At 37.9% G+C, this 57671-nt stretch carries 56 protein-coding genes (1 of these 56 running past the window's edge); 13 read left to right on the top strand and 43 right to left on the bottom strand.

The genetic code is table 11. The features are described 5' to 3' along the window. A protein-coding gene (locus tag BANA01_RS20730) for a glutamate synthase-related protein (protein WP_063254544.1) crosses the window boundary here: on the top strand, positions 1-2326 show its 3' portion. The gene continues 2144 nt to the left of window position 1, outside the view; 2326 of the gene's 4470 nt are visible here — the last part of the coding sequence; the start codon falls outside the window, past its left edge; its stop codon occupies positions 2324-2326. Between the two features lie 192 nt (positions 2327-2518). Continuing rightward, positions 2519-3592, top strand: a complete 1074-nt coding sequence (locus BANA01_RS20725) for an FUSC family protein (protein ID WP_063254543.1) — start codon at positions 2519-2521, stop codon at positions 3590-3592. A gap of 51 nt (positions 3593-3643) precedes the next feature. On the opposite strand, the gene BANA01_RS20720 is transcribed toward BANA01_RS20725, so the two are convergent. The 5 genes from BANA01_RS20720 to fabL all read right to left on the bottom strand — a co-directional run bounded on the left by BANA01_RS20720 (position 3644) and on the right by fabL (position 7815). Next, positions 3644-5419, bottom strand: a complete 1776-nt coding sequence (locus BANA01_RS20720) for an ABC transporter ATP-binding protein (protein WP_063254542.1) — start codon at positions 5417-5419, stop codon at positions 3644-3646. A gap of 113 nt (positions 5420-5532) precedes the next feature. Then, positions 5533-6063: a nucleoside tri-diphosphate phosphatase gene (ntdP, locus tag BANA01_RS20715; protein ID WP_063254541.1), complete on the bottom strand. Its 531-nt coding sequence runs from the start codon at positions 6061-6063 to the stop codon at positions 5533-5535. A 192-nt stretch (positions 6064-6255) separates the two neighbouring features. Further along, a complete protein-coding gene (locus BANA01_RS20710) occupies positions 6256-6513 on the bottom strand; it encodes a YgaB family protein (protein ID WP_063254540.1) in 258 nt (85 codons plus the stop codon). A 161-nt stretch (positions 6514-6674) separates the two neighbouring features. Then, entirely contained in the window at positions 6675-6989 is a 315-nt protein-coding gene (locus BANA01_RS20705) for a gamma-type small acid-soluble spore protein (protein ID WP_063254539.1), read from the bottom strand. 76 nt (positions 6990-7065) lie between these two features. Next, complete coding sequence (gene fabL, locus BANA01_RS20700; RefSeq protein ID WP_063254538.1) at positions 7066-7815, bottom strand: enoyl-[acyl-carrier-protein] reductase FabL; 750 nt, start codon at positions 7813-7815, stop codon at positions 7066-7068. 116 nt (positions 7816-7931) lie between these two features. Between fabL and BANA01_RS20695 the strand changes: the two genes are divergently transcribed. Then, on the top strand, positions 7932-8156 hold the full coding sequence (locus BANA01_RS20695; RefSeq protein WP_063254537.1) for a hypothetical protein: 225 nt from the start codon (positions 7932-7934) through the stop codon (positions 8154-8156). 33 nt (positions 8157-8189) lie between these two features. Here the strand turns inward: BANA01_RS20695 and mutY are convergent, their stop codons facing one another. Further along, complete coding sequence (mutY, locus tag BANA01_RS20690; RefSeq protein ID WP_063254536.1) at positions 8190-9284, bottom strand: A/G-specific adenine glycosylase; 1095 nt, start codon at positions 9282-9284, stop codon at positions 8190-8192. Positions 9285-9406: 122 nt separating this feature from the next. Between mutY and BANA01_RS20685 the strand changes: the two genes are divergently transcribed. Then, on the top strand, positions 9407-10387 hold the full coding sequence (locus tag BANA01_RS20685; RefSeq protein WP_063254535.1) for a metal-dependent hydrolase: 981 nt from the start codon (positions 9407-9409) through the stop codon (positions 10385-10387). Positions 10388-10477: 90 nt separating this feature from the next. On the opposite strand, the gene BANA01_RS20680 is transcribed toward BANA01_RS20685, so the two are convergent. After that, positions 10478-10747 carry a YfhJ family protein gene (locus BANA01_RS20680; RefSeq protein WP_063254534.1) on the bottom strand — a complete coding sequence of 90 codons (270 nt, stop codon included), beginning with the start codon at positions 10745-10747 and terminating at the stop codon, positions 10478-10480. Positions 10748-10881: 134 nt separating this feature from the next. Here BANA01_RS20680 and BANA01_RS20675 point away from each other — a divergent pair, with 134 nt between their 5' ends. Then, positions 10882-11055: a small, acid-soluble spore protein K gene (locus BANA01_RS20675; protein ID WP_063254533.1), complete on the top strand. Its 174-nt coding sequence runs from the start codon at positions 10882-10884 to the stop codon at positions 11053-11055. Positions 11056-11102: 47 nt separating this feature from the next. Here the strand turns inward: BANA01_RS20675 and BANA01_RS20670 are convergent, their stop codons facing one another. Next, complete coding sequence (locus BANA01_RS20670) at positions 11103-11429, bottom strand: YfhH family protein (protein WP_063254532.1); 327 nt, start codon at positions 11427-11429, stop codon at positions 11103-11105. A gap of 85 nt (positions 11430-11514) precedes the next feature. Here BANA01_RS20670 and BANA01_RS20665 point away from each other — a divergent pair, with 85 nt between their 5' ends. Then, positions 11515-12192, top strand: coding sequence for an SDR family NAD(P)-dependent oxidoreductase (locus BANA01_RS20665; RefSeq protein ID WP_063254531.1), 678 nt, complete (start codon positions 11515-11517; stop codon positions 12190-12192). A 9-nt stretch (positions 12193-12201) separates the two neighbouring features. Here BANA01_RS20665 and recX read toward each other — a convergent pair whose 3' ends face one another. After that, the gene (gene recX, locus BANA01_RS20660) at positions 12202-13011 is read right to left on the bottom strand and encodes a recombination regulator RecX (RefSeq protein ID WP_063254530.1); all 810 of its coding nucleotides are present in this window, start codon (positions 13009-13011) and stop codon (positions 12202-12204) included. 143 nt (positions 13012-13154) lie between these two features. Here recX and BANA01_RS29215 point away from each other — a divergent pair, with 143 nt between their 5' ends. Together BANA01_RS29215 and BANA01_RS20655 are read left to right on the top strand one after the other, a co-directional pair. Continuing rightward, positions 13155-13289, top strand: coding sequence for a YfhE family protein (locus BANA01_RS29215; protein ID WP_082799616.1), 135 nt, complete (start codon positions 13155-13157; stop codon positions 13287-13289). A 97-nt stretch (positions 13290-13386) separates the two neighbouring features. Then, complete coding sequence (locus tag BANA01_RS20655) at positions 13387-13575, top strand: YfhD family protein (RefSeq protein ID WP_063254529.1); 189 nt, start codon at positions 13387-13389, stop codon at positions 13573-13575. A 309-nt stretch (positions 13576-13884) separates the two neighbouring features. On the opposite strand, the gene BANA01_RS20650 is transcribed toward BANA01_RS20655, so the two are convergent. The 12 genes from BANA01_RS20650 to argC form a co-directional block, all read right to left on the bottom strand. Then, on the bottom strand, positions 13885-14553 hold the full coding sequence (locus BANA01_RS20650; protein ID WP_063254528.1) for a hypothetical protein: 669 nt from the start codon (positions 14551-14553) through the stop codon (positions 13885-13887). Positions 14554-14566: 13 nt separating this feature from the next. Beyond that, complete coding sequence (locus tag BANA01_RS20645) at positions 14567-15235, bottom strand: GNAT family N-acetyltransferase (protein WP_063254527.1); 669 nt, start codon at positions 15233-15235, stop codon at positions 14567-14569. Between the two features lie 18 nt (positions 15236-15253). Then, positions 15254-16114, bottom strand: a complete 861-nt coding sequence (locus tag BANA01_RS20640; RefSeq protein WP_063254526.1) for a carbon-nitrogen hydrolase family protein — start codon at positions 16112-16114, stop codon at positions 15254-15256. A 93-nt stretch (positions 16115-16207) separates the two neighbouring features. Further along, a complete protein-coding gene (gene argH / locus BANA01_RS20635) occupies positions 16208-17584 on the bottom strand; it encodes an argininosuccinate lyase (RefSeq protein WP_063254525.1) in 1377 nt (458 codons plus the stop codon). A gap of 59 nt (positions 17585-17643) precedes the next feature. After that, on the bottom strand, positions 17644-18855 hold the full coding sequence (locus tag BANA01_RS20630) for an argininosuccinate synthase (protein ID WP_063254524.1): 1212 nt from the start codon (positions 18853-18855) through the stop codon (positions 17644-17646). Positions 18856-18933: 78 nt separating this feature from the next. Further along, positions 18934-19911, bottom strand: coding sequence for an ornithine carbamoyltransferase (gene argF / locus BANA01_RS20625; protein WP_063254523.1), 978 nt, complete (start codon positions 19909-19911; stop codon positions 18934-18936). Further along, a complete protein-coding gene (gene carB / locus BANA01_RS20620; RefSeq protein WP_063254522.1) occupies positions 19895-23131 on the bottom strand; it encodes a carbamoyl-phosphate synthase (glutamine-hydrolyzing) large subunit in 3237 nt (1078 codons plus the stop codon). Before carB ends, argF begins: the two co-directional genes overlap by 17 nt. Next, on the bottom strand, positions 23118-24194 hold the full coding sequence (locus tag BANA01_RS20615; RefSeq protein ID WP_063254555.1) for a carbamoyl phosphate synthase small subunit: 1077 nt from the start codon (positions 24192-24194) through the stop codon (positions 23118-23120). Before BANA01_RS20615 ends, carB begins: the two co-directional genes overlap by 14 nt. A 5-nt stretch (positions 24195-24199) precedes the next feature. After that, a complete protein-coding gene (locus tag BANA01_RS20610; protein ID WP_063254521.1) occupies positions 24200-25399 on the bottom strand; it encodes an acetylornithine transaminase in 1200 nt (399 codons plus the stop codon). After that, positions 25399-26193, bottom strand: coding sequence for an acetylglutamate kinase (argB, locus tag BANA01_RS20605; RefSeq protein WP_063254520.1), 795 nt, complete (start codon positions 26191-26193; stop codon positions 25399-25401). The genes BANA01_RS20610 and argB overlap by 1 nt, the downstream gene beginning before the upstream one ends. A 14-nt stretch (positions 26194-26207) precedes the next feature. After that, entirely contained in the window at positions 26208-27434 is a 1227-nt protein-coding gene (argJ, locus tag BANA01_RS20600; protein ID WP_063254554.1) for a bifunctional ornithine acetyltransferase/N-acetylglutamate synthase, read from the bottom strand. A gap of 39 nt (positions 27435-27473) precedes the next feature. Continuing rightward, entirely contained in the window at positions 27474-28511 is a 1038-nt protein-coding gene (gene argC, locus BANA01_RS20595) for an N-acetyl-gamma-glutamyl-phosphate reductase (RefSeq protein ID WP_063254519.1), read from the bottom strand. A gap of 313 nt (positions 28512-28824) precedes the next feature. Between argC and BANA01_RS20590 the strand changes: the two genes are divergently transcribed. Both BANA01_RS20590 and BANA01_RS20585 read left to right on the top strand, forming a co-directional pair. Continuing rightward, on the top strand, positions 28825-29130 hold the full coding sequence (locus tag BANA01_RS20590) for a hypothetical protein (protein ID WP_034675084.1): 306 nt from the start codon (positions 28825-28827) through the stop codon (positions 29128-29130). 16 nt (positions 29131-29146) lie between these two features. Continuing rightward, a complete protein-coding gene (locus BANA01_RS20585) occupies positions 29147-29884 on the top strand; it encodes an Mrp/NBP35 family ATP-binding protein (protein ID WP_034675082.1) in 738 nt (245 codons plus the stop codon). A gap of 37 nt (positions 29885-29921) precedes the next feature. On the opposite strand, the gene BANA01_RS20580 is transcribed toward BANA01_RS20585, so the two are convergent. Genes BANA01_RS20580 through BANA01_RS20555 form a run of 6 tightly spaced genes read right to left on the bottom strand, consistent with a single transcriptional unit; the run spans position 29922 to position 34807 of the window. Next, positions 29922-30257 (bottom strand): globin domain-containing protein, encoded by a 336-nt coding sequence (locus BANA01_RS20580; protein WP_034675079.1) that lies wholly within the window; start codon positions 30255-30257, stop codon positions 29922-29924. 14 nt (positions 30258-30271) lie between these two features. Continuing rightward, positions 30272-30466 (bottom strand): hypothetical protein, encoded by a 195-nt coding sequence (locus BANA01_RS20575; RefSeq protein ID WP_034675076.1) that lies wholly within the window; start codon positions 30464-30466, stop codon positions 30272-30274. A 12-nt stretch (positions 30467-30478) separates the two neighbouring features. Next, positions 30479-30982 (bottom strand): QcrA and Rieske domain-containing protein, encoded by a 504-nt coding sequence (locus BANA01_RS20570; RefSeq protein ID WP_034675071.1) that lies wholly within the window; start codon positions 30980-30982, stop codon positions 30479-30481. Then, entirely contained in the window at positions 30979-31548 is a 570-nt protein-coding gene (locus tag BANA01_RS20565; protein WP_034675068.1) for a 4Fe-4S dicluster domain-containing protein, read from the bottom strand. Before BANA01_RS20565 ends, BANA01_RS20570 begins: the two co-directional genes overlap by 4 nt. Beyond that, complete coding sequence (fdhF, locus tag BANA01_RS20560; protein ID WP_034675066.1) at positions 31541-33703, bottom strand: formate dehydrogenase subunit alpha; 2163 nt, start codon at positions 33701-33703, stop codon at positions 31541-31543. Before fdhF ends, BANA01_RS20565 begins: the two co-directional genes overlap by 8 nt. After that, complete coding sequence (locus BANA01_RS20555; protein ID WP_052106364.1) at positions 33704-34807, bottom strand: hypothetical protein; 1104 nt, start codon at positions 34805-34807, stop codon at positions 33704-33706. It abuts the gene before it with no gap. Between the two features lie 142 nt (positions 34808-34949). On the opposite strand from BANA01_RS20555, the gene BANA01_RS20550 reads away from it, so the two are divergent. Then, positions 34950-35537, top strand: coding sequence for a YdcF family protein (locus BANA01_RS20550; protein WP_034675091.1), 588 nt, complete (start codon positions 34950-34952; stop codon positions 35535-35537). 431 nt (positions 35538-35968) lie between these two features. On the opposite strand, the gene BANA01_RS20545 is transcribed toward BANA01_RS20550, so the two are convergent. From BANA01_RS20545 to desA, 10 genes are all read right to left on the bottom strand, one after another. After that, a complete protein-coding gene (locus tag BANA01_RS20545; protein WP_052106363.1) occupies positions 35969-37285 on the bottom strand; it encodes a diguanylate cyclase in 1317 nt (438 codons plus the stop codon). Positions 37286-37303: 18 nt separating this feature from the next. Beyond that, a complete protein-coding gene (locus BANA01_RS20540; RefSeq protein ID WP_052106362.1) occupies positions 37304-39766 on the bottom strand; it encodes an EAL domain-containing protein in 2463 nt (820 codons plus the stop codon). Between the two features lie 3 nt (positions 39767-39769). Further along, positions 39770-39973: an aspartyl-phosphate phosphatase Spo0E family protein gene (locus BANA01_RS20535; RefSeq protein ID WP_034675062.1), complete on the bottom strand. Its 204-nt coding sequence runs from the start codon at positions 39971-39973 to the stop codon at positions 39770-39772. A gap of 180 nt (positions 39974-40153) precedes the next feature. Continuing rightward, on the bottom strand, positions 40154-40996 hold the full coding sequence (locus tag BANA01_RS20530) for a CheR family methyltransferase (RefSeq protein WP_034675088.1): 843 nt from the start codon (positions 40994-40996) through the stop codon (positions 40154-40156). 20 nt (positions 40997-41016) lie between these two features. Further along, a complete protein-coding gene (locus BANA01_RS20525; RefSeq protein ID WP_063254517.1) occupies positions 41017-44250 on the bottom strand; it encodes a response regulator in 3234 nt (1077 codons plus the stop codon). A gap of 28 nt (positions 44251-44278) precedes the next feature. After that, on the bottom strand, positions 44279-46807 hold the full coding sequence (locus BANA01_RS20520) for an EAL domain-containing protein (protein ID WP_063254516.1): 2529 nt from the start codon (positions 46805-46807) through the stop codon (positions 44279-44281). Between the two features lie 238 nt (positions 46808-47045). Beyond that, positions 47046-47810: a MerR family transcriptional regulator gene (locus BANA01_RS20515; protein WP_063254514.1), complete on the bottom strand. Its 765-nt coding sequence runs from the start codon at positions 47808-47810 to the stop codon at positions 47046-47048. A gap of 198 nt (positions 47811-48008) precedes the next feature. Continuing rightward, complete coding sequence (locus tag BANA01_RS20510) at positions 48009-48608, bottom strand: response regulator transcription factor (RefSeq protein WP_063254512.1); 600 nt, start codon at positions 48606-48608, stop codon at positions 48009-48011. A 16-nt stretch (positions 48609-48624) separates the two neighbouring features. Continuing rightward, entirely contained in the window at positions 48625-49746 is a 1122-nt protein-coding gene (locus BANA01_RS20505; RefSeq protein WP_063254511.1) for a sensor histidine kinase, read from the bottom strand. 143 nt (positions 49747-49889) lie between these two features. Further along, a complete protein-coding gene (gene desA, locus BANA01_RS20500; RefSeq protein WP_063254509.1) occupies positions 49890-50921 on the bottom strand; it encodes a Delta(5) desaturase DesA in 1032 nt (343 codons plus the stop codon). Positions 50922-51199: 278 nt separating this feature from the next. Here desA and BANA01_RS20495 point away from each other — a divergent pair, with 278 nt between their 5' ends. Together BANA01_RS20495 and BANA01_RS20490 are read left to right on the top strand one after the other, a co-directional pair. Next, on the top strand, positions 51200-51565 hold the full coding sequence (locus BANA01_RS20495; RefSeq protein WP_063254507.1) for a DoxX family protein: 366 nt from the start codon (positions 51200-51202) through the stop codon (positions 51563-51565). A 126-nt stretch (positions 51566-51691) separates the two neighbouring features. Next, positions 51692-52723: a UvrB/UvrC motif-containing protein gene (locus BANA01_RS20490; protein ID WP_063254505.1), complete on the top strand. Its 1032-nt coding sequence runs from the start codon at positions 51692-51694 to the stop codon at positions 52721-52723. Between the two features lie 38 nt (positions 52724-52761). On the opposite strand, the gene BANA01_RS20485 is transcribed toward BANA01_RS20490, so the two are convergent. From BANA01_RS20485 to BANA01_RS30005, 6 genes are all read right to left on the bottom strand, one after another. After that, the gene (locus tag BANA01_RS20485; RefSeq protein WP_063254503.1) at positions 52762-53370 is read right to left on the bottom strand and encodes a methyltransferase; all 609 of its coding nucleotides are present in this window, start codon (positions 53368-53370) and stop codon (positions 52762-52764) included. A 33-nt stretch (positions 53371-53403) separates the two neighbouring features. Next, on the bottom strand, positions 53404-53961 hold the full coding sequence (locus tag BANA01_RS20480; RefSeq protein WP_063254502.1) for a hypothetical protein: 558 nt from the start codon (positions 53959-53961) through the stop codon (positions 53404-53406). Between the two features lie 3 nt (positions 53962-53964). Then, positions 53965-54597 (bottom strand): SCO family protein, encoded by a 633-nt coding sequence (locus BANA01_RS20475; RefSeq protein ID WP_063254500.1) that lies wholly within the window; start codon positions 54595-54597, stop codon positions 53965-53967. Positions 54598-54667: 70 nt separating this feature from the next. Continuing rightward, positions 54668-56350, bottom strand: a complete 1683-nt coding sequence (locus tag BANA01_RS20470; protein ID WP_063254498.1) for a cbb3-type cytochrome c oxidase subunit I — start codon at positions 56348-56350, stop codon at positions 54668-54670. A 15-nt stretch (positions 56351-56365) separates the two neighbouring features. After that, on the bottom strand, positions 56366-56833 hold the full coding sequence (locus tag BANA01_RS20465) for a cytochrome c oxidase subunit II (protein WP_063254496.1): 468 nt from the start codon (positions 56831-56833) through the stop codon (positions 56366-56368). Positions 56834-56846: 13 nt separating this feature from the next. Continuing rightward, positions 56847-56996: a hypothetical protein gene (locus tag BANA01_RS30005; protein ID WP_169803730.1), complete on the bottom strand. Its 150-nt coding sequence runs from the start codon at positions 56994-56996 to the stop codon at positions 56847-56849. Positions 56997-57671 lie beyond the last annotated feature (675 nt).

Here is a 57671-nt window from a genome sequence, read left to right as displayed (position 1 = left end):
CGGCCGGCTATACTCGAGCATTGGCCTACACGCTGAAATTGCCAATATATTAAATATAGTTAACTTTTTTGGCTCCACAGAGATTGAGAATGATTTTGAAGCAATGAAGAATGACGCTTTTGCTAGAGCTGTGGATTATCAGAATGAGAAGGAAAGAGTCGGGAAAACGTTCCACTTATTCCCACGTATTTGGAAGGCGATAGGTGAAGTTGCTGCAACTGGTGACTACAGTGCCTACCGGGAAAAAATCAGCGAACAAGAAGAGCAAAATCCAACAACAATCCGTCATTTAATTCAATTAAAGCAGAGCAATCAAACAATCTCGCCAGAAAATGTTAACATTACAGTTGGTGAACATGATTTACCATTTATTATTTCTTCTATGTCATTTGGTTCGCAGAATGAGATTGCCTTTAGAGCTTATGCTGAAGGTGCTGACCGCTTAAACATGGTCAGTCTCAATGGTGAAGGCGGAGAAATCAAGGATATGCTTGGTAAATACCCAAAAACTAGAGGACAGCAAATTGCCTCTGGACGTTTTGGCGTAAACGCTGAGCTTTTAAACTCATCTAATCTATTAGAAATTAAAATTGGTCAAGGTGCAAAGCCTGGCGAAGGCGGTCACTTACCTGGTTCGAAGGTTACAGCTAAAGTTGCTGCTGCACGTAATGCCACACTTGGATCTGACTTAATTTCACCATCAAATAATCATGATATTTATTCCATTGAGGATCTTGCACAAATGATCCTTGAGTTAAAAACAGGCAATGACCAAGCAAAAATTGCTGTAAAGGTACCAGTTGTACCGAACATCGGCACCATTGCTGTTGGTATCGCTAAAGCTGGCGCTGATATTATAACATTAAGCGGTTTTGATGGCGGTACGGGTGCTGCCAGAATCCATGCGCTTCAGCACGTTGGACTTCCAGTTGAAATCGGTGTAAAAGCAGCCCATAATGCCCTTCTTGAAAGTGGACTCCGCAATCAAGTAGAAATTTGGGCAGATGGCGGCATGAAGAGTGCTCTGGATGTTATGAAGGTTATGCTCCTTGGTGCAAACCGTGTTGGTTTTGGAACACTATCAATGCTTGCAATTGGCTGTACTACTTGCCGTGGATGTCATTTAGATACCTGTCATGTCGGGATTGCTACACAAATTGAATCTGAAGTTCAAGCGAAGGAACATGGACTTCGACGTTTTGTACCACGTCAACTTGACCTTGCTGTTAATGGTATCATGAATCTATTTTCATCCTTTGGAAACGAATTGAAAGCTCTGGCGGCTTCTGTCGGTATAACTAATTTGCAGGACGCGGTAGGACGCTCTGATTTATTAGAGCAGGTTAAAGGAAAAAATCGGCTTAACCTATCGTATCTATTAAAGCCATTAGAGATTAGCCAATTCACAAAAACAGAAGAATCTAAGGCATTACAAGAAGTTCAATTGCAAGTGGCCGTTGGTGCTGAGTATTTAGACGCCAGCGTAGATCAATTACACTCTTCTCGTGAATTCAGTAGCGTCACTTCTGAACAGCGTGTCTTAGCAAGCAGAGTTTCTTGTCATCGTGTCCGTGGAAGACTTGATGGTTCTTACCAGCAACTCCCTCCTGTACAGCTGAAGTATAAGAATGGCTCCATTCCTGGTAATGGATTAGGAGCGTATAATAGCGGCGGAATTGAAATTACGGTTAACGGCGGAGGTCAAGATGGAGTTGGTAAAACTTCTTTTGGTGGTAATATTTATATCCTGAAGTCCAAAGGAAAAGACGGCAATTATTATAATGGTTCTGTTGGAAAAGGTTTCGGATATGGCGCACAAAAAGGTCTTCTTGTAGCTCAAGGTAATGCTGACGCCCGTGCAGGAATTCGTCTTTCTGGTGCTGACCTAATCATCGGGGGCTTTGTGAAGAAGCCTATTCCTGAGAAAGAAACAGGTAATATCGGTGCCAATGCAAATATTAAGGGTTTTGCCTTTGAATACATGACAAACGGCCGCGGCTTAGTTTTAGGAGATCCTGGTCCATGGATTTGTGCAGGAATGACTGGTGGAGTCGTTTATGTCCGCCAACAGCCTGAATTAGGTTTAACAGCAGAAGCGATCATGCGAAGGATTGCTAAAGGTGCTAAAGTCTCCGTCATGAGCTTAACCGACAATGGGAAAAAAGATGTGAATGAGCTTCTTGGTAAATATACAGATGTACTGGCCAATGATGGTCAGACAGAAGAGGCAAATCAGCTTCGTGCGTTGCTCTCTAACCCAGAAGATCACTTTATTCAAATTGTTCCAGTCAAAGAACAAGCTGACCCAGCTGTTTCTACAGAATGATATTAGAAGAATGTCCGCTTACTAAGTGGACGTTCTTTTTTTACGTTTAAACAAATATCTTTAACTATTGCTGATAAAAATTCATATAATATCTCTTGATAAAATTGTTTAATCCATGATATAGTACGTACTTGTTCATTAATGACGTAAACTATATATAAATCACTCAAAATTGAAAGGAAACTATTTGGAATGAAGTTAGGTGCCCGCATCTTTAAAACGGGAATTGCAATTGTCTTATCCCTTTACTTAGCCCAGCTGCTGCACTCACCCTCTCCTGTATTGGCAGGCATTGCTGCAATTTTTGCAATCCAGCCAACGATTTATCGTTCCTATTTAACGATTGTTGAACAAATACAAGGAAATTTAATCGGTGCGATTCTTGCGGTGATATTTGTTCTTCTACTAGGAAATCACATTATCATCATTGGCTTAGCTGCTGTAATTGTTATTATTATCAACCTTAAATTAAAAATTGAAAATACAATCGGACTATCTCTTGTAACGCTAATTTCAATTATGGAAACCCCTGGTACCGATTTTATACCGTTTGCCGGAATCCGTTTCTCAACCATCATGATTGGCGTCTTTTCTGCCTTTGTGGTAAACCTTGTTTTCCTGCCGCCTAAATATGAAAACAAGCTGTATTTTAAAATTACAGGGACGACAGAGGAAATTATTCGCTGGATTCGATTAAGTACTCGGCATGACTTTGACCACAATTTGCTAAAGGCAGATATTGAAAAATTAAAAGATAATTTAATTAAAATAGAACAGTTTTATTTAATGTATAAAGAAGAAAGAAGTTATTTTAAAAAGATTAGCTTAGAAAAGTCAAGAAAACTAGTAGTCTTCAGGCAAATGAGTTCTAGTGCCAAAAAGGCACTGGATACATTAAAAAAACTTCACCGATTTGAAAACGAAATCCTTCATCTGCCAGAAAATTTTCAACAGTCGATTCAAGAACAGCTCGACAGTGTGATTTACCATCATGAGCAATTAATGCTTAGGTTTATTGGCAAAGTTCCAACACCTTTGGACAATGAAACAAATACTTGTATTAATAATAAGGAATTATTCGAGTTATTCTTGAGCCATCAAAAGCTCTACAGTCATCAAGACGACCCGCATTTGTATCATACTATGCAAATAATCTCCTCCATCATTGATTACGGGGAACAGGTTGAACATCTAGATACATTAATAACTAGCTTTCACTCCTTCCATCATAATGAGGTATCGATTGAACAGAAGGATATAGAATAAAAGAGAACAAAAAATGACGTATACCAATACGTCATTTTTTGTTGCTTTTTTCTATGCCTCCAGCGGAGCCTTTTCTTTATGCTGTTCTAACTGCTGAACTTGAAATAATCTATAATAATTTCCCTTTTTCTCCATTAATTCATCATGTTTACCTACTTCAACAATTTGGCCATGTTCGATTAAAACAATTCGATCAGCATGGGTGATGGTCGATAAACGGTGGGCTACCACAAAGGTGGTCCGATCCTTCGCCAATTTATCAAGTGCTTCTTGGATTAGATGTTCACTTTCTAAATCAAGAGCTGAAGTTGCCTCATCTAAGATTAATATCGGCGGGTTTCGTAAAAAAACGCGGGCAATAGCGACTCGTTGCTTTTGACCGCCTGAAAGTTTAACGCCTCTTTCCCCAACCTTGGTATCGTACCCATTTGCTAAATTTTCGATAAAATCATGGGCATTGGCTGCTTTAGCAGCTTGATAAACTTCTTCATCCGTTGCCCCGGGTTTACCTAATAAGATATTGTTCTTAACAGATTCACTAAATAAGATATTATCCTGAAAAACCACTCCTATTTTATCTCGGAGGGATTGGACCTGGAAGTGGCGGATATCCACTCCATCTAAGAGTATTTTTCCTTTAGTGACATCGTAGAAACGAGGTATTAGGCTGACAAGTGACGACTTGCCTCCACCGCTCATCCCAACAAGGGCAATCGTCTCACCTTTTTTTACATTAAGGTTGATATTTTTCAGGATCATTTCCTCTGATTCATTGTAGCTAAAGTGAACATGGTCAAACGTAATGTCCCCCTTCACATCCTTGCATTCGACGGCATTCGGAGCATCAACAATATCATATTTTTCATCCATGAATTCAAATACCCGATCCATCGACGCGAAGGACTGCGTCAAGGTTGTGGAAGAGTTCACAAGCCTTCTTAACGGATTGTACAATTTATCAATATACGCAAAAAACGCAATCATGGTCCCCAACGATAAATCTCCTTGTATAACAAGGTATGCAGAGTATCCGATCACAAGCAAAGGAGCAATATCGGTAATGGTGTTAACCGCTGCAAACGCCTTTGCATTCCAACTGGTGTGCTCTAACGCTTTATCTAAAAAGTTTTTATTTTGTTTATCAAACTGTGTCTGCTCAAACTCTTCGATTGCAAAACTTTTTATGACAGGCATTCCTTGCACACGTTCATGAAGGTAACTCTGAACCTCAGCAAGCGCTTGAGAACGAGACTTTGTAAGTTTACGCAAGTTGCCAAAAAAGTATCTGATTGAAATCGCATAAAGTGGAAATAACAAAATCGAAACCAACGTTAAACTGACATTCATATAAAACATAATGATGATGGCGATAACAATTGTGGCGATATCCAGCCACAAATTCATTAAACCGGTCATTACGAATGTTTTTGTCTGTTCAACATCATTTATAACTCGTGAAATGACTTCTCCAGAACGTGTATTAGCATAATACTTAAAGCTGAGTTTCTGGATATGGGTATACATACGGTCACGGATATCATATAAAATTTTACTTGATGTCCATTGTGCGAAATATTGGCGATAATATTCAATTGGTGGTCTTAAGAAAACAAAAACAACAATCATTACCCCCATTATCAGAAGTAGTTTTTCTATTTTCTCATCATTGGTTAAACCACCTTTTCCAATAATATCATCCACAACATACTTAATGAGCATGGGTATGATTAGAGGAATGGCAAATTTTACAATCCCGATAATAATCGTCCCAAAGATTTGAAGACGATATGGCTTAACAAATTCAAGATACCTGCGAACACTGCTCAAGATTGCCCCTCCTTTCTGCTGTTACATCAATAGGAACATGGAAAAATGATGAAGGCAGCTACTATACCGTGTAGGTGCCTTCATCATCTTTCCATGGCGTTGGACATTTTCCATTAACGTCTGTAAGTTAAGTAACGCTCATACCAGATATCAATAAAATCTGGTGCAAATGGGCCTTTCCGCTGACGGATCCATTGAATGAGCTTATCAACATTTCGTTTTAATATTTGGTCAATCACTTCGGGATATTTCATCTCACGACGGTGACGTTCATACTCATCTTCATCCAACAAATTAAACGTCATATCAGGGAATACCTTGATATCGAGGTCATAATCAATATATTTAACTGCTTCGCCATCAAAGATAAATGGTGAGCTGAGATTACAATAGTAGTAAATACCATCTTCACGAATCATACCAATAATATTAAACCAGTATTGTGAATGAAAATAACAAATCGCTGGTTCCCTTGTAATCCACGTTCTTCCATCTGATTCCGTTACAATTGTGCGATCATTCCCGCCAATCACTAAATTTTGGGATCCCTTTAAAACGGTCGTTTCTTCCCAGACGCGATGGATGTGCCCATTGTGTTTATAGCTATGTATTTGTATTGGTTCTCCTTCGATGGGTACGCCCATGATTCTCCCCTTCTTCCTTCCTAAACGCTTTGTAACCTTTATTCCTGTACTTAATCGACAAATGGTAACAAATCATTTACTATTTCTTATTATTATAACGGTTGAATAAAGAATTTAAAACAAAAGAGCCATTGATTTCAATGACTCTTTGAAAAAAATTACCTATTTTTCACTATTTTTTACATTTTTGGCCTATATGGAAGGTTCTAAGTCACTTTCACGATAGGATTGAATCACTTCTTCTGTTTGTTTTTCAAAAACTTCCTGAATTTCTTTTAACTCTTTTTTCATTTGATTGATATCAAATTGAACACTTTCTAACTCGGTTTCGTTTTGAATAGTCTGTAGTTGTTGTTCGATTTCTTGACAACGTTCAAGTTCTCCCTGAAGGTATAGTAATTTTTCCATTGTCAACATCTGCTCAGATACTAAACGGTTAAAATGATCCATTTACCACACCGCCTTATTTTTTCTATCTAATATGTATTCTTTAATCAGCAGTTATATCCTTTGACTACTTATGTAAACTTGGGAGAAGTTTTGTCGAAAATGTTTTTTTCACAGAAAGAAGACGCTCTTTCGAATGAGAGCGCCTTCTGCTTACGAATTTATTAGCTTTGACCAAATTGACCAGAATTTCCTTGGCCTTTGTTAGCTTGAGATTGCTGGTTTTGTCTTCTTACTTCAGCAGCATCTGTTTGGCTAGCGAATTCAGTTCCGAATTGACCAGCTGAACCAGCAGCGCCAGCAGAACCTTGTTGAGATTGCTGATTTTGTCTTCTAACTTCAGCAGCATCTGTTTGGCTAGCGAATTCAGTTCCGAATTGACCAGCTGAACCTTGAGATTGTGCATTTTGTTGTCTAACTTCTTGGATGTTAGTTCCAGCAGAAGTTTTGTTTGGTTGTTGGTTGAAGTTGTTTGCCATTTTAATCACCTCCACAAAAATTAAGATACCCAGGAGGTGAAAAGACTATCCAAAAAAGTTTCAAAAAAATTTACTCTTACACCAATAACGAAATCCCGCCATCGACAATAATGGTTTGCCCTCGGATCATACTAGAGTTTTCAGACAAAAGGAACATCACACAATTTACCATATCCTCGATTTCGACCATTCGTCCCGCTGGAGTTTTCTCCTTGGCTTCCTGGAGAAGCTCCTCACGATTTGGAAAATGTGTCAAGGCCTCTGTATCAACGGCCCCTCCAGAAACAGCATTAACCACGATATTTTTCGGAGCTAATTCTACTGCTAAATATCTTGTTAAGGCTTCTAAGGCTGCTTTAGACACCCCTACGACCGTGTAATTTTCTAAATAACGAATAGATCCTAAAGAACTTATGCTGACAATCTTTCCGCCGCCATTTTTCTCCATTAATTTGGCCGCTTCTTGCGCACAAAATAGTAAAGCTTTACTGTTAATATTTAAGGTCCAATCCCAATGGTTTTCTTCTAATTCCATAATAGGGCGTTGAACTCCTGAGGCTGCATTATTAACAAAAATATCCAGTCTGCCGAATTCTTCTTCGATTTGTTGGAACATGGCTTTAATTTTACTAACATCACCGACATTCGCCTTTACTACTAATACTTTTCTGCCTAAAGCTTCAATCTCTTCTGCAACTTTTAGTGCGGAACTTTTACTTCTTGCATAATTGATGACGATGTCATATCCCTCTTGAGCCAGCCTTAAAGCTGTCGCTTTCCCAATTCCTCTGCTGCTTCCTGTTATGAGTGCTACTTTTTGTGTCATTTATTCAAATTCCCTTCTAAAACAAGTTTTGTATTCATTTTAGCGTTTTAATGTATAGTTGACAATTGATTACAAAACCTAAGGCTATTAAATGAGAATGAGAAAGGAAGAAGATTATGTATGTAGGACGGGATATGACAGAGCTTTCTATGGTCTCTAAAGCTGAATGGAGGGACAGCGAACTAGCCTTTTTTCACCACTCATTGCAGCAAATTGCACCATACTTAAATAGTGAAGGTGTTACGATTCATCGTGAAATCATAGAGGAAATTGAAAATCGCGGCGGGATAAAGCGTCAAGAAGCCGATTATACACATGGAACACAAGTTAGTTATGATTAATTTAAAAAGAACGCCCTCACATGGCGTTCTTTTTTAAATATAATCTTTATAAAGCTTAAGCATTTTATGAAAAGAAACTGGAAAAGCATGCTCTTCTATTTCATCTAAAGTGATAAATTTCCATTCACTATTTTGCGAAAAATCCGAGCCAATTTTGCCTATATATACACGGATATTCCAGACTAGGTGGGAAAAAACATGTTCTATTTGACCAATATTCTTTTCTAACTTAATATTCATATCAAATGATTCTCTGAATAGGCCGGCAATTTGGGCGCGTTCGATTACAAATGGTTCATGAAGTTCCACATTTGGAAATTCCCATAAATTCGCTAGCAGCCCATTTTCAGGACGTTTATGAATTAATATTTTTCCACTTTCATCCTTCACAATAATTGCTGCAAGCTCAACACTTCTTTGTGAGTTCTTTTTCGTTTTGACAGGAAGTTCGGTCTCGACTCCCTCATGAAACCCTTGGCAATGATCCCGTACTGGACAGAGTAGACAAGATGGGGATGTAGGAGTACAAATTAATGCACCCAGTTCCATTAATGCCTGATTGAAAGCAGAAGGATCATCATGGGAGATAATCTGCCTAACAGCGTTTTCGAATACCTTCCTTGTTGATGGCTTCGCGATATCCTCCCAAATCGATAGGATTCTTGATAAGACTCTCATCACATTCCCATCTACCGCTGGTTCAGGAATACCATAGGCAATACTTAAGATTGCACCTGCAGTGTAGGGACCCACTCCCTTAAGGTTTGAAATCTCCTTTGGTGTATCCGGTACCTTACCGTCGTATTTGGCGTTTACTTCCTTGACAGCTGAATGTAAATTTCTGACCCGTGAATAATAACCTAGCCCTTCCCACGCTTTTAGAACTTTTTCTTCATTTGCGGTGGCCAGATCTTCTATTGTTGGAAACCATTGTATAAATCGATTAAAATAAGGAATAACCGTATCCACTCTTGTTTGCTGCAACATGATCTCGGATACCCATACTTTATATGGATCTTGATCTTTTCTCCATGGCAAGTCGCGTTGTTCGGCTTTAAACCAGGATAATAAATCTTCCTGAAAATTTTTTATTGAGATATTTTCTATGTTTTTCAACTCATTTACCATTACAAAAGTTCCTCCAGCCTGTTAAACAAAACGAAATAAGGGAATATAATAATAAGCATTTTATTAACGATAAGCCAATTTAAGTATTTTGACAAGAACTTATTAAAGGAGGATTTTTCCTTTTGGATACTGGAACTCATGTTGTTATGGGAATTGCCCTTGGCGGTCTTGCGACTCTTGACCCAGTGGTTGCAAGTAACTCAGCAACTGCCACGAGTGTTTTAATTGCTACCATCGCTGGCTCACAAATACCTGATATTGATACCGTTCTAAAGTTAAGAAATAATGCGATTTATATTCGTAATCATCGCGGTGTCACTCATTCAATACCGGCTGTGCTTTTATGGCCCCTTATTCTAATAGCGGTGATTTTCCCCTTCTTTCCAGGGGCAAATCTTCTTCACCTATGGGGCTGGACATTTGCAGCGGTTTTCATCCATGTTTTTGTAGATATTTTTAATGCTTATGGAACACAAGCACTTCGACCTTTTACATCTAAATGGGTGGCGCTGGGAGTAATTAATACCTTTGACCCTATCATCTTTGGAATTCATGTGGCAGCCATTGTTATTTGGGTTATCGGCGCACATCCTGGATATACCTTTTTAACAATGTTTGTCGTTTTATTTGGGTATTATTTACTTCGTTTTTATGCCCAAGCGAAAGTACGGGCAGCCGTTAGAAAAATGATTCCCGATGCGACTGATATCATTACGTCACCAACCATGAAGTTTAACTTCTGGAGAATAGCTGTTATGAATGAAGAGGAATTTTTTGTTGGCAGGGCAATGGGAACAAATATTGTTATATACGATCGTTTCAAGCGGGTACCTGTTCCCAAAACGCCAGTCCTCGAGGCAGCTAAAAAAGATAGTAATCTTGCGGCCTTTCTATCGTTCTCTCCAGTGTACCGTTGGGAATTAGATGAGTACGATGACCATTACGAAGTTCGATTCATTGATTTAAGGTACCGCAGCAACGGGCATTATCCTTTCGTTGCAGTAGTCCAGTTAGACTTGGAGCTAAACCCAATAAGCTCTTACACAGGCTGGGTGTTTAGTGAAAAGAAACTACGAAAAAAGCTCAGTATTATACCGAGTTGATAAAAAAGAAGCGGAATCAGAGTAGATTTCGCTTCTTTTCGTTGCTATTTATACATGCGGAAGAGCCTTGGTTTACCGGTACTGTGGTCATTAGTTCAACGATGTTTTGTCTGGTTTGAGAAATTCTTTATATTTTGGGTTTTTAGCCACAAAGTCATGGAGTCTTCCGCCATAATTTTCTATCCATTGTCTCACAATTCTTTCGGTCATTTCACTGCCAAGATAATCCCTTCCTGCCTTTGCAGCGGTTGTTTCGAAATCCTCCCACATTAATTCAACCCACGTCCTTGCTTGATTATAGGAGAGCATATCGTTTTTTTCTAACAAAAGCTTTGCTAATTTTTCATGATAATCATTCATACATTCACCTCATTGCCAATTTCTTATAACATAACCTGCTCCTAAAATTCGAATACTATTATCACGTGATAAGCACTGGTGTGACGACACTTTGCTATTCATGGTTTCTCATTCCCTTTTAATGGAGGTACAGCATGAGAAATAAAGAAACCAATTTCCCTAACCAAAACAACAACAAGTTAGAGGGAGAGCCTAGAGCAAAAGCAGAATATGCTTCTAGAAGAGCCGATGGCACAATCAATACACACCCGCAGGAGCGGATGCGTGCTTCTGGTCAGCGTGAAAAGGATACACCTGAGTTTATGTAGTCCCCAAACAGGAGCAAACCAGAGACTTGTTCTCTGGTTTGTTTTATTTATTTAAGTTCTTTTAACATTGAAATGGGTAAGGCTTCCTCTTTCCCATCACCTTTTAAGCGGTATCCCCAAGCAAATACACCATTTAGATAGTCTATTTTAAAATATTCCCCTGGGTCACCTTCCAGTTCATAAATTTCTCCTGGCTTGAAATTGGATGGCTTCAATAGATAGGCACGTGCCATAACGGCCTTCCTCTCGAGCACAGCATACTCACTAACCATCCCCATTTGCTCTGCTTTTCGCGCTTTCTCTAGCAGCTGAGCGATTTCCTGCTTTAATTCTTGCTCTGTCATGGTACTATAGCGTCTCTCCTGTTGTTGCATTTCTTCCCACTCCCATTTTCGTTTTTTCCTTTATTTTAGTATAGTTATTTTTATGCAATTAATAAAGGATGAAGGAGAGAATACAATGAAAACCATCATTGTTACCGGCGCTGGTTCTGGATTGGGGAAGGAATTATCCTTATTATTCTCACAGCAAGGCTATCACGTCTTATTGACAGGAAGATCTGGCAATAAGCTTTCCTCAGTTAAAAGCGTGATTGAACAAGCAGGCGGTAAGGCAGATTTTGTTGCGCTTGATGTGCAACAAGAATCCAATATTACAATAAAAATGGAGGAAATAGGCAAAACCTACAAAATCTTTGGGTTGGTCAATAATGCTGGTGTCGGACATTTCGGTCCTTTTGTGAAAATTACACAACGAGAAATTAGCGAGATGCTTCACACGAATGTTCTAGGTACCATCTTAATGACAAAAGCTGTATTGCCTTTACTTCAAGAACAAGGTGAAGGTCTACTGATAAATATTATCTCAACCGCAGGATTAAGAGGAAAGGTCAATGAAGCTGTTTATGCCGCTAGTAAATTTGCTGTCAGAGGCTTTACTGAAAGTCTGCAAAAAGAATACGAAAATAGTCCGATAAATATTAAAGCTGTTTATATGGGTGGCATGGACACTCCTTTTTGGAAAGGCAGCAATCACGTAGCTGACTCTTCACGCTTTCGTTCAGCTAAAGAAGTAGCGGAAATGATTATCGAGCAAATCCACCAGAATGAGATTATTATTGAAAGTAAAAAATCATGACGACCAGTGTCATGATTTTTCACTTTCTCCTAGATATTTTTCAATCAATTCGATTGAAAACCCTTTTCGATATAAGGTTTGTTTCATTTTCTGTTCGTATTCAAAGCCGCTATATTTACTATACTTCCGCTTCGCTTTTTCGCCTTGATACCTAATGGCTTCCATTTCCTCATCTTGTTCTTTATCCATATCAACTTCATTTAGTGCTGCATGAATAATATTAAAAGAATAGCCCTTTCTTAACAACAATTGTTCCGCTTTTTGCTTAACAATCCTCATCGAATCCTTTGTGCTTTTTTTTATTAATTTTTCAGATACCTTTATGGCTTTTTCAACTTGATCCTCTATCGAGTACTCGGCCATAGCCTGTTTAATGAGAGCCTCATTGATACCTCTCTCTTTTAACTCCGTTATGATTAATTCTGGGCCTTTATCTGTCGTATTCATTTGAGTTCTTACAAAGGAAAGTGCATATTCCTCATCATTAATGTATTTTTGAGAAGCCAATTTATGTAGAACTTCAATAATGATAGGTTCTTCTACTTCCTTTTGTGTCAGATATTCCTTTATTTCTTTTTCAGATCGCATTCTTCTGGCCAAATAATTAACAGCGAGATGATAGGCCTTCCGGATATCATCTTGATACTGTATTTCCTGAATGGAAAGTTCATCAATCTCCAGCCCTTTTTTTAAATGAAACCTTACGAGTACATCGCTATCGACACTAAAGGCATATTCTTCACCTTTACCATAATCCATAAAAATATTAAAGCGGTCTTTATTTTTCTGCTGTGTGGTGATTTTTGTAATAACAGCCATATCCGTCACCTCACCCTTACTTTACCATATTTTTTTCACATTTGAGTATCATTCCATTCTTATAAGGTAAAAATGGAGAATGTGCTTAAATTTTTCCATAAGCTTTATAACGATTAACAATAATGTTGAAAGGAATGAGCAAAATGGCAGGAAAAAAGAAGAAGGATATGGGCAGGGGTAAATACAGCCTAACAAGTACACAAGAGGTACTGTATCAACGTGACTTTAAATTAGCAGATCGTGCTGGCGGATTTAACGACAGTAAAACTAAACTTTAATATTTTTCCACTAATGGACCTCTTTCTAATGGTAAAGCTAATAGAGGGAACTTCTTACGTTGTTCCTTAAATGCTAACATTGAAAGGGGTTTTTCTAATGGGTCGTGCGCAGGGACATAAAACTCGTGATAAAAACAAAGCATCACTTCCACAGGTTCCTAAAAACATGAAATCAGATGGTTATGATGTGGAATATTCCGCTGAATTTGCTGATCATGCAGACCTTGAAGCAATGGCACGAGCAAATGCAGCCAACCAGCGCGTGAAGCGTAGAAAAAACAAATAACCCTTTTAAGAAAAATCGCAGTAGTTTTGCTGCAAAAAAAAGAGAAGCAGGTTTATCCTGCTTCTTAAAAATTTATAAGGGGGAAAAATGTTAAATCATCGTGTCCTATAGAGAGATTATCGCCATTGTAGGCAAACAGGACTCGGTAAAACTCATTTAGGTGATTGTGAATTGAATCACTATCTCCTTACCTCTTCACTATACCCTCGTCTTCCTCCAATAACAACGGCTTTCACACTTTTTTAACATATAAATGTTAGAAATATGAATAGCATGTGAACTTTATAAGCTGGTTATATTAGAAACTCATTAAAGCGGCAATAATGAAATGGTTTCTTTTGATTTTATGTGTGCAATCATATCTAACCATTCCTGCGGCTTATTTGAAAGAATGGAATAATAAGTGGTCAGAAAGTCAGCCACAAGGGATGCAGGAATATATTCAAGCTCATCGTTCATTGGCATAAAGCAAAAGTCCAGTCCTTTAACACCCTCGCCATTATTCTCCCATGACGGATGTACGTAGTCTAAATTGATTCGTTTATATCCTAAATGGGAAAGAACTTCACGACGTACATAAGGGTCCATGACTTTCACACCGCCAAATTCGTGACCTACCCGATACGGATCATAAATTTCGGCAAACATACCGAAAAGCTCTTTACCATTTTCAGCTGCAAGCTTTTGCAAGTCCTTTAGACGGTTCTGTGCTAAAAATCGTCCAAGGCTAAGACCAGGCTTACTAATGATTGTGAAATCTGTCATCGCAATATTCCATTTTGGATAATAGCGATACTCAGTTGCTCCTACAACTTCATCTCCGTTAACTGCAACGAATACGCGAATACCCGGATCTTCTAAGGGCTCTCTCCATAGGTCATACTCTAAGACTTCCTCAGGCGGAAAAATTTCTCCCATTAGATCATGAAGTTTTTTAAAGTTTGGATCTTCAATACTCGTAATTCGGTTATATTCCACTTTTACACTCTCCCTATGTTCGATTAAATGGATTCTTCCATTCCATTAAGGCTGCGTAATTACACGATTCCTCATCTTCTAGATAATTTTCTACTATGCCAATCTGCACTCTTCCACAACGAAGCAAAAATGTAATAACAGGGTCTTTCAAATCCCCTTTTATTACTTTATTTAAATACTGTTGAGGTGTCAGGGTATCAGCTACCTTATGATAACCAGGCATTCTTCCGCCGCCCAGCAGCCTCACAAGCTTTTTCTGAATCACAACATGGTACATCGCCTGCATTATCAATTTTCCCAGACCAAACTTTCTGAACCTTGGCCTTACACTGATATCCACAATATAGAGTGTGTCACCACTAGGATTATGATTTTTAATGTATCCATGGTCCGTGATCTCTTCCCATGTATGCTCCATATGGTTAGGATCAAAATCCACACAAAGCCCTGTAAGAGAACCGGCTAAAATACCATCTACTTCAATACATATAGCTCCCTCTGGGAATCTCATCACATGGTTTGATAATTGTTCTTTATTCCACCATAGTTCTGAAGAAAATGGAGGCGGAAAGCATTCAGACTGTATTTGAATAAGTTCGTCAAAATCGTCTTGAGTGTAATTGCGAATGATTACAGGAACTGGCTTATCTTGGTCAAATACGTAGAATTCGCTCCGATACATGGCCAATCCACCCTTCCATTATTTTTCCCAATCAGGATATAAATCTGTTCTCCGGTCACGCCAAGTTGTTACCGAACCACGTTCTCTAACTTCATATAATAACTCTAAATCAAGGTCTGCTGTTACTACCATATCGTTGTTCATTTCACCCTCCACGAGAATACCTTTTGGCGGGAACGGGATATCATTTGGTGTAATAATAACTGCTTGCCCAAAATTTGCCCGCATGAAATCAACGGTTGGCAAGGCTCCGACAGTTCCGGTTAAAACCACATATACCTGATTTTCAACAGCACGTGCATGGCTTGTATAGCGAACACGATGGAAGCCATGGCGGTCGTCGGTACAAGATGGACAAAAGATGACGTCTGCCCCTTTGGCTTTTGCCATGCGGACGATTTCAGGGAACTCAATGTCATAGCAGGTAAGCAGGGCGATTTTTCCTTTTTCTGTTTCAAAGATTTGGAAGCTGTCACCCTTCTCCATGTTCCACTCATTTACTTCCGTAGGGGTAATATGAAGCTTTGCCTGCTCGCCAATTCTTCCATCTGGATAAAATAAATGAGCCGTATTATATAGCTTGCCGCCCTTTTCAATAACATGGGTACCGGCAATAATGTGCATGTTGGTTTGTTTCGCATAATTAGAAAACAATTCTCGGTATTGTTCGGTGAAACCTGGCAGATCATTGATGGTGAGACTCTGGCCCTTTCCATTTCCAATGGATAGCAGCTGTGTGGTAAAGAACTCAGGAAAAAGGACAAACTCTGCTCCAAATTCCTCCGCCGTTTTTATATAATGCTCGCATTGTGCGGCAAATTCTTCAAAGGATTGAATGGTATGTAAGTGATACTGTACAACCGAGACCCGTAATTTCATCGTTCTTCCTCCTTTTTAAAAAATCATATGAGGAAATTATCTACTATTTTGGATAGTAATACAAATAAAAAACCACCCTCCGGTGGTTTTCACTTATTTACCTAGTTTTCCTTCGCCAAGCTGGATTTGTTTTAGGACTTGTTCAGGAGATGTTCCACCGAAGCTATTACGAACGGCAACAACATGCTCTGGTGCTAGAACCTCATAAATATCCTCTTCAAATAACGAACTGAACTCCTGATATTCTTCAAAGCTCAAATCAAGCAAGAACTTTTGCTGCTGTATTGCATATAAAACAATTTTCCCAATGACTTCGTGTGCATCTCTAAATGGAAGACCTTTTCTCACCAAGTAGTCAGCAATATCAGTTGCATTTGAGAAGTCATTATTAATTGCTTTTCGCATAATCTCTTTATTTACCGTCATCGTTTCAATCATGGGTGCTAACAGCATTAGAGACCCTTCCAATGTCTCCACTGTATCGAACATTCCCTCTTTGTCCTCTTGTAAGTCCTTATTGTAAGCAAGAGGTAAACCCTTTAGGACAGTCAGTAATCCTATCAAATTTCCATAGGTACGACCAGTCTTTCCTCTTAATAGTTCTGGAACATCAGGGTTCTTCTTTTGCGGCATAATGCTAGAGCCGGTACAGAAGGAATCATCAAGTTCCACAAATTGAAACTCTTGGCTTGACCAAATCACAAGCTCTTCTGATAATCTTGAAATATGCGTCATGATGATAGAACCAATTGAGAGGAATTCTAAGATAAAATCTCGATCACTAACGGCATCCATACTATTTGGATAAATCGTCTCAAAACCAAGTATCTCCGCAACACGCTCACGGTTGATAGGGAATGTCGTCCCTGCTAAGGCACCAGAGCCTAATGGCAGCCAATTCACACGCTTTAAACTATCGATTAGTCTCTCTTTATCACGTTCAAACATCCAAAAATAAGCCATTAAATGATGAGCAAATGAGACCGGCTGCGCACGCTGGAGATGAGTATAACCTGGAATTAAGGTATTAATATTCTCTTTTGCCTGCACAAGCAGTGAACCTTGAACATCCTCAAGAAGTTTTATTAATTCCGTTGTCTTTGTTCGTAAGTACAGGTGCATATCAGTTGCTACTTGGTCATTTCGACTTCGTCCTGTATGAAGCTTGCCACCTACAGGACCAATTTTTTCAATTAATAACTTTTCAATATTCATATGAATATCTTCATCTTCAACTAAAAATTCAACTTCGTTATTGTCAACCATCGTTTTAATTTCAAGCAGTCCCGCTTTAATTTTTTCCGCGTCTTCAGCTGGAATAATACCGCACTCACCTAACATTTGAACATGCGCCAGGCTGCCGGCAATATCCTCTTTTGCAAGCTTTTGATCAAAGGAAATCGAAGCTGTAAATTCCTCAACTAACTTATTGGTTTCTTTCGTAAAACGCCCGCCCCATAATTTGGACATTGTTGCCCCTCCTCGAAAACTAACAAGTTTGCCCTCGAAAAGGTTTCGAGGGCACCCGCTTATTTCATTATTGTTTCTTTATTATTTACCTCAGAATATACTTTTGTTGGAAGTCCCCAAATTTTGATAAAGCCAACAGCAGCATTGTGGTCGAACGCATCCCCTTTAGAATAGGTTGCCAATTCTTCATTATACAGACTGTTCGGTGACTTACGACCGACAACGGTATGGTTTCCTTTATGGAGTTTCACACGAATAGTACCTGTAACGACCTTTTGTGTTTCATCAATAAAGGCATCAAGAGCTGGCTTTATTGGTGAATACCAAAGTCCTTCATAGATGATTTTTGCCATTTGCTGTTCAACTTGAGTTTTAAACTGAGTTACTTCACGTGTCAGTGTTAAAAATTCTAATTCTTTGTGAGCATTAATTAAAATTAACGCAGCAGGATTTTCATACACTTCTCTGGATTTAATTCCGACTAGACGATTTTCAATATGATCGATACGGCCGACACCATGCTTACCGCCAAGTTCGTTCAAGGTTTCAATTAATTTCACCAATGGCAGCTTCTCACCATTTAACGCAACAGGAACACCTTGCTCAAATTCAATTTCAAGATATTCAGCTTGATCTGGAGTTAATTCAATTGGAGCTGTCCAATCAAATGCAGCTTCAGGTGCTTCTGCCCAAGGATCCTCAAGGACACCAGCCTCACAAGCACGTCCCCAAATATTAGCATCAATCGAGAAAGGATTGTCTAAATTCACAGGAATTGGAATACCATTTTTCTCGGCATATTCTATTTCTTCGTCACGAGTCATGCCCCATTCACGTACAGGAGCCACAACCTTTAGGCTTGGGTTTAATGCTTGAATAGAGACTTCGAAACGAACCTGGTCATTTCCTTTTCCAGTACAGCCATGTGCTACAGCTGTAGCTCCTTCTTTTTCTGCTACTTCTACTAATAGTTTTGAAATTAACGGACGTGAAAGTGCAGATGATAATGGATATTTTCCTTCATATAAACAATTAGCCTTTAAAGCTGGTAAAATATATTCTTTCGCTAATAATTCTTTTGCATCGATCATATAAGCTTTAACAGCACCTACATTAAGTGCCTTTTGTTTAATTGCTTCTAGATCTTTTCCCTCACCAACATCTAGACCTAGTGCAATAACATCATATCCATATTTCTCCTGAATCCATTTCACTGAAACGGATGTATCTAAACCACCTGAATAAGCTAAAACGATTTTTTCCTTCGCCATTATATATATCTCCTCGCATGTATGTGAATTAATATTCAATCAATAGAATTATTATACAACATAATTCAAAAAAATCTACTACTTTAGTAAATTTTTTAAAATTGCTTTTTGAGCATGGAGGCGATTCTCCGCTTCATCAAACACCACAGAGTGTGGCCCATCAATAATCTCAGCTGTTACCTCTTCTCCTCGATGTGCCGGTAAACAGTGTAAAAAGATATAATCTTCTTTAGCATGCTGACAAATTTCTGTATTTACTTGATATGCGGCAAGATCCTTTAATCTTTTTTCCGTTTCTGCTTCCAGACCCATACTGGTCCAAACATCCGTTACGACAATATCGGCATTTTTTATAGCTTCTATCGGATCATGTGTAATGGTAATTTTGCTTCCAGTTAATTTTGCTGATTCAATCGCTTTTTCTGTAATCTTTCCATTTGGTAAATATCCTGGCGGACTGGCAATGCTGATATGCATTCCAACCTTTGCCGCTCCCTCCATTAATGAATGAGTAACATTATTGTTGCCATCCCCTAAATAACACATTTTTAATCCTGCCAATTTTCCTTTGTGCTCTTGAATGGTTAGTAAGTCTGCCATTACTTGTGCTGGATGATGTAAATCTGTTAGAGCATTAATAACAGGTACTGTTGCATGTTCCGACAGTTCTTCAACCGTGCTATGTGCGAATGTCCTGATCATTATGCAATCAATATAACGCGATAAAACTTTAGCTGTATCCGAAACACTTTCACCCCTGCCAAGCTGCATATCTCTTGGACTTAGGAAAATCGCATGGCCTCCTAATTGGAGCATCCCTACCTCAAAGGAAACTCTAGTACGAGTAGAAGCTTTTTCAAAAATCATCCCTAGAACCTTTCCGCTCAAATAAGGATGTGGTTTTCCTTGTTTTTGAAGGCTTTTCAGTTCCTTTGCTTCCTCTAAAAGGTAAAGAATCTCATCTGTTTGAAAATCGGACAAGGATAAAAAATCCTTGCCTTTTAATTGTGGCTGCTGTGACACAACCTTCGCGTTCCAGTTAATCACATTTGACATGTTCCACACCGCTCTCTTTGATATTGTAATATTCCGTTACTGTACGTACCTCTGATTGAGTAATCGTTTGAGCCTGAAGGCTGACCATTGCTTCCACTGTATCTAAATGAGTAAATACTGGTACATTGTAGCGGGTCGCTTGTTCACGAATATAAAAACCAAACTTAATTTTATTCCTGCCTTGGTTTGGTATATTGATGACAGCTTGGATTGTATTGTTTTTGAATAGTTCATTTACATCTTCGTTATCTTTAATAACCTTTTCAATTATAAAGCCATTTTCTTGTAGGAATTTTGCTGTCCCTTCCGTTGCAGTTAGCTTATAATTTTCATTTACAAACTGCTGAAGAATTGGAAGGCTGGCTTGTTTTTCCCGATCAGATATGGAGCAGAACAAATAGTTCTCTGTTTCATCGCTTGATGTAGGGAACGCTTTTTCAAGCGCTTCATGGAAGGTTGCTCCTAAACCTAACACTTCACCTGTTGATTTCATTTCCGGTCCTAAAACGTGGTCGACTCCCTTTAATTTGCTTCTTGAAAATACAGGTGCCTTAACCGAATAATAATTCGGTTCTGTTAATAAACCAGTTTCATGCGACAGTAAATCCAAAGATACTCCTAATTGAGCCATTACCGCCCATTCAATCATTGGGACGCCTGTCACTTTGCTCATTATTGGAACCGTACGTGAAGAACGTGGATTTACTTCTAAAACAAGGACTTGATCCTGGTAAATAACAAATTGAATATTCATTATGCCTACGATTGGTGCCGATTTGGCGATCTTTTCAGCATAATCAATCAATGTTTCTTTTATTTCTTTCGCCAATGAGATAGGTGGAAAAACACTAATACTGTCACCAGAATGTACTCCAGCTCTTTCGATATGTTCAAAAATTCCTGGGACGATTACATTCTTTCCATCACTGATGACATCCACTTCACATTCTAATCCAGGCATATAGCGATCCACTAATAATGGCCACAATTTTTCCTGTGATGAGTTTTCTTCAAGCTGCTGGATATAATAGTTTAATTCTTCTTCTGTAAAAATAGTAAACATTGATTGGCCGCCAATTACATAAGATGGACGAACCAGCACCGGATATCCAAGTTTTGCAGCAGCCTCTAGTAATTGATCTTTATGGGAAACGGTCTCGCCTACAATATGCGGAATATTTAGGTCTTCAAGCAGCCGATAGAATTCTTTCCGATCTTCAAAGCGGTCCACATTTTCTACCGTTGTACCAAGGATTTTTACTCCTTCTTCTTGAAGAGCATGTGCTAAATTAATGGCTGTTTGGCCGCCGAATTGAATTAATACGCCCTCAATATTTTCTTTTTCAATAACCGTTAGAACATCTTCAGCCGTTAATGGTTCGAAATACAGGCTGTCGGCTACAGAATAGTCTGTACTTACTGTCTCAGGATTATTGTTAATGACTACTGCCTCATAGCCCAGCTTTTTAATTGCTTTTGCTGCATGGACTGAGCAGTAATCAAATTCGATTCCTTGACCAATTCGGATTGGTCCTGAGCCAAGAACAAGAATCTTTTTACTGGTTGTTACTTCTACCTCATCCGCTCCAAGCCAAGTGGAATAGTAATATGGGGTAACGGCGTCGAACTCTGCAGAACACGTATCAACCATCTTATAACCAGGTTTCCAGTTAAGTTCTTTCCATTTTTGCCTGATTTGTTTTTCATCTATTTGGTAAATCTGCGACAGCAGTTTATCGGATAGATTGTGTCGCTTTGCTGTTTTTAATAAGGAAAGAGGTACATCGTTCCATGCATACGAAGCTAATTCCGTTTCTAATGCAACAATAGTATTGATCTTATATAAAAACCATGAATCAATTTCCGTTATCTGCTTAATTTGTTCAAGAGAAATCCCTCTTCTGAATGCTTCAGCAATCATAAATAGTCTTTGGTCATTAGGTCTCTCAAGTTTTTCAAATAAAACTTCAGTTTCGATACCTTTGTTGGATTCCAAACAAAGTCCATATATATTTAACTCCATTGAGCGAATTGCCTTATTTAGTGCGCCTTCAAAAGTACGGTCAATTGCCATTACTTCACCAGTTGCTTTCATTTGTGTTCCTAAAGTACGGTCAGCTTCAGGAAATTTATCAAATGGAAAGCGTGGAAGCTTAACAACAATATAATCAATCGCTGGTTCGAAGGAGGCAAAGGTGTTACCTGTTATTGGGTTCACAATCTCATCTAAATGATAACCAACTGCACATTTAGCTGCCATTCTTGCAATCGGATAACCGGTGGCCTTTGATGCTAATGCGGAGGAACGACTTACCCTTGGATTTACTTCGATAATGCAATACTGATTGGATTCTGGATTAAGAGCAAATTGGATGTTGCAGCCGCCAATAATCTCTAATTCTCTAATAACTTTTAGAGAAGAATTTCTAAGCATTTGGTATTGCACATCTGTTAATGTTTGTGATGGAGCGACAACAATGGAATCACCTGTATGAACGCCGACAGGGTCCAGATTTTCCATGTTACAAACAATAATACATGTGTCATTGGCGTCCCTTATAACCTCATATTCAATTTCCTTCCAGCCTTTAATACTTCTTTCGACTAGTACCTGGTGAATGGGGCTTGCTGCTAATCCCTTTTTCAGAACATTTTCAAGTTCTTCACCATTATGGGCAAATCCGCCGCCGTGTCCGCCTAATGTATAAGCTGGTCGGATGATAACGGGAAAACCTATTTCGTTAACGAACTCTACACCTTCCTCATAGGTATGAATAATCGCTGATTCCGGGATTGGTTCGTCAATCTTTATCATTAAACTGCGGAACCGATCACGGTCCTCGCCATTTTTTATCGATTCTACAGAGGTTCCTAAAAGCTCTACATTGTATTTTTTTAGAATGCCTTTTTCATAGAGTTCAACTGTTAGATTTAAACCAGTTTGACCGCCTAAAGTTCCAATAATCCCATCAGGCTTTTCTTTTTGAATGATTTTTTCAATCGTTTCAACATTTAATGGTTCAATATATACTTTATCTGCAACGGTTTCGTCCGTCATAATCGTTGCTGGGTTACTATTGATTAAGACCACCTGTATTCCCTCTTCTTTAAGAGCGATACATGCTTGTGTTCCGGCATAATCAAATTCAGCTGCCTGCCCGATTACAATGGGACCTGATCCAATTACTAATACTTTTTTTAGGTTTTTATTTAATGGCATAACGTTTATCTCCCACGGAATTGATCTGATATACAAAATTCTCAAGAATGTATTGGGTGTCACTTGGTCCTGGGTGTGCTTCCGGGTGAAATTGCACGGTTTGAATTGGCAAGCCGCGATGCTTTAACCCTTCAATCGATTTATCATTAACGTTTCGGTACGTGATTTGGAATACCTGGGTATCAATACTTTCATCGACCACAACATATCCATGGTTTTGAGCTGTAATTTTTACTTTGCCTGTTGCTAATTCTTTAACGGGATGATTGCCGCCCCGGTGTCCATAGGCAAGTTTTTCCGTTTTTGCTCCATAGGCAAGGGCAATTAACTGATGACCTAGACAAATACCTAAAGTAGGAAAGTTCTGGGTAATCTTTTTGATTTCTGGAAACCATTGTTTTAGTGCCATTGGATCTCCAGGGCCGTTGCTTAATAACACACCGTCTGGCTTTAAGGCTTTAATCTTTTCGAATGATGTATTAAATGGAACGATGGTAACCGAACATTTTTCATCTAGCAGTGCATTGAGTATTGACTTTTTATGCCCAAAGTCTATTAGGACAACGTGGGGTCCTTCGTTATTGAAATATTGAATATTCTTCGTTGAGACCTTCTCTACCCAAAGTGGAGTTACTGTGCTATCTGAAAAAGATTCTTGCTTCGTTTTGCTTAAGTAACCCTTCACAGTCCCGCGGCTGCGAATCGTTTTAACAAGTAATCTTGTATCCACTCCTGCAATTCCAGGAACGCCGGCCTGTATTAGCTTTTCAGAAAATTTATTAATAGATTGATAATGACTCGGAGTTTCACATAAATCACCAATAACCACTCCGGCTAAGGAAGGTGAAATGCATTCATCGTCCATTGCATTTATTCCATAGTTGCCAATGATCGGATAGCAGAAAGTAATGAGTTGACCTGCATAAGAAGGATCGGTAATGATCTCCTGATAGCCAGTCATACTCGTATTAAATACAACTTCTCCGATTGAATCCTTATTTGCACCTATTAGTACTCCTTCAAAAACTTCTCCAGTTTCCAAAGTAAGATATCCTAGTTCCAAAACACTCACTCGCCTTTCTCTATGCTTTGGAATGTTTTTTCCAACGCTTTGATAAATTCGTTCATTTCCTCTTTTGTTACCGTTAATGGTGGAAGCAGTCTAACAACAGATGGCCCCGCTGTTAAAATCAAAAGTTGATTTTCAATCGCTTTTTGAACGATTTGAGGAGCCTTATCTCCGACAACCATCCCTTTTAAGAGACCTTTTCCTCTGATATCTTCTATAAAAGTGTATTTTTCTTTAAATTTAAATAATAGTTCATCAAAGTACACTGAAATTTCCTTAACATGCTTTAATAAATCATTTTCAATAATATGGGATATCGTTGCGACTCCCGCTGCCGTTGCTAGTGGATTGCCTCCAAAGGTACTTCCATGTGTACCAGGTTCAAAGGCTTTCGCTGCCTTCTCCTTCGCAATAATGGCTCCGATCGGAAAGCCTGATCCAAGCCCTTTTGCTATACTAATAACATCCGGTTCTATACCGTATTGTTCGTATGCAAACAGTGTGCCGGTCCGCCCAATTCCTGTTTGAATTTCATCAACCATTAAAAGGATGTCTTTCTCCGCACAAATTTCTGCGATTTTCTTTACCCATTCAGGATTAGCAGGAATAACGCCGCCTTCACCCTGAACCAGTTCTAGTAAAATCGCTGCTGGCTGAAGTGTATTTAGTTGATCAAGTGCTTCGATATCATTAAATGGAAGATAACTAAAGCCTTTAACAAGCGGAGCAAATCCATTCTGAATTTTTTCCTGTCCTGTTGCTGATAATGTTGCCAATGTTCTGCCATGGAAGGATTGCTGAAAGGTAATGACACCGAATGAATCTGTTCCTTTTACCTTCTGGGCGTATCTTCTTGCCATCTTAATCGCTGCCTCATTTGCTTCCGCACCACTGTTACAAAAGAAAACTTGGTCTCCACAGCTATTCGCTGTGAGAAGTGCAGCCAATTCCTGCTGATTAGGAATGTGATAAAGGTTGGAACAGTGCCAAAGATTTTGAAGCTGCTCTTCAAGCTTTTCTTTTACCACGTCCGGTACATGCCCTAAATTACAAGTCGCAATACCGGAAGTGAAATCTAAATATTTTTTCCCTTGATCATCCCATACATAGCTTCCTTTCCCCTTTACCAACGTAATGGGAAAGCGGCTATAGGTTGCCATTACCGGCGAAAGTGGGGAAACAGAAGTGTTAATGGTCATTAGGCAATCTCCTCATCTAAAACAATTTTTGTTCCAATATTTTTGCCGTTCACGTATTCTACCAAGCTATTTTTTTCAAATCCATCTATAATACCGACCACGGGGATTTTATGAACTAACCCATCAATGGCAGCTTTAACCTTTGGAATCATCCCGCCATAAATGGTTTTATTTTCAATCAGTTCTTCGACTTCAGTTTTGGTAACCAGGTCTAATTTAGACTTTTCACCATTTTTCTCTACTAGAATTCCAGGTATATCACTAATAAAACAAAGGTTTGCTCCTAGTGCCTTAGCAACAGCACTTGCGGCAACATCTCCGTTTATGTTGTACCGCTGTCCGTTTGCTCCAATCCCTACTGGTGAGATGACTGGAATGTGTCCTTGTTTTACAATGCTGTCAATGACTGCAGTATTTACCTCAACCACTTCTCCAACAAAACCTAAACTTTCATCTGAAGCGGGAACAGCTTTTAACAAACATCCATCCACACCACTAACACCGAATGAACTGCCGCCTGTCTCAAGAATATTCCGTACTACTTGTTTATTCACAGTACCGCTTAACACCATTTCTACAATATCTAATACCTCATGATTCGTTACTCTCAACCCATTTACGAAGGTAGTTTCTACATTTAAGCTTTTTAATAATTTATTGATCAGCGGGCCGCCGCCATGGACAATAATAGGCGTCCATTCTCCTTTTTGATGGAGGGAAATCACATCTTCATAGAATGTCTTTGGCAGATTTTCTAACACACTTCCGCCACACTTAATGACTATATAGTTCATTTTTCTCCCTCCACTTATGTGCGGTACGACGCGTTGATTTTCACATAATCATACGTTAGATCGCAGCCCCAAGCCGTTGCACTTTCATCACCTTGATTTAATTCAACAAAAATCTTAACTGTTTCTAGTTCTAAGTACTCTTTTACTTCTTCTTCCACAAAGGGACAAGGTAAGCCATTTTCAAATACTTTGTAAGGACCAATTGCCACTTTCAATGCATTAGGCTCAACAGGTATTCCTGAATATCCGATAGCTGTAACAATTCTTCCCCAGTTCGGGTCCGTACCGTAGATAGCTGTTTTTACAAGATTAGAAGAAATTATCGATTTTCCAACTGCTCTAGCTGCCTCATGGCTGTAAGCTCCGTTTATTTGAACTTCAACAAGCTTTGTTGCCCCTTCACCATCTCTGGCAATTTTTTTCGCAAGCTCTTCACTTACTAGCTTTAAGCCAGCTTTGAATAAATCCCAATCAGGATGGTCTTTTGTTAACTGGTCATTACCCGCTAACCCGTTTGCCATAACTAAAACCATATCATTCGTACTTGTATCTCCATCAACGGTGATCATATTGAAGGTTTGATTTGTTATATCTTTTAATGCACCATGTAAATCCTCATGGCCGATATTGGCGTCTGTTGTAATAAAACCAAGCATTGTCGCCATATTAGGATGTATCATTCCGGATCCTTTTGCCGCACCGCCAATGCTGACTGTTTTTCCATCGATTTTAATTTGGACACCAACCTGCTTGATACATGTGTCCGTTGTTAAAATTGCATTTTTGAAATTTTCTTCACTTGCATATTTGGTCTGAAGAATTTGATTGATACCTGTTTTTACTTTATCCATCGGTAAGAGCTCCCCAATAACTCCTGTAGAAGTTACTGCAACAAGGTGCTCCTCGATGCCTAGTTCGTTGGCAAATCCCTTTTGCATTTCAAATGCGTCTAACAATCCTTGTTCCCCTGTACAAGCATTGGCATTACCTGAGTTGACGATTACCGCCTGGATTTTATTTTCTTTAGCTATGCTTTCTTGAGTAACTAAAAGGGGGGCTGCTTGAAAAATATTCGTTGTATATACGCCAGCAGTTATTGCTGGAACATCTGAAACAATATAACCAAGATCAAGTCGTTTTCTTTTTATCCCGCAATGCATACCGCCTGCCACAAACCCTTGCGGCAACGTAACACTTCCTTCTTCTACTACAACGATTTCTTTATTTGATACTACTGGCAACAAATTAATTCCCCCTTATTCTAGGTAACTAGTAAAATATTATGGATACATTGGTATGCTAGTAAGTCCCGTCCTGACATCCCAATCGTTCATTATGTTTGCATTTTGTATTGCCTGACCTGCGGCACCTTTAACTAAATTATCGATGACAGAAATAATCGTAAGTCGATTCGTTCGCGGGTCCACATGCAAGCCGATATCGCAGTAGTTACTGCCGCTTACTTCTTTTGTAGAAGGATAAGTCCCTGCTGGACGAATCCGTACGAAAGGATGATTCTCATAAAATTTATTGTACAAATCATTAACTGTATTCGTTGAAATCTTTTCCGTTAAGTTAACGTATGAAGTAATCATAATTCCCCGCGACATCGGTACTAAATGTGTTGTAAATGTTACGGTGATTGGATTACCCGTTTCATCCGTTAGAACCTGTTCTATTTCAGGAATATGCTGATGGGCACCAAGTTTATAGGCTTTAAGATTTTCATTTATTTCAGCATAATGAGCTGTTAACGAAAGGCCCCTTCCTGCACCAGAAACACCTGATTTGGCGTCAATGATTATTGAATTTTCATCCGCTGCCTTCGCTTTCAAGATTGGTAATAAACCGAGCGTAGTTGCTGTCGGATAACAGCCTGGATTAGCAATTAGCGCTGAATTTTTAATTTCTTCTGTATATATCTCACTTAATCCATAAACAGCTTTACTTAAATACTCCTCTTTTGGTGCTGAATGCTTATACCAAGTTTCATATTCATTTTGCGACCTTAACCGGAAATCTCCTGAAAGGTCGATTACTTTCATTCCTTTATCTACAAGCTGCGGTACTAACGAGCTGCTAACACCAGACGGCGTTGCAAGAAAAACAATATCGTTTTGCCTACTTATTTCTTCAACATCAAATTTTTCGAGAGATAAATTTACAATATTTGAAAGATGTGGATAACTGTCACTAAAATTAGTACCTGATTGTGAGTTAGAAACAACTGTACCTATCTCTATATGTGGATGATTTTGAATCAAACGAATCAATTCGATTGCTCCGTATCCTGTTCCACCGATAATGGCTGCTTTCATTTAATTCAACTCCTGCGTTTCCATTTATAATGAATCATTATACATACAATGTAATATTTATTCAAGAATAAATTTAGCCCAATTTTCAGTTTTTATAGAATTTTATTACCATTATTTTTGAAAACGCTTACATGGTTAGTTGTATAAATATCCAACTATTATGCATAATTAATGCATATCAAACCCTCCCTCTATTATCGATGTTTTTTATGATGGTTATTGGTAAATACTGTTATAGAGTGTAAAGGAGGTATGCAGACTGTTATCTACAACATTAACATTTCAAAATGAAGTTGACTTGGCGAAATATGACTTGCCATTTCTAAAAAAAAGGACGAATAGCCATTTAGAAATCTATCTTGAGAAATCCGACAAATCTCTAGGCGATGTCCATATCGAAAATAACGGAATTAAGCTTGTTTATTCAAGTGAGTTATTATTAGAGGAATACATCATTATTCATGACATAATCAACCGCTTGCGTAAAGGAAATGATGTAACTGTCGATGATTCTAAGAGTTTTTTAGGTTATCTGTCCAATGGGGAGTCTGTATATATCGTTAAGAACTGGGAGCTTTGGATCGAGTATCTGCAAAGTTCGATGAAAAATTGTCTATAAACAGAAAGGTGATCGTATGCTATCTGGAAAAGTTATATCAGTAATCTCGGGTAAAGGCGGGGTTGGTAAATCCACTGTATCTGCGAATCTTGCTGTCTCCTTAAGCAGACAAGGTAAATGTGTAGGATTGATTGATTTTGATATTTACGGAAGCAGTATCCCTAATATGATGAATATCAGTTTCGGTCCAAAATCAATGAATAATAAGATTATTCCTGTTGAATCTCATGGGATTAAAATCATGTCCATGGGTTTTATCGTTAAAAATAATGATCCGGTTGTTTGGCGTGGGCCCATGCTTGGAAAAGTCATCAACCAATTTATTAATGAAGTAATTTGGGGACCATTGGATTATGTGGTAATCGATATGCCTCCGGGTACGGGAGATGTTGCTATGGATGTAAATCGCCTAATTCCGAGCTCCCACCAGATCGTCGTCACAACTCCACATCCAACAGCCTCACATGTTGCAGAAAGAGCGGGTAAAATGGCTGCTATTAATAATCATAATATCTTAGGCATTGTAGAAAACATGGCTTATTTTCAGCCGCCAGACCTCGAGCAAAAATATTACCTATTTGGTAAAGGCGGTTCCGAACAATTAGCAGCAAAATTGGGTACTGACCTAATTGCCCAGCTGCCAATATTAGCTCCTAGCGAAGATGATTTTGAACCGTCTATTTATAAAAGAGGTTCCTTGCTCTTTGATAAATACAACGAATTAGCTGATAGAGTGCAAGATTCCATTGCATAAGAAAAAGGTGGTGCCCAAGTAACGGGGCACCACCTTTTTACTTTCCTATAATATTTCCTTTGTGACCCTGTAAAATTTCATGAACTTTTTGTTTGTCGTCCTCACTAAACTCATGTTCGTTCAAGGTTGCCATGAAATTTCCTATCATCGCTTCAAAATGCTCGTCGTTGATGGGAAGATCTTTATGTGCGTTTGCTATCTGTTCATTGCTATATTTTCCTTCACCCAAACCATGCTCTAGAAATGTCTGAGGGTGATGCTGGATTCTCTCTTGATCATGATCCTTAAAAAACTTGCTCATCAGATCATCTGCATGGATTTTATGAAAGAATTCCTTTACGACAGAAGTTATTTTATCCTCATTGATATGCAAGATCCCGTCCTCCTTTAATGATCCATTACCTTGTCTATTCTTCTAAACAACAGATATGTTATAACCGTCAAAAGAAACATAAAGCCTAAGGCTAATACATAGTAAAAAAGATCTTCATAGTGACCAGCTAGATATTCCTCTACCATGTATTGAATAAGGATAATTTGCACGGTCAACAGACTCATAAAAACCCACCATGCCATTTTCATAGTACTCGCCTCCTAATGTTGAGCCTGAGTGATTCCCACAGCATATATTTTTTTGTTCTTATGTTTTAATTTAATCGATGGGAGTGCCCGCGGCGGAGGACCAGCCAGAACAGAACCATCCTCAACATTAAAGAATCCATTATGACATGGGCAGGTAAGCTTGCCTGTATCCTTTTCCCAATAAACAGGGCACATTAAATGAGTACATTTGCTGTTATATGCCCTATATTCCTTTTCAGAGATTCGGACCAATATGGCTGGGTCATTATCTTCTGGGTAATGAAAGGTAACACTCTCCCCTACCTCGATATCTTTTTCATCAATAATAAATACTTCTCTATCATGGCTTTCTTCTTTTCGATTCTTAGATAGCACCGCTAAAGGGGTGGCGCTTACAAAGAACACACCCATTAGCGATAATGTAGAGGCAATAAATCCTCTCCTATTCAAATCTAATTCGCGATCTCTCCTGATATTAAAAGACAATTTACGAAGAAATTCTTCTATCTTCTTCATGATTGAACACCATCGCCTTCTCTATATCCAAATCTATTTTCCTCTGTATCTGGCAGCCCAATGACGGTTCGTGTTTCAATGATTGTGCCTCCAAAATCCCATTTAAATTGAACAGGTTTCGGAGGGTCATTTTTAAGATCACTCTGATCCACAAAGCGAATCGTATCAGTTGGACAAACGCTTGCACACATCGGCGGTCTGCCTTTTGACGTACGGTCATAACACATGTCACATTTATACATCACTTTTTTCACATCATCCACTTTTGGTATCCCAAAAGGGCAGGCATATGTACAGTTCTTACAGCCAATACATTTTTCCATTGAGGCAGATAAAACGGTACCATCAGCAGCGATAGAAATCGCTTGTACTGGACACGATTCCGCACATGCAGGGGTCACACAGTGCATACATGGTGTGGGAGATGTCGCAACCGTTTCACCGGGATTCAACTCATCAACAAACATCCTTGATAAATGATCATGCCCGCTGCATTCCTCACATCCAATCACACATGCCCTGCAGCCTATACATCGTTCGTAATCAATATATAAAACCTTATCCATGCATTTCACCTGCACTTGAAGCTATCTTTTCAAGCTTAACCGCGCACACCTTGAATTCAGGAATCTTTGATTTCGGTTCAAGGGCCGGATTCGTTAAATGATTGATAGCCAAAGATTTACCCCAATGATACGGAACAAATACCATATCTTCGCGGGTTATTTTAGTGATTTTGGCTACGAGTTCAATGCTGCCCCTTGGGCTCGAGACTTTAACAGTTTCACCGTTCGAAATGTTATATTGTTCTGCTAATTTTGGATGAATTTCTACGTATGGATCCGGGCAAAAGTTTCTTAGCGTGTCAATTCGGCGTGTTTGATTCCCACTTAAATAATGGTACACGACTCGTCCTGTTGTAAGAATGATAGGGTATTCCTTACTCGTTCGCTCATTAGGACCTTTATACTCAAATGCTAGGATTCTTGCTTTTCCGTCCGGAAAATTAAATGTTAAGTCTTCAAACAATCTTGGCATTCCCTCTGATTCCTCTGTTGGACACGGCCAGAATACCCCTTGCATTTTATCAAGCTTCTCATAGGTGATTCCGTAATAATCCGCAATCCCGCCTTTACTTGCTACACGCAATTCATTGAAAATGTCCTCTGGCGAGTTAAATTGGAAGTATTGCCCCCTGCCAAGACGTTCGGCAATATCACAAATTACCTTCCAGTCGCGTTTCGATTCCCCCGGAGTACGATCAACCCCTTTAACACGCAGCACACGGCCTTCTACATTTGTCATGGTTCCATTATCTTCAATCCATACTGTTGATGGAAGAACTACGTCCGCCAACTCCGCAGATTCTGATAAAAAGAAGTCCATACAAACAAAGAAATCAAGGCTTTTAAGATACTCACCTACATCTCCCACAGTTGGAGACGAAACAATTGGGTTGCTGCACACCAATAATAATCCTTTTATTTCCTTACCGAGAGACTGAAGCATTTCAAAGGCTGATAAACCAGGTCCGGGAAGCTCCGATTCGTCAACACCCCAAACACCTGCAATATATTCTCTTGCTTTCGGGTCCGTAATTTTCCGGAAACCAGGAAGCTGATCGGTTTTCTGCCCATGCTCTCTTCCGCCTTGCCCATTTCCTTGGCCGGTGAACGTAGCCACGCCAGAACCCTTTCTTCCAAACTTGCCCGTTACCAAACATAAATTCACATAGTTAGAAACTGCATCTGTTCCTGTCGCATGCTGCTCCACCCCGCGGGCAAACATCGCAAATCCGTTCTTAGCCTGACCAAAAATTCTTGCTGCGGTGATAATTTTATCAGCAGCAGTTCCGGTTATTTCCGAAACATATGCCGGATTATAGGAATGGACCAATTCCTTTAATTCCTCAAAACCAGTCGTATGGTTCGTAATAAAATCCTTATCTATTAGATCTTCTTTAATCATGACATGCAATAATCCATTCACTAAAGCAACGTCCGTACCAGGGCGGATATTCAGATGAACGTCCGCAACAAGTGCTGTTTTTGTCTGGCGTGGATCGACAACAATTAATTTCGCTCCGCGGTCTCTCGCTCCCCAAATATAAGGCATGGATAAAGGGTGGCATTCAGCAGTGTTTGAGCCCGCAATTAGTAAAACATCAGCAAACTTGATGTCAGACCATGGATTGGTCCCACCTCTATCGAGGCCTAGGCTTTGATTAAATCCTACAGATGCAGAGGACATGCAATAACGGCCGTTATAATCAATATTTTTCGTCCCCAGCCCAATCCGGGCGAATTTACCCATTAAATAGCACTTTTCATTGGTCATCGACGAGCCGCTGTAAATTCCAAAAGCATCTTTTCCATACTTCCCTTGAATTTCTTGGATTTTCGAGACGATTAAATCCATGGCTTCGTCCCAAGTCGCTTGCTCCAGCTTGCCATTTTTCCGAATAAGCGGATGAAGGATACGTTCTTGGTGCTCAGCCTGCCGGTAGGCAGCGACACCTTTTGGACAAAGCCTTCCCCCGTTCATTGGAAAATCATATCGCGGCTCCACTCCTACGACAGATTGGTCTTCTTTTCGGACGCGGATGTTCATACCGCATTGCATCCCGCAGAAGCAGCAATGTGTTGAAATGAGTTCCTCTCCATCTCTTAAAATGGCGTCGTAATCTCTTTGTGAATAATCTTTATTTTGAGCATGACCCATCTACTGTTTTCCTCCCTTCTTCAGCTGTAGTCCATTTCTTCCAGTTGGTTCTAATATAAGGTGTGCCTGACCTAGCTCAATTTTTGCTCCATAACCACCTAATCGATGACTAACCCTTCGGCATTCGGCACACATATCAGAGAAATGTAAGTTCGTATGTTCAATAGGTACAGACAAATGCCTTTTTTCTAATGCTAATTGAACATCTTTTATTTGGGTTACAGTGGCATATTCGCGCCCACATCGTGCGCAAGGCTTTTGTTCAGCCATAGAATGGTACACAGGAACCATCACAGCTAAAAATCTAAGAGGTAAATGCCAAAACTTACTAAAAGGAAAATAAAGTAAAAAGATAATGACAGTTACTTGATGGGCAAGACCAATCCCTAAATAAAAAGCCCCTTCCATCCATAGTGCCGAAACGGTTAATAAGGAACCTGTAATCGATATTGCAATTAATAGAAACAGCGGAAAGAAATCGTATTCCTTTGATTGTTCTACTAGTTTTTTTTCATCTGTTACTCTTCGATATAGAGCCATTCCGCACCCAATAATCGTTGCAATTCCAGTCCAATTTAATCCGTGATAGATGGCAATCGCTAGTGGCGAATCTACTCCCATTCGAAATAGAGGTATTCCAAAGACAACTGCAGCATAGGTTTTTGGCTCTACCAATTCAAAGTGCAGCCAATTTAGAACTAGCGCAAAAGTGATGGCAAAAGAAAACAAAACTCCCCAAGAAATAAACATGTGCTGTGCCCAGCGGTACATAGATCTTTTTCTAATAAACTTTTGCTCTCCAATATTGGTATAAAGAGTTTTCAGGACGAAAGCTAAACCCTTGGCACTAAACATCATTTTAATGCCCTGTTTCCACAGCCTTCTCGTTGGCGGTCTTAATGTCCATGAAGTGATTCTTATTGTTAATAGAACAAAGCATAAAATCGTTGCCCATAAATACCCGTATAAGGCCATATCGAAATAACCAAATTGTTCTGAACCAATATAAACGGAAAAGAATAAAATCACTAACACGATGAAAACATTGCGTGCTGATATTTTTGAAAAAAGCAGTGAATCTTCTTCATATGGATAAAAGTTCATATGCTAACTCCTTTACTCTTTGTCTCGCTTAGTATGCCAAGGGACTATTAAAAAATTCCCAGTAAATTAGCATAAATAGGTAAAGTGATTGTGTTAAAATAATAGGAAGAAAGATTATAATTTGAGGATTTGATTGGAAGTTATGAAACAAAGGAAGCCCATTCTCATGGCTATAGGAGTCATTACACTTTTTCTGTTACTATACTTTGCTTTTTTACATACTAAGATTAGAGACCATGCAAATACACAAGTCCCTAAACATGCTGATTTTATCATTATCCTTGGGGCACGGGTTAAAGGGGAAACACCTTCGCTGGCTCTTCAATATCGGATTGACGCGGCTGCTGGCTATATGAAGAAAAATAAAGAAACCATTGCAATCGCATCAGGGGGACAAGGACCAGGAGAAGATATTACTGAAGCGGAAGCGATTAAAAGAGGATTAGTTGCACATGGAATTCCTAGTAATAAAATATTACTAGAGGATAAATCAACAGACACCGTTGAAAATATCCGTTATTCAAAAAAACTCATTCCGAAGCATCTCAAAACTGGATTGATTGTCACGAATGATTTTCATCTTTATCGAGCTAAGTCTATTGCTAAAGACCAAGGTTTGAGTTTAGAAGGTATTCCTGCAGCAACGCCGACCGTAGCCATTCCAAAATCATACGCAAGGGAATATCTCGCAATAACCAAATATTATCTAGTTAAAACGTTCAAGAAATAAAACCGGCCCATTTTTTTAACGGGTTCTTTAACCAGTGATATTTAAGTTAAGCGGAGATTTTTCGGTTATTTGGTGAATCGAGCTCGTTTCGGGGTATATAAGCGGCAGTTTTCCGGTTAAGCAAAGCAGAATTAATAATTTTCACGTTTTTCGAGTCAATAGTCGGATTCTTTCCGTCTATTCAAGCTATTTTCAGTGCTATTTCTTAATTAAGAGAAAATTCTCCGCTTATTTATCAAACTCGCCTTAGCATCTAATTAACTTGTTCACAAAAAGAAAATTCAAAAAGGCTTAGAGATATTTGCATCTCTAAGCTTTTTTGACTGTGAAATATACTGTATAGTTTATGTGATTTGCTATTTGATTTGGTCTCCGATTTACAGTTTTGCACCTCACAAGTAAACCCGTTACCATTTTCATTAGCCGGTTTCCTATTCATTATAAATCTGATAATTATTCTTGCCTTTTTTCTTAGCTTTGTACAAGGCTATGTCTGCATGTTTGAATATTGTTTTCTCATCTATATTAAAATCGTTAAAAAAAGAAATACCAATACTCGATGTAATGTGTATCTTCTCGTTGGCAATGATCCATTCAGCATGTAGACTCTGTTGAATTCTATCTGCAATTTCCGAAACATTATTCTCTTCTGTCAAATCCGGCAATAGAATGACGAATTCATCTCCACCAATTCTAGCTAAAATATCATTTTTTCTTAACGTACTCTTAACACGCTTGGCAAATACCTTTAGTACTTCATCACCAATGTCATGTCCAAAGGTATCATTTATTTCCTTAAAGTGATCAATATCAAGAACAAATACAGACAGGGTCTGCTTCGTTCGTTTTGCTTTTTCCATCTCTGCTATCAAACAGTGTGAAAAGTAGGTTCTATTAGCAAGACCTGTTAACGGGTCTTGAAGTGCTAACTGTCTTAATTTTTCTTCGTACTTTTTTCTTTCCGTGATGTCTTTATAGACGACTACTCCTCCATTCCAATCACCATTCTGATTATAAAGAGGGGAATAGGAGGCAAGAAAATGTATCCATTCTCCGTTTTTCTTTACACGTTTTACCTCTTGGGTAGACACTGTTTCTCCCATTTTTATTTTTTCAATGATTTTTCTGAATTCTTCCTTACTGTCCTCAGGGAGAATACTTATCAAACGATCGTTTAAAACTTCTTCCTCCGTCCACCCGAATAATCTTTCGAATGCTTTATTCACCGAAACAAAATATTCATTTTTATCAAATATATACATGGCGTCTGCGACACTATTCCAGACTAGCTCAAAACGTTCCTTCATTTCTTTTATTAGGTTCTCTCTCTGTCTTTGATCCGTTAAATCACGGACAATAGCTAATAAATGGGTACACTTACCTTCTTGATTAAACACAGGAGTAATCGTTGATTCCCAATAAATGATGTCACTATTTTTTGAGGAGTTTGGAAAATATGAGCCACTCACCTTATCTTCATATACAATAGGTTTTTTCCTATCCATGGCCTCTTGATATTTTCTCTTAATCGTTTGGTAGGCGCTTTTTGGCAAAAGTTCCTCTATTGGTTTGCCAAAAGATTCATTTGTTAATCCGTATAGATCTTTCGCAGGTTTATTTAGAAGAATGTAACTAAAGGATTGATCACTGTTTACTTTTGTCAAGAAAACTAAATCAGTCATATTATTAAACAACTGAAAGAACAGATCGAGTCTATTTAACATCTCTAAATTGGATTTTTCAACCATATAGGCTATTCCTTTCTTTTATTTCATCAGTACATTTAACTCCTCATTAAGCCAAGCTCTTTCCCCTTCACTTAGATCAAATTCAAAGCCATACTGGTACTGATTCGCTTCAAGTTGATCTTTCCATAAAATTCTGCCGCCAACACTGAAGGGCTGATGAAATGCATTGGTTTCAATGGTAAGTTTCAAATCTTTTAACACGGGCAGCTGAAGCTTCGTGGAAAACCGTAAACCGCCAATCCCAATATTTTCAATGACCACACAGGTATCCCCTAAAAGAATTGATACTCCATTGATCTTAGAAATGACCATTTTCGCCTGTATAGGTGCCGGTATTTCAATCCTAATAGGTTCCCTTGGTTCTGGAAGTTTATTATAATTTTCACTATTGCTTACTTGAATTTGTTCATTAGAGAATATAGCGTTAAACTCATCCACCCCCACTGGTTCACTAAACAAGTACCCCTGAATCACATCACATTCATATTGTAGTAAAAAGGCGAGCTGTTCCTCCGTTTCGACCCCTTCAGCAACTACCTTCATATTTAAATCATGTGCTAACAGAAGGATTGACTTTACTATCGCTTCATCGTCTGTGCACGATAGAATACCATTAATAAAAGAACGATCAATTTTTACAAAATCCACTTTAAATTTTTTCAAATAATTTATCGATGAATAACCTGTACCGAAGTCATCAAGAGAAATTGTAATACCAATTTCCTTTAATGACGTAATGACCGACAGACACTTTTCTTCGTTTTGAATAATTGATGTCTCGGTAATTTCAAATTCCAGCCATTTAGGATCTACATTTGTTTCACTTAAAATCAGCAGTAATTTGGCAACTAGATCATCTTTTAAAAAACGCTTAGGACTAATATTAATTGATACAGGAACAATCGGCTTTCCTTCTTCTTTCCATTTATTAATCTGCCTGCAAACGGAAGCTAGAACCCAGTCCCCTAATTCAAATATAATATTCGTTTCTTCTGCTAATGGTATAAATTCAATTGGACTTAAAATTCCCCATTCTGGGTGATTCCATCTAATCAGCGCTTCTGCCCCAACGATTTCCCTTGTATTCGGATTAACCTTAGGTTGATAATGAATGAAAAATTCCTTATCGAAATTAGCACTGCGTAAATCATTTTCTAAAACAAATAGCTTATATGATTCAATATTCATTGATGGACTGTACAACTGTAAGTTATTCTTCCCCATTGTTTTTGCTCGATAAAGTGCCACATCGGTGTTGGCAAGCAATTCTGACACTGTTTGGCCATCTTGTGGAAAAATCCCAATTCCGATGCTTGTGGTAATATGTAAATCATACTCATTTATGGTAAATTGTTTTTCGATATCTTCTATTATGTTAGAGGCAATGGTAATGGATTCATTTGGATGATCCATATCGTGTAAGATAATCGCAAATTCATCCCCTCCAAGCCTCGCTAGATGATTATGTGGTCTTAAATGTTTACTTAGCCTATTTGAAACTTTCTTTAGGAGCTCGTCCCCGACAGAATGCCCTAATGTATCATTTACAAACTTAAAGCGATCCAAGTCTAAATACAGTAAAGCAAAGTTTTCGGATTCCTCCAGTTTAGTCGTGATTGTTGTTTCCAGTTCATCTTCAAACTTTCGTCTGTTTGGTAATCCGGTCAGATAATCATGATAAGCAAAATAATTTATTTTTTCATCCTCATGTTTCTTTTGACTTATGTCAGTAACTAATCCATCTAGACGTACTAATTCCCCGTCCGGGTTCAAGACTGGGAAGGTCCTTGACTCAACCCATTTTATCTTTCCCATTCCATCCAAAATTCGATATTGATATTGACAAGGTTTTCCCTTCCTAAGCTCTATTTGATTTTTCCTAAACTCTGCGAAATCATCTGGATGAATCATTTCCTTCCAATTAGGAAAACCTTCTTTAAAATCTTGAGGGCTCATTCCTAAGATTATTTCAATGGCTTTTGATACATAAAGAAATTTATGCTGCCGGATGTCCAGCGACCAAACACCCACATCGAGACTATTAAAAATTTGATGAAATTGTACTTCATTTTCTTTCATTCGTGCCTCAGTGAGTTTTACCTCTGTAATATCCTTCGCAATTCCGTATACCCCGACAATCTCCCCATTGGAATACGTGGGAATATTGGTAATCTGTAAGTCAATATAATGTCCGTCCTTATGTATAGTAATACAGGAATAATTTTGAACGTTTCCCGCTACTGCCTTTTCAAAATGTGTTATGACTTTATTCAAATGTTCAATTTTTATTAGACGATGAAATAGACCATGAATCTCACTTGAAGTATATCCCAATATATCTTCTACATTATTATTACAGCTTAAGATATTACCATTAAGATCCATCGTATAAATCATATCTGGATGATGATCTATTAATGACAAAAAGTTTTGATCTTCTGATTCAACATACTGTTTTTCCACTAGGTCCAATATGGCCATCATTTATTCTCCATTCCATTCATTTTGACAAGATAGTATTTCGCTGCTAATTAATCCCATATCGATTGCCTGTACTTGATAGATTAATAAATCTAGTTCCTGACTGCATTTCAAAACCGTGCTATCCTTTAAACCATTTTTTGCTGTGAGGCTTACTAGTTCTTTTCTTTTAAGCATGATTTGCTTTTGCATAGATAAATGGTTCATACTCCCCCTCCGGCTCACTTTTCCGTAGTGCTATCTTACCTTTAGTATGAAGTAAGATAACGAAACAATATATCACCTTACTTTCCCTATTTCAAATTGTTTAAATAAGGAATTCATTCCTATATGGTTTTAGGACAAAAAAAATAGGCCCTGATGGCCTAAATCGTAATATGGGTAGTGCTATTTTACTTTTTTATATAGTTTCTGACTTCTGCTAATTGTTTCATAACTATCTTCCATATTGGTGAAGTTGATGGTTTCCTTATCACCTAAACCGAGAATTCCAAACATCCCAAGACTTTCATAAAAAAGTGAATGAACTTTTTCTTGTAACGGTTTATTAAAATAAATTAGTACATTCCGGCATAAAATCACATGGAACTCATTAAAGGAATGATCAGTAACTAAATTATGCTGAGCGAATACTACATTTTCTGTAAGGTAAGAGTGAAATTTCACCCCATTATTGGTTACATGGTAATAATCAGAAAATGCCTTTTTACCACCAGCATTTAGGTAGTTACTGGTATACTTTCTCATATTCTCTAATGGAAATAATCCCGATTTAGCTTTCTTAAGTACCTCTGCATTCATATCCGTTGCATAAATTTTCGTCTTTTCATATAGGCCTTCCTCTTTAAGCAACATTGCCATCGAATATACCTCTTCACCACTTGCACATCCAGCATGCCATATTTTAATAGATGGATAGGTGCGTAATAGCGGGACAACCTTTTCTCTGAAATGTAAAAAAAACAAAGGATCTCGAAACATTTCAGTGACATTGATAGAGAAGTCCCCTATTAATCGTTGTAAACAAGCAGGTTCATGCAAAATTTTTTCTAAAAGAGCCGTGATACTTGATAACTTTTCAGCATGGACTCGGTACCATATTCTTCTTCTAATAGAATTATAGGCATAATTTTTAAAATCATACCCACACCAAGCATATAATCCCTGTAACAATAATTCTATTTCAAGTTTCTCAAGGTCATCATTGGAGTCTTCTTGATATTTAACCATATTGTCCCTCAATATTCCATTCATTTTTCACCTTTTTGATAAAGCCAAACCCGAATCAAGGAAATAAGCTGATCAGGATTAAACGGTTTTACAATATAGTCGGATGCCCCCGCATCTAAGCATTTATCACGATCTTCTTTCATTGCTTTTGCAGTCAGTGCAATAATCGGCAAATGAGAAAAATGTGTCATCCTTCTTATTCTTTTAATCGCCTCATATCCATCCATTTCTGGCATCATGATATCCATTAAGATTAAATCAAAATCAGGACTTTTTTCTAAAACCTCAAGGCTTTCTCTCCCGTTTTCCGCAAATGCAATCTCCATTTTATATTGTTCTAAGAAACTCATCAGAGCATAGACATTACGTACGTCATCGTCTACTAAAAGAACCCTTTTCCCTTCAAGACCAGTATCGTTGGTGTCTTGGTTTTGAACAATTTGATCTAAATCATTTAGTGAACTTAGTTTGCTTGTTCCATTTAAGAATATTTCAAGTTCCTCTTTTAATCGCTGTGTTGAATATGTGTCCTTGATAATAATGGTATCTGTATACTTCTTTAAATAAGTTTCTTCTTTGGCTGTTAAATCACGGTCAGTATAAATAAATATCTTTAAGTCGGTATGTCTATCATCCTTTTTAATTTTTTCAAGTAATGTAAAACCATTCGTATTACTTATATCTAGATCGAGGATTAAACAATCAAAATCACTAACCTTTAGCTCTTCTGTTGCCTCCAAACCTGAAGAAACGGCCTTTATTATAACATCCTTTTCCCCAATCAATTCCATTATACTAGAACGGTGTTTTAGATCATTATCCGCAAGTAACAATCTTTTTATGTTTTCATTTGGCTTGTCCACCGGTTTTTTGTCCTTTGTTACTGCTGGAATCAGTAAATTTGAATCTAGCGTGACTGCCGCTTCTTCTAAATAGTTACTTCCATTATTGATTGCAATTTCTTTTTCCTGTTTATATTCACTAACATAAAATGAAAAGGTGCTTCCCTTTCCTTCTTCACTCACAACAACAATCTCCCCATTTAGTAAATGAGCGATTTGCTGACAAATCGATAATCCCAAACCAGTCCCGCCATATTGACGACTTGTCGTCCCGTCTGCTTGTTGGAACGCTTGGAAAATTAGTTCTTGTTTATCTTTCGGCACTCCTATGCCAGTATCTTTTACTGAAAAACAAAATGCACTTGAAGGTTCCCTTCCAATTTCCAGTATTACTCCGCCTTGATGGGTAAACTTAAAAGCATTGGACAACAAATTTTTTAATACCTGCTGCAGTCTTTGTTCATCATTATGGAATGAGAGAGGAATATCTTCTTTTACTATTATCTTGAAATCTAATTTCAGCTGGTTTGCAACTGGCCGAAACGTACTTTCTGCAAAATCCACAAGGTCATTTAGCATTACCTCACTTGAATGAACCTCCATCTTCCCTGATTCAATCTTGGCGAGATCTAATATATCATTAATCAGCCTTAATAAATCACTGCCAGAAGAATAAATGGTGTCTGCGTATTTCACTTGTTTACTTGTTAGATTTCCAGCAGAATTATCAGCGAGTAATTTTGATAAGATTAATAAACTATTTAACGGTGTACGAAGCTCATGTGACATATTGGCTAGAAACTCTGATTTATACTTGGAGCTTAATGCCAGCTGTTTTGCCTTTTCTTCAAGTTGAGATCGTGCTTTTTCCACTTCTCTATTGGTTAGTTCAAACATTTTATTTTGATTTTCCAATGCTTTTGCCTTATCCATTAATTCAGCGTTGGTGTGTTCCAATTCTTCTTGTTGTGTTTGCAGGATTTCCTCTGATTTCCGAAGGTTCTGCGTTTGTTCTTCAAGTTCCTCATTCGTGACCCTAAGTTCTTCTTGCTGTGTTTGCAGTTCCTCGGATTGTGCTTGAATTTCCTCCATCAGCACTTGTGTTTCCTCTAGCAGCTTAGCTAATTGAATTCTTCCAACCACACTTTCAAGGATAATACCTAAACTGCCTATGACCTCCTCTGCCAAGGCAACTTGATTTTCATGGAAACCTTTAAACGAAGCAAATTCTACTACTGCTTTAACATCTCCTTCAAAGATAATCGGTAACACATAAATCGACAGCGGCACCCCTTCAACCAAACCAGATTTTACTTTTATATAATCTGATGGAACATCTGATAAGATAATAGGTGATTTTTCAATTACAGCCTGGCCAATCATTCCTTCTCCAGGAACAATCATGGATGGATAATTATACTTACCAGAAGCATAGCTTGCAACTAACTTATAAGAGGATTTTCCTTTGGTATTACCGGTATCTTCTGCATAGAATACAGCCTGACAGGAATCAAGCAATGGTACAATCTTGGATAAAAAAGTTTGAGACAATGATTCTAAACTATGATTGCCGCTTAAACTCGAAATGATTTCAGCACTGTTTGATTTTAACCAGAGTAAATCTTGTTCCTTAGCCATATGTTCAGTTAAGGTATCTGTCATTCTATTAAAAGAATGGGCAATTTCATCTATTTCATCTCTACCTTGGACGATGACCTTTTCTGACATGTTTATATTTCCATTTGCGATGGTTTTCATGACATCCGAAACCTTACTCAATCTGAAGGCAAATGACCAAACCGTCCGAAATACAAACATAGTAACAAGCATTACACTTATTAAAGAAACGAGGCTAGATATCCATATTTGTTGTTTAAAATCTTTTGTAATCTCACTAAAAGAGGAAATCATGTTTGTTTCAAATTCGGAGCCCATTTCCGTTACAATGTTTAGAAAATCATTGTGAATAGTAGAGCTATTACTTTTTATGATAGTAATAGCCTCTTCATTTTTACCTTGGGAAAGCAGTGTAGTTACATTTGCTGTATATTGGTTAAATTTTTCATTGGTTGCTTTTAATTTACCGACCAATATTTTTTGCTCATCCGATTTGACCTTTGTTTCCATCGTAAAAATATTTCTATTAATCGAATCCTGTATCTCCTTTAACTCAGCCAATTCCTTTTTAATTTGTTCATTATCCGAAAATATGACGATATTTCTTAGGCTTATTGCTTCCTTTTTTACATCTGTGTGAAGTCGTTCAGCTAATAAGGATAATTGGTAGTTATTCTGAGTAGTTTCATTTAATTTCGCTAAACTATTGATTTCAACCAAGCCAATCACAATCAGGAGAATAATGATAAGTGGTTTGGTACTTAGTCCAAGTAATAACTTTGTTTTAATCTTCATGCTGGACTCCTAGATTTGTATTTTTCCTTTAAGTTCGTGTATACTCTCCTTCTTCTATACATGCTTGATAGACTTTAGCCATTGCTTGTAATCGATCACTAACAGCAAGTTTCTGGAAGATGCGGGTAATATGATTTTTCACAGTATGTTCGCTAATGAATAACTGATCTGAAATCTCTTTATTTGTTAAACCATTTACTAATAATTTGAAAACATCCATTTCCCTTGACGAAATGGAATATATTGTTTTTGTCCGCTCTAAGGCTGCCTCCAAAATTAGTTGGCTTGGATCAACTTTTGTTTCATTTACTTCAGTCACTGCAGGTTTATCACCCTTTAGACAAACTACTTTATTCTCTGTGTTAATTATCCCCTTCCGGCTAGTACTTTCCTTATGTTTCAAGGTTAGAAATTCTACTAGTTCTTCAGGAGAAACCGGTGGACTGAATAAATACCCTTGTGCTTCCTGGCAATTATTCTGCTTTAAAAATTTCAATTGTTCCTCCGTTTCAACACCTTCGGCAACCACTGTCACATTTAATCCTTTTGCTAACGATATGATTGCAGAAATAAGTGATTTTCCTTTTGAAGACTCTGAGGAAATTCTCTTCGTAAAAGACCTGTCAATTTTTAAAGTATCTAGTGGCAGGCGGTTTAAATAACTAAGTGATGAGTACCCAGTGCCGAAATCGTCGATACTAATTTTTATCCCCATTTCCCTTAGCTGGTTTAGAGTTTTGGTAATAATTTCACCATTGCCTAAAAGTACAGATTCAGTAATTTCAACTTCTAATAGCTCTGGACGTACTTTTGATTCGTTAAGAATATGCTGGATATTTTCAATTAACTCTTTTTGTAAGAATTGTTGTGCTGAAAAATTAACTGAAATTGGGATTGGAGAATATCCTGCCATTTCCCATGCTTTACTCTGTTCACAAGCAGACCTAAGTACCCAGTCACCTATTTCAACAATTTGTCCAGTTTCTTCTGCTAAAGGTATAAATTCAACGGGTGAAATGGTTCCCCACCTTGGATGATTCCATCTAAGAAGTGCCTCCACACTTTTAACTGTTCCCGTTTCAATTTCAATTTTTGGCTGATAAACAAGCGAGAATTCATTTCGTTCGATGGCCTTTCGCAGGTCATTCTGCATGATAAATGCTCGATAAGATTGGATATTCATACCGGAGTGAAATACCTTATACTGATTTTTCCCTTGTTCTTTAGCACGGTATAATGCTGCGTCGGCGTTCCGGATTAATACTTGGGGATCTTCTCCATCATAAGGGAATGTGCTAATGCCAATACAGGTCGTTAGGAATAACTCGTAGTTATCAATGTAGAAAGGTTTTTTGAAAGCTTCAAATATCTCCTCTGCTACTTCGAGGGCGATTTCTCGATCTGTTTCAGGCAAAATAATGGTAAATTCATCTCCCCCGACTCTAGCAACGATATCCTTTTTACGGACACTTTGGGCTAATCTTTTAGCAACCTCCTGTAATAACCGATCTCCCATTAAATGCCCCAGTGAATCATTAATATACTTAAACCGATCCATATCCAAGTACATAATCACAAGCGGCTGAATGGAATGCCTTGCTTCATTGAGTTTGATCGTTAGCTGCTCATTAAACAATCTACGATTCGGTAAGTTCGTTAAACTATCATGATAAGCCATGTGGGTAATTTTTTCTTGGTCTTGCTTCTTTTTCGTTATATCTCTTATCGTAAACGCTATTAAGCTACGATTTTGAACAAATCTTTTTCCGATTTGAATTTCTGCCGGAAAGGTAGATCCGTCCTTCCGTGAAGCTGTTACTTCATATAAATGCTCATTATTCAATAGATGGTTTAAATTTTTTATCGTTTCTACTATATTTAAGATAGTTGTTCTCGATTTCTCATCCGAAAATAACATGGATAAATGTTTATCTATAATTTCTGATTCAACATAGTTAAACATTTTTTCTAAAGCAGGATTCGCTTTTAGTACAATGCCATTTTCATCAATAACAACCATCGTATCGATGGATGTTTCTATTATTACTGTTGCTAATGTTTCAGAAATATGTAAATCTGCAATTGTTTTTGAAAGCTCCAAATTAGCTTGTTCAACCTCTTTGGTTTTAACTCTTAATCTATCTGCTTGGAGGGACAATTGTTGATTTAGTTTGTATAAAACAACAAATCCTTCTACTTTTGCTTTAAGAATGGTAGGATCAAAGGGCTTAAGGATATAATCAATGGCACCAACCGAGTAACCGGTAAAAATATGCTCTGAATCCAAGTAGTTTGCGGTAATAAACAGGATTGGAATATTCTTCGTTTTTTCCCGCGCTTTTATGATTTTAGCCGTAGCAAAACCGTCTATTCCAGGCATTTGAACATCCAATAATATAGCTGCAAAGTCATGCTTCAAAAGTGATTTCAGAGCTTCTTCACCAGAAAAGGCCTTAATTAAATTGTAATCCTCATGCTCAATGATTGCTTCTAAAGCTAGTAAGTTCTCAGGTCGGTCATCGACTAATAGAATATTAATTTTATCTTTATTGTCCATTCATTTTGTCCCCCTTTTACTAGAACACACCATTCTAGAAGTCCACTACTTTTAGATATTAAGAATATATTCCCAAGATTAACGATCGTATCAAGTATGTTAACACTATGCATGTAGTGTTAACTATTTTATTAATTATGACAAATTTCTGTATTAATGGATATACAATCGACAAAATTTGTCATGGGAATTTTCGGAAACAAAAAAAGTCACCCAAAGATTGGGCGACTCTTTACGATTATTTTTTTTGCCCTGTGTAAATAAGAATTGCGTCTCTTAAGAACTCAGCGGTACCAGGTTGTTCCTTATCATAATAAGCTGTAAATCTTTCGTCATCTACATACATTTGCGCTAGACCTGCATGGGCTTCCTTGCTGTATTCTTTCCAATAAAAAGTGAGCCATTGTTTGTGTAAGTCTGCTGCTTTTTGGGCCAACTCACCTGCGGGATCACCCGTTTTAAAAGCTTCAGCAAGTGTACTGTGAATTTGCTCAGCTAATGCTGTTACTTCTTCATACTGTTCCTCTGTCATGTTCATCACTTTTGCATTAGACGCTTCCACTTTATCCTTACCATATTTTTCACGAACTTCTTTTCCGTACTTCTTCTCGTTCTCCTCAATCATCTTTTTCTTAAAACCTTCAAATTTTTCTTTATTTGACATCGTAATTCTCCCTTCCGTAAGTGCAATCGTTTTATCGACATTGGCGATTAATTTATCTAGTTGTTCTCTTTTTTCGAGGAGTTTTTCACGGTGCTCACGCAGTGCTCTTGCACCATCAAAGGTCGGCGCAGTTACAATGTCCTTGATGCTGTCTAATCCCACTCCAAGCTCTCTATAGAATAAGATTTGCTGCAAGGTATTCACTTCCGCCTGACCATAGATCCGATATCCTGATGAATTGATTCTTGCCGGCTTAAGAATTCCAATTTCATCATAATACCTGAGTGTGCGTGTGCTGATACCAGCGAGATTAGCTAGCTTTTGTATGGTATATTCCATGTGATCATCTCCTCATAAATAACGATACACCTTTACGCAACGTCAAGGTCAATCCCTAGTTTGCCTATTTTTTATAAAAAAAAAAAAAACAGGAGCGCTGTCCTGTTTCAACTAATTTCCAAATTGTCCATATGGGGTGGACAGTGTCCACGAGTGGTGCCTGTCACCGATATTGTCACCGTTATCAATCTAACCAGTCTATTTAAACCAGCCTTTTTCTTTGGATTGTTTGATGGCTTCGATTCGGTTTTTGACGTCTAGTTTGTCTAGGATGGTTGAGATGTAGTTGCGGACGGTTCCTGTTTTGATGCTGAGTTGTTCTGCGATTTCTTGTGTATTTTTGCCGTCGGCGACGAGTTCTAATACTTCTTTTTCTCGGTCTGTTAGAGGATTTTCTTCGCTGTAGACATCGTCCATCAGTTCAGGGGCGTATATGCGCTTCCCTGCCATAACGCGTCGGATGGAGCTTGCAAGCTCTTCACTTGGACTGTCTTTCAATAAATAGCCTCGAACTCCAGCTTTTAACGCACGTTGAAAATAACCTGTCCGTGCAAAGGTTGTTAAGATAATGACTTTACAAGTTAATCCTTTTAACTCTTCGGCCGCTTCCAGTCCCGTTTTTCCTGGCATTTCAATGTCCATAATACATATATCAGGCTGCTGCTTCCGAACCAGGGCTACGGCTTCCTCCCCATTAGTAGCCTTGCCAACTACTTCCATGTCCTCTTCTAAATTTAGAAGAGACCCGAATGCGCCCAACAGCATTTGCTGGTCTTCAGCTATAACGATTCTAATCATTACATTATGCCTCCTCTTAAAGTGACGGCTTTACGTCATTAGGCACTCTAATTATTAAAGTTGTGCCTTCTTTTGTCTGAAGCTCTAAGCTGCCATTAATAAATTCAAGGCGTTCTTTCATTCCTAAAAGTCCGCTTCCCCTTATGTCTTTGTCACCTTCGTCTTTAAACACACCATTATCATGGATGGTCATCACCAATTCCTTCCATGATTGTTGAACCGAAATGGAACAGGAGCTGGCGCCGCTATGTTTCACTACATTATTTACTGCCTCTTTTAAACACATGCTAAGGATGTTCTCCGTTAATAACGGAACATTTTTCATTGAAATTTCCTGATTAGCTTCAAAGTTTATTTCAGCTGCTTTCAGAATTTGTTTCACACGGACCATTTCATCCTTTAATCGAATTCCCCGCATAGAAGACACCATTTTTCTAACTTCACTTAACGCCGTTCTTGCGGTTTGCTGCACATCCTTTAACTCATTTCGTGCCTGATCCGGATCTTTTGTAATTAATCTCCTCGCTAAATCACTTTTTAAACCAATGAGTGAAAGCTTTTGCCCTAAAGTATCATGAAGATCACGGGCAATCCTCTGACGTTCTTCCAACTTAACAAGTTCTGAAATTCGCTTATTTGCATCCTCTAATTTCTCTTCAAGCTGCCCCATCTCTTTCTTGTTATGAATATTAAAAGGAAGCAAAATGACACTTATCCAAATGATGATAACAAATGGCAATTGCTTTAGAAAAAGTTCATCCATCTGGACAATGCTAAAGTTAATAGACGCAGACGTACTAATCAAATGAATAAAATATAAGGTTAAAAACGTCACGCGCTCCTTTATATTACCGATAAAATAAGAGAGAAAAAATGCGAAATACACATAGCTGAAAAGACTCGTGGATGTAATTGAAATACCGATTAAGATAAAGGTCCAGAGGTATACTGGCCATCCTTTCGCAAAGAATGCGATTCGGTAAAATACGAAAAAGAGAATGGTTAAGATAATACCAATAATAATTTTAATCGGTGAAGCTGTTTGAAAAATAAAATAAAATGGCAATATGCATAGAATGGTCCATATATAAGGTGATATGCCGCTATTTTTCTGGAATGTCAAATACCTTTTTATCATGAAGGAACCTCATTTTCAGCTTTTAAATAGTAATAAATTTAATTTTACCACAATTAACTGATATCTTCATTTACTACTATGTATTCAAACTACTCTATTCTAGAACAGAAATACGACAAGCCCAATCATAAGGCTTGCCGTTTCTAAGCTTTCTCCGGTCGAAGAAACTCTTTCTGTTTTTTTACCAAGACCTTTATCTCTTTAAAACCAATAAACTTTTTCTCCTTCTCATCCCATAGACGGAATTTGAGTGAAGTTAAACTTGTTGCTAACGTAATGGTAGGTACATTTTGCAATGGCAGGGTATTATTATGTGCCTCTTCCAGCTTATAATTAGGGACTCTAGGGCTTAAATGGTGAACATGATGGTAGCCGATATTTCCTGTCAGCCATTGTAAAATTTTTGGGAGCTTATAAAAGGAACTTCCCTCAACCGCTGCTTTTACATATTCCCAATGCTGATCTTCCTCAAAATAGGAATCCTCAAAGGTATGCTGTACATAAAAAAGCCAAATTCCTAAAGAACCTGATATGAGGAAGATTGGAGCTTGTACTAGTAGGAATGCCTTCCAACCAATAGTTAAACAAAGTATGGCTGCCAAACCTGCGATTCCGGCATTAGTTATATAGGTATTCATACGTTCATTGAAGCGGGCACCTTTTCTATTAAAGCGATTTTTAAGTAGAAAGACGTAAATTGGACCGAGCCCAAACATAACGATTGGATTACGATAAAGCCGGTATTTTAATTTTTCCCAAGTTGAAGCAGCTAAATATTCATCCACTGTCAGTACCCAGATATCACCGGTTCCCCGCTTATCTAAATTGCTGCTTGTTGCATGGTGAACAGAATGATCGTGCTGCCATTGATGGTATGGAAAAACCGTCAATATTCCGGTAATCGTTCCAAGAATCATGTTTGCTTTTCGATTTTTAAAAAAGGAGTGGTGGCAGCAATCATGAAATATAATGAATGTTCTCACCAAAAATCCCGCAGCAAGTACAGTGATCCCTATTGTAAGTAAGTATGAACTAGTAAGGCTTTGATATGCCAGAATCCATAATGAGAAGAAAGGGATCAAAGTATTTATTAGCTGCCAAATACTCGCCCTAGCATTTGATTTTTCATAAATTGCAACTTGTTTCCTCAAACTTTTTTGATTATGTTCCATCATAACTTTCTTCCCTTCTATCGTGTGTTATTAAAAGTATAGCCCTTAGTAAATCCTCTCTTGTAGATATAGCCGTCATGTGCCAAACATGATAAATGTCATAGTCCCCCATTACGCAAAGAGAGGAGAAGCTCTAAGTTTTGAGCCTCTCCTCCCCTTTTGGGCAAGATTATTTTTTGCATTCAAAGTAATAATTAACCCTGCTCTTACAAAATTTTTAAGTCGAAAATAATAATTGTTTGTCCCAATATTTCATACATATTATAAAAGGGGTGATGGACATGATTAATTCGTTATCAACAGCAAATTTAATCCGATATGTTGTGGCATATGTATTTATTACTTCAGGTGCTATGAAATTAGTTAGTTCCGAATTGGCAAATGTTTTTATCAATTTAGGGTTACCCTATCCACACATCTTATTGAATGTTACAGCCTTTTTAGAAATTATTTGCGGTATACTCATTTTATTAAACCGTAGTGTAAAAAACGCAGTCATCCCTTTAATTGGAATCATGATTGCAGCGATTATACTAACAAAGCTTCCCGTCATTAACAGTGGAATTTTACCATTCGCTTTTAGTGCTAGATTGGATTTCGTCATGTTAGTACTTCTCTATATCTTATATAAAAAAACACCTGCATAGCCTTTGACCAGATAAATCTGGTTTATTTTTTTGTGATAAAATAGAATAAATCAGCAGAAGGGAGTGAGTATTATTTTTTTAAAAGAAAAAGTAAAAAATCTTCCCTCAACACCTGGAGTCTATTTAATGAAAGATTCCAAAGGTACTATTATTTATGTCGGTAAAGCAAAAAATCTTAAACGGCGAGTTCAATCATACTTTCAACAGTCAAAGGCCCATCCTCAAAAAATAAAAAAACTTGTAAGTAATATAGAGGATTTTGATTTCATACGAACGGACACAGAATTTGAAGCATTTATGCTGGAATGCAAATTAATTAAGGAATTAAAACCGTTATTTAATAAAATGATGAAAAGCCCGCAATCCTATTCGTATATCTTGATTGAAATGGATAAAGCCTTTCGGACTATTGAAATAACAAATACCAAAGAAGAAAACGATGGAAGACTTTATTTCGGTCCATTCCCTAGTAAGAAAAGAGTAGAACAAGCGATTATGGGGATAAAGGAATCCTTTAAAATCCTTTGCAGCAGCAACAAAATAAACAATGCTCCCTGCTTAAATTATTCCTTAGGCTTATGTATTGGCATGTGCCGCGGGGATTCTGCTATTTCTGAGTATAATAAGATACTAGACAACATCATTGGATTACTGTCTGGAACGAACATGGAGATCCTCGTAGAATTGAGGCAACAAATGACCTGCGCTTCTAGGAATTTCGATTTTGAAGCAGCTGCTAAATATAGAGACAGGATTGAAGCCATTAATTTTTTAATTAAGAAGGAAAAGGTCATTGAATTCACAGAGCAGGATCATAATCTAGCTGTTGTAGAATATTTAAGTGATGAAACCTGCAAACTCTTTCTCATTAAACGGAACAAGATCCTCTTTAGTAAAAAGTTTGATTTTGACGGTATATCCGTTGAACAACTTGGCTCACTGATTTTAACTAATTTTACTAATGATTCATTTCAATCCTTTAAGGAATTAGGCAGAGATGAACTCGACGAAGCCCAAATTATTTATAACTTTATTAAAAGCAGCGATTGCCGTTATATCACCATACCGAAAAAATGGATTCCCCAGCAAAACCGAGTAAATGTCGAAAAGGCACTTCATAAATTACTCTCGGATAAAATTAAAGCGCAAACCACATAAATAGCCCTCAGGATGTCTCAAGGACACCGAGGGCTATTTTAGTATGACAAGCTGTATATTAAAAATCGCTCATTCTGATTATGTTCATATAAACCTGGAAGATGGACCTCTTCCTTTAATTCAAATAAGGTGTGGTTTTCTAAAAAATAGATATAATCTTCAGATGGATAATACAAAATCACATCTACCTCACGTTTGTACTTTTCGACTGAAGCTATAATATTATTTATGATTTTCCAAAATATAGGTATAGTAAAAGGGTTAAAAAAATAAAAACGATTATCTAGGGGGGCAATTTCATAATTCTCTGCTAAGCAGCAATGAAATTGAATTTTCCCTTTTGCACTCTTATATTTCTTCAAATAACTCGTTTGGTTTTCAACTGCTTCCTCATAGAGGGTCTCGTTCATTTCTACGCCTGCTACAGAAGCCTGAAATAAGTAATGAATATAGAAATTCAACCTTCCTTTACCACAGCCAAAATCTACAATATGATCGGTACTTTTTAATTCATAATTCTTAAATAATAGTTCTAGTGCGCTATATGGCGTTGGCTCATATCTGTGATAATGGAAAGACTTATTAAAACCCTTTTGGTCTCCTCCAGTACGTATGTTCAACAAATCATCATAATACTGTTCCTTCATTTCTATACTCCTGCCTACCCCATACGTTCTTCATCATTCATAAGCCGATGGGTCAATAAAAAAATTGTACCCCAAGTAGACGACCAAACCAATCGCTGTTGTCAAAAATGCCCAGCCCAGAGTTACTTGCTGTATTACCAAATAATTATTACATAATTGTACAGGGGACCAAATATATAACCAACCCAATCCCAAAAACATAATCGTGAAACTAATAATAATCGAATTCTTACCAAATGAACTGAGTTTTTTCCAACTATCTCTTAACGAAACTCCAGCCAAAAATGGCAAACTTATAAATTTATAAACTTCTACGCTCTGTGTCGTCAACGCTTCATCCATTGTTCGAGGTAACATCCAGTATACCATGATAATGACAAATAATAGAATCCCCGGAACCCCATTACTATTCCACTTTTCAAAAAATCCCGGAAATCTATTTTTAAAGAAGCGTGCCATTAAAAAGCCAGCAATCACCAGCATCGGCATTTGCATATGCATATGAATCACCATGACTGATTCCATGAAATTTGCAACGGGAGGAACAACTAAGAAAATAAATAGCAGGAAGCCATAAAATGACTGATTCATAGACTATTCCTCCGTTCCCTTCTCTAGTATGTTACTAACTGTTTTTGCAGCCTCGTTGATTTCTTTGTAGTCCATGACATTTACCAAGCTGCCTTTCTTATCAACTAAATAAAAAGCAGAATTATGTGCGAAATTTCCATATTCATCAGGAATCACGATAACGCCGAAAGCTTTTAATAACTGGTCTAATTCTCTTTGATTTGGAACTCTTGCCATCCTCCAGGTTTCCCCATCACTCTTAAAAAAATCCTTATATTTGTTTAATGTGGCAGGGTCATCTCTTTCGGGATCAAAGCTGATACTCAGAAAAACAATGTCTTCACCTTTATACTGGCTTGGCACCTTATCATACACTTGCTTCATGTTATATTCTAATTCAGGGCAAACAGTTGTACAGGATGTATATAAAAATGTAATAAATACATATTTGTCTTCAAACTCAGATATTGAATATTTACGGCCATTGCTATCTTCCAGCGTAACGTCCGGGAATTTTGGTTTATCATCAATCAGCTGCTTTACTCTAGCAGTTTCCACTGTAAAGGCACTAAATCCGTCCGTTCCTATAAAAAATAATACGATTCCAAACACGAGAACTAAAACCAACGAGATGATGTTATGTTTATTTTTGATCATGATCGATCACATCCAACTATAATTTAATAAAGAGATAGCCCAAGAACTTGAACTATCTCTCTCATTTCAATCACCAAGTCTTATACGGCGGTGATCCTGGCGGTGCGTTTACGATAAATTCAGTTAATGGGATTACATATGCCATTGCAACGACGATCAGCATAACAACAACCCAAATGCCCCAGCGTTCAGTCCAATATGGAGTTTTTGTTGCATTATCTTCTTCTTCTGCAATTGGAAATTCTGTTTCTCCTTTTGGTGCAAAGAACATCATATTAATAACGGCATACACTTGAAGAATAACCCCAATGATTAACAATGTTCCTCCCACTGCCAAGCACATTAAGTATGGGTCCCAGCCTAAGGCAGTAGCATGGTCGCCATAAGTTGTGTAAGAAGTTCTTCTTGGTGAACCTAGCAATCCTACCCAGTGCATTGCACCAGCCATAAAGATCATACCGACGGTCCAAATCCATGTTTGAATTACACCTAATTTATTAATCTGAGGAGTTAATACACGTTTTGAAATATACGGAACCAACCAATAACTGATTCCAAAGAATGTCATAACGACAGTCATACCTAATGTTAAATGGAAGTGTCCAACAATCCACATGGTATTGTGAACCACTTGGTCTAATTGGTTCGTGCTTTGTGCAATACCGCCTGCACCTGCTGGAATAAAGGCTACCATGGCAATAAATGGTGCTAGGAAACGAACATCACCCCATGGCATTTTCCTCCACCAGCCAATTAATCCTTTTCCGCCTTTTCTTCTAGCCGTTCTTTCAAATACTGCAAACAATGCGAAGGCTGTCATTAATGATGGGAATCCAATCGCTAAGCTCATAAACACGTGCATAAATTTAACGAGTTCATTGATACCAGGATCAATGATTTGGTGGTGGAAACCGCCAGTAATATTCATGACAACTAGGGCAATAATGACGACACGAGTTAAAAGGTCACTCCATCGTCTGCCGCCAATAATTTTTGGTACTACGACATACCACGCAGATACTGCTGTTAAATACCAAATATTAACAAGCGTATGTCCAAATGCCCAAAATAGTGTCCGGGCCACCATAACATTGATGGTTTCAACCCAGCCTAGGGTCCATGGTAAAATCATCACTAAAACTTCGATTGCAACTGGGATAAGTGCGAAGAACAAGAGTACAAATACACCTGTTGCAAAGTAAGCAAGAATTGGAACGTGTTGTCCTTTGTTGTTCTTTCTCCAGTTTGCCACTTGAATGAATGAGCCAATACAGCACGCCCATACACCTAATACAATAAATACTAAGCCAAGATAAAATACCGGATGAGCCGCCATTGGCGGGTAGAATGTATACATAACGGAAGCTTCATTCATCAAGATCGGAATCACTGCTAATACAAATCCAACCATCTTCAACCAAAAACCAACCCATGCAATTCTTCTAACCTTTGGAAGAAGTCCTCCTAAAGTATGGGAAAGTGAAGCATAAAAGTATCCAATCGTAAAGAAAGCCGTTAATACAAGAATTAATAATAAGCCATGTGCTGTTAGAACTTGATAGTAATTAAGCCATGATGGAAGTTCTAAAAGTCCGGCACGGTTTAAACCTTGAATCAATCCTAAAAATCCACCAATTAGTAGTGCCATAAATGCTACAAATATATATGATTTCGTTATTTTAGCGTCCTCTGGGCTAATTCCCATTGCTTTATTTGTTGTTTCCATAATTTTCTTTGGAATTGCTGCTGCCATTTTAGCTTCCCCCCTTTACTTAACCGTAATGGTTGTACTCATAAGTTGGTGACCTGCGCCACAATATTCATTACAAATAACTAAATAATTACCCGGTTTATCAAATGTTTGTGTAATTTTTTGGATATGTCCTGGCATAACCATTGCATTAATATTAGTGCCAGCTACTTCAAATCCATGGACTACATCTTTTGAAGTCATAATAAACGTAACTTTCGCTCCAGCTGGTATTTCAATGTTGTTTGGAGTAAAGCCGAATGCCTGCAATGTCATAACCACTTCATATTCGTTATCGCCTATTTGTTTTAATCCAGGTTTATCGAAAGGAGCAGTTTGATCCACTTTCTGAGGATCGATGGTTTCCATATTACTTGGCGGTCCCATTTCTAAAGCAAACGCTTGGTATCCTGTGATCAACATGAATCCCATGATGATACCAAAACTAATCGTCAGCCATATTTTTTCATCAAGATGCATTTTCATTGTTTATCCCCCCTTAGATTCTGGCCATATAAAGCCCATATAGTACTAGATACGTAGCAACAATTACGACACCGACCACTGTGACGGAAACCCATGTTCCTTTTAATGGTGCTTCTGTTTCTTTACTGCCTTTTTTATTTTGATTCGCTTTTACAGCTCCCATTTGAAATCTACCCCCTTATTTGTTCTTCATTTGTTTTTACCTTTTTTATACTCCTATCATAATTGCGAATTGTTCTCAGTGTAGTGAACTGCATCACGGGCATGAAAATTTTTAAAAAAATGGGCGTGAAAATTAGTACAGGAGTAAAGAAGGTAAATGAGGGAAAAATCAGGTAAATTTTTAATGGGGTTCGTCCTCATAGGTGTGATGAAGGACAGATCAGGAAAGTTTTTAATGAAATCTGTCCTTCATATGCTTGATGAAGGACAGATCAGGAGAGTTTTTAATGAGATTTGTCCTTCATAGGTGTGATGAAAGACAGATCAGGAAAGTTTTTAATGAGATTTGTTCTTCATAGGTGTGATGAAGGACAGATCAGGAGAGTTTATAATAAGATCTGTCCTTCATTTGCTTGATGAAAGACAGATCAGGAGAGTTTTAAATGAGATTTGTCCTTCATTTGCGTGATGAAAGACAGATCAGGAGAGTTTTTAATGAGATTTGTCCTTCATTTGCTTGATGAAGGACAAATCAGGAAAGTTTTTAATGAGATTTGTCCTTCATTTGCGTGATGAAAGACAAATCAAAAGATTCTACACCGAGATTTGTCCTTCATTCGCGTGATGAAAGACAAATCAAAAGATTCTACACCGAGATGTGTCCTTCATAAGGATT

The sequence above is a fragment of the Neobacillus niacini NBRC 15566 genome (assembly GCF_001591505.1).
Lineage (GTDB): Bacteria > Bacillota > Bacilli > Bacillales > Cytobacillaceae > Neobacillus > Neobacillus niacini.
This window is presented reverse-complemented; position numbering and strand designations above follow the sequence as displayed.

What these genes read in the sequence shown, in the direction of transcription:
- argF (WP_063254523.1), bottom strand. Translation starts at nt 19,911, where the DNA reads ATGTCAAATGTGATTAACTGGAACGCGAAGGTTGTGTCACAGCAGCCA.
- BANA01_RS20585 (WP_034675082.1), top strand. Translation starts at nt 29,147, where the DNA reads ATGCTATCTGGAAAAGTTATATCAGTAATCTCGGGTAAAGGCGGGGTT.
- BANA01_RS20475 (WP_063254500.1), bottom strand. Translation starts at nt 54,597, where the DNA reads ATGATCAAAAATAAACATAACATCATCTCGTTGGTTTTAGTTCTCGTG.
- BANA01_RS20710 (WP_063254540.1), bottom strand. Translation starts at nt 6,513, where the DNA reads ATGGATCATTTTAACCGTTTAGTATCTGAGCAGATGTTGACAATGGAA.
- BANA01_RS20665 (WP_063254531.1), top strand. Translation starts at nt 11,515, where the DNA reads ATGAAAACCATCATTGTTACCGGCGCTGGTTCTGGATTGGGGAAGGAA.
- BANA01_RS29215 (WP_082799616.1), top strand. Translation starts at nt 13,155, where the DNA reads ATGGCAGGAAAAAAGAAGAAGGATATGGGCAGGGGTAAATACAGCCTA.
- BANA01_RS20645 (WP_063254527.1), bottom strand. Translation starts at nt 15,235, where the DNA reads ATGTATCGGAGCGAATTCTACGTATTTGACCAAGATAAGCCAGTTCCT.
- BANA01_RS20640 (WP_063254526.1), bottom strand. Translation starts at nt 16,114, where the DNA reads ATGAAATTACGGGTCTCGGTTGTACAGTATCACTTACATACCATTCAA.
- BANA01_RS20545 (WP_052106363.1), bottom strand. Translation starts at nt 37,285, where the DNA reads ATGGTTGAAAAATCCAATTTAGAGATGTTAAATAGACTCGATCTGTTC.
- BANA01_RS20520 (WP_063254516.1), bottom strand. Translation starts at nt 46,807, where the DNA reads ATGGACAATAAAGATAAAATTAATATTCTATTAGTCGATGACCGACCT.
- BANA01_RS20705 (WP_063254539.1), bottom strand. Translation starts at nt 6,989, where the DNA reads ATGGCAAACAACTTCAACCAACAACCAAACAAAACTTCTGCTGGAACT.
- BANA01_RS20680 (WP_063254534.1), bottom strand. Translation starts at nt 10,747, where the DNA reads ATGAATGATTATCATGAAAAATTAGCAAAGCTTTTGTTAGAAAAAAAC.
- carB (WP_063254522.1), bottom strand. Translation starts at nt 23,131, where the DNA reads ATGCCATTAAATAAAAACCTAAAAAAAGTATTAGTAATTGGATCAGGT.
- BANA01_RS20525 (WP_063254517.1), bottom strand. Translation starts at nt 44,250, where the DNA reads ATGAAGATTAAAACAAAGTTATTACTTGGACTAAGTACCAAACCACTT.
- BANA01_RS20480 (WP_063254502.1), bottom strand. Translation starts at nt 53,961, where the DNA reads ATGAATCAGTCATTTTATGGCTTCCTGCTATTTATTTTCTTAGTTGTT.
- BANA01_RS20695 (WP_063254537.1), top strand. Translation starts at nt 7,932, where the DNA reads ATGTATGTAGGACGGGATATGACAGAGCTTTCTATGGTCTCTAAAGCT.
- argC (WP_063254519.1), bottom strand. Translation starts at nt 28,511, where the DNA reads ATGAAAGCAGCCATTATCGGTGGAACAGGATACGGAGCAATCGAATTG.
- BANA01_RS20550 (WP_034675091.1), top strand. Translation starts at nt 34,950, where the DNA reads ATGAAACAAAGGAAGCCCATTCTCATGGCTATAGGAGTCATTACACTT.
- BANA01_RS20495 (WP_063254507.1), top strand. Translation starts at nt 51,200, where the DNA reads ATGATTAATTCGTTATCAACAGCAAATTTAATCCGATATGTTGTGGCA.
- BANA01_RS20725 (WP_063254543.1), top strand. Translation starts at nt 2,519, where the DNA reads ATGAAGTTAGGTGCCCGCATCTTTAAAACGGGAATTGCAATTGTCTTA.
- BANA01_RS20510 (WP_063254512.1), bottom strand. Translation starts at nt 48,608, where the DNA reads ATGATTAGAATCGTTATAGCTGAAGACCAGCAAATGCTGTTGGGCGCA.
- desA (WP_063254509.1), bottom strand. Translation starts at nt 50,921, where the DNA reads ATGATGGAACATAATCAAAAAAGTTTGAGGAAACAAGTTGCAATTTAT.
- fabL (WP_063254538.1), bottom strand. Translation starts at nt 7,815, where the DNA reads ATGACACAAAAAGTAGCACTCATAACAGGAAGCAGCAGAGGAATTGGG.
- BANA01_RS20540 (WP_052106362.1), bottom strand. Translation starts at nt 39,766, where the DNA reads ATGGCCATATTGGACCTAGTGGAAAAACAGTATGTTGAATCAGAAGAT.
- fdhF (WP_034675066.1), bottom strand. Translation starts at nt 33,703, where the DNA reads ATGGGTCATGCTCAAAATAAAGATTATTCACAAAGAGATTACGACGCC.
- BANA01_RS20505 (WP_063254511.1), bottom strand. Translation starts at nt 49,746, where the DNA reads ATGATAAAAAGGTATTTGACATTCCAGAAAAATAGCGGCATATCACCT.
- BANA01_RS20515 (WP_063254514.1), bottom strand. Translation starts at nt 47,810, where the DNA reads ATGGAATATACCATACAAAAGCTAGCTAATCTCGCTGGTATCAGCACA.
- BANA01_RS30005 (WP_169803730.1), bottom strand. Translation starts at nt 56,996, where the DNA reads ATGGGAGCTGTAAAAGCGAATCAAAATAAAAAAGGCAGTAAAGAAACA.
- BANA01_RS20465 (WP_063254496.1), bottom strand. Translation starts at nt 56,833, where the DNA reads ATGAAAATGCATCTTGATGAAAAAATATGGCTGACGATTAGTTTTGGT.
- argH (WP_063254525.1), bottom strand. Translation starts at nt 17,584, where the DNA reads ATGTCCAAATTATGGGGCGGGCGTTTTACGAAAGAAACCAATAAGTTA.
- mutY (WP_063254536.1), bottom strand. Translation starts at nt 9,284, where the DNA reads ATGGTAAATGAGTTGAAAAACATAGAAAATATCTCAATAAAAAATTTT.
- ntdP (WP_063254541.1), bottom strand. Translation starts at nt 6,063, where the DNA reads ATGGGCGTACCCATCGAAGGAGAACCAATACAAATACATAGCTATAAA.
- BANA01_RS20530 (WP_034675088.1), bottom strand. Translation starts at nt 40,996, where the DNA reads ATGGTTAAATATCAAGAAGACTCCAATGATGACCTTGAGAAACTTGAA.
- BANA01_RS20610 (WP_063254521.1), bottom strand. Translation starts at nt 25,399, where the DNA reads ATGACCATTAACACTTCTGTTTCCCCACTTTCGCCGGTAATGGCAACC.
- BANA01_RS20655 (WP_063254529.1), top strand. Translation starts at nt 13,387, where the DNA reads ATGGGTCGTGCGCAGGGACATAAAACTCGTGATAAAAACAAAGCATCA.
- BANA01_RS20675 (WP_063254533.1), top strand. Translation starts at nt 10,882, where the DNA reads ATGAGAAATAAAGAAACCAATTTCCCTAACCAAAACAACAACAAGTTA.
- BANA01_RS20670 (WP_063254532.1), bottom strand. Translation starts at nt 11,429, where the DNA reads ATGCAACAACAGGAGAGACGCTATAGTACCATGACAGAGCAAGAATTA.
- BANA01_RS20490 (WP_063254505.1), top strand. Translation starts at nt 51,692, where the DNA reads ATGAAAGATTCCAAAGGTACTATTATTTATGTCGGTAAAGCAAAAAAT.
- BANA01_RS20565 (WP_034675068.1), bottom strand. Translation starts at nt 31,548, where the DNA reads ATGGATAAGGTTTTATATATTGATTACGAACGATGTATAGGCTGCAGG.
- BANA01_RS20470 (WP_063254498.1), bottom strand. Translation starts at nt 56,350, where the DNA reads ATGGCAGCAGCAATTCCAAAGAAAATTATGGAAACAACAAATAAAGCA.
- recX (WP_063254530.1), bottom strand. Translation starts at nt 13,011, where the DNA reads ATGGCTGTTATTACAAAAATCACCACACAGCAGAAAAATAAAGACCGC.
- BANA01_RS20570 (WP_034675071.1), bottom strand. Translation starts at nt 30,982, where the DNA reads ATGAAGAAGATAGAAGAATTTCTTCGTAAATTGTCTTTTAATATCAGG.
- BANA01_RS20575 (WP_034675076.1), bottom strand. Translation starts at nt 30,466, where the DNA reads ATGAAAATGGCATGGTGGGTTTTTATGAGTCTGTTGACCGTGCAAATT.
- BANA01_RS20535 (WP_034675062.1), bottom strand. Translation starts at nt 39,973, where the DNA reads ATGAACCATTTATCTATGCAAAAGCAAATCATGCTTAAAAGAAAAGAA.
- argB (WP_063254520.1), bottom strand. Translation starts at nt 26,193, where the DNA reads ATGAACTATATAGTCATTAAGTGTGGCGGAAGTGTGTTAGAAAATCTG.
- BANA01_RS20630 (WP_063254524.1), bottom strand. Translation starts at nt 18,855, where the DNA reads ATGGCGAAGGAAAAAATCGTTTTAGCTTATTCAGGTGGTTTAGATACA.
- BANA01_RS20555 (WP_052106364.1), bottom strand. Translation starts at nt 34,807, where the DNA reads ATGAACTTTTATCCATATGAAGAAGATTCACTGCTTTTTTCAAAAATA.
- BANA01_RS20485 (WP_063254503.1), bottom strand. Translation starts at nt 53,370, where the DNA reads ATGAAGGAACAGTATTATGATGATTTGTTGAACATACGTACTGGAGGA.